This window comes from Bacillus sp. V3-13, from assembly GCF_002860165.1.
GTDB lineage: Bacteria > Bacillota > Bacilli > Bacillales > Cytobacillaceae > Bacillus_BJ.
On sequence record NZ_PGUZ01000038.1, the window covers coordinates 57,672 to 100,463 of the forward strand.

A 42,792-nucleotide genomic window follows, 5' to 3' on the forward strand; every position below is an offset into this window, starting at 1 on the left:
ATTAATTGTTCGTAACTTCGGACTCCTGAAGTGCTATCCTCCTCAAATAATGAAGAGGCTGCAGCTGCGGTACCTAACTTCATTGATCCAGGAAGGTCCAAGCCTTTTAAAGCCCCATATAAAACACCGGAAACATAAGCATCCCCTGCACCGACTGTTCCCTTAATTAATCTATGATCTATCAATAAGGATGGGGTACTATATAAATTTATTCCATCAAATCCGAAACTGCCTTCCGGTGTATGGATCACAACCCAGTCCTTTACTCCTAATTCTTTCAACTTAAATAGAACCTTTTTAATATTGTGAGTGATTAATTCTCCATCCGTATCTCTTAAGTTAATGCCAACACTTTTACCTGCTTCGAGTTCATTTATGACACAATAGTTTGTATACTTTAAACTTGGTGGTACAATTTGTTCATACCTATTACTATTTTCACTAACAATGTCTATTGATGTCTTAATTCCTAAGTCTTGCGCTTGTTTCAAAACCTTTGCCATCTTTGTTCCATATACACTGTCTTCTTGATCTAAAGATTCTAATAGCAGGATATATGCAATATGTAAAATCTTCGAAGTTAATTTTTCTAATTGAATGGTATTCTCGTCAAATAAAATTGAATTTCCTCTGTATGCAAAAAAGGTCCTGCTATGATCAAACTCATCCTGAATCACATCAGTAAAAGGAGTATCTCCAATCACTTTCACTTGATTCATATCAATATTTTTATATTCTCCCAATCTCTCTTTCAGAAAATTTCCTTTTTCATCGTCGCCAATAAGAGTTACTATTTCAATCGGTAAGTTATGATCAATTTTAGCCAAAGTAACAGAGCAATTAGAGACTGCTCCACCAATTGACCTTCCAATACTTTGTATTGTTGTTAGTTCGGATTTATTCGGGTATCGATCGATTCTTTTAATTTCATCCACCGCTATTGTACCTGCAACCGCAATTCCCTCTTTCAATTGATCACCTACTTAGTATCACAGTCTATCTATTTCTAGATTAAGCAGTATAACTACCTAAACAGTGATATTGTTCGACTATGACTTTCTTTTTTTAATGACATCGGCGTAAACTGCAACTAAAATGACTATGCCTTTTACAATATATTGCCAAAATGAGCTTACTCCCATTAGGTTTAATCCATTACTAAGTACTCCAATGATGAGTGCCCCTATTACAGTGCCACCTATTCTGCCGTATCCACCTGTCATACTTGTTCCACCTAAAACAACAGCGGCAATCGCGTCCAGTTCTGCTGCATTTCCCGCAGTTGGCTGCCCGGAGAACATTCGTGAGGCAAGAACGATACCCGCTACAGCAGCCATTAACCCACTAAATGTATAAGCAAAGAACTTTATTTTTTTGATATTAATACCAGAGAATTTAGCAGCTTCCGCATTTCCGCCCACTGCATACATATATCGACCAAGCCTGGTTTTATTCATGATTAAATAACATACTATTAAAATAATAATTAAATATAATACTGGTGTAGGCAATACTCCCCCAATATAACCAGATCCAATAGAGTTAAAAGATTCTGACATAACCCTGACCGGTTTCCCATCAGTCAAGACATATGCGGCTCCCCTCGCTATATTCATCGTGGCCAGGGTAACAATAAATGGAGGAATCACTGTAGTAGCTACTACATAACCGTTCACAGCACCAAATAATATACCGACTAAAAGACCCGCAGCCACTGCTATTAAAACAGGAGCTCCCAAAAAGGCGATTAACGCAGTTGTCACAACACCAACTACGGCCATTATGGAACCAACAGAAAGGTCAATACCGCCCAAAATAATGATCATTGTCATTGCCAATGCCAAATATAAATTTGTAGATGTTTGCCTTAATACATTTAATAGATTATTGGATGTTAAAAAATTGGGATTGATTACAGATATGATGATACACAAAACTAGAAGCCCTAAGATTATACCGATATTGTCTCGAACAAAATTTTTAATACCAGAACCAAAATGTAGAAGGAAATTGTCTTTTTTGTTTTCAATGTTATAAGTCACTTGAGACATATTAATTACCCCCAGTAGCGTAATGCATGATCGTTTCTTGACTAAACTTATCTTTATTTAAGATAGTCTGAATCTTCCCCTTATACATGACTGCAACTCTATCGCTCATGTTTATTACTTCAGGCAGCTCAGAGGAAATCATGATGATCGAAACACCTTCATTTACTAATCTGTTCATAATAGAATAAATTTCTGCCTTTGCGCCAACATCAACACCTCTTGTTGGTTCATCAAGAATTAAAACTCGCGGTTTCGTTGCTAACCATCTTGAAATCAATACCTTTTGTTGATTACCGCCACTTAAATTTTTTACTTCCTGATCTGGGCTTGGTGTCTTTATAGATAATTCCTTTATGTAATTATTTGTTTCTTTATTTTCATATTTAGAATTAACCTTAAAGAGTTTTATAAATTCATGTAATATCCTAATAGTGATATTGTATTGAACAGATTGTATTAAGAATAATCCTTCTTCTTTACGATTTTCCGTTACATAAGCAATTCCATTTCTTATTGCATCATTAGGATTTTTAATCGTTGCTTTTTCCCCATTTACAAATATTTCTCCGCGTTCAAATGAGTCCAGACCAAATATGCACTTCATAAGTTCAGATCTGCCGGCACCAACTAATCCTGAAAAACCAAGTATCTCACCTTTCATTAATTCAAAATTGGCATTTTCTAAAACACCTTTCTTCGTTAAATTACTGACCTTCAAGACACATTCACCTGTAGATGAAAAGTCCCTAACATAGTAATTGGTTAATTCCCGACCAACCATCATCGATATTAGTTTTTCGTTTTTAGTATCTTTGGTATAAACTGTTCCTATATAGGTGCCATCTCGCATGACAGTGATTCTATCAGTGATCTCAAATAATTCATTCATTCTATGGGAGATATAAACAATTCCAACGCCTTGTTCTTTTAAGTTTCTAATGGTTTTAAATAAGAAATCTACCTCTTTTTCAGTTAGTGAAGAGGTTGGTTCATCCATTACGATTATCTTGGAATTAAAAGATACAGCTTTTATGATTTCTATCATTTGTTGTTGAGCAACGGTTAGTTTTTTGATGGGGGTTCTTGCAGATAACTGTAAATCGAAATCATTTAAAAATTTTTGAGCATTTTCAAACATTGTACTTTTATCAATAAAACCTGTTTTTGTTAAAGGTTCACGACCTAAATAGATGTTTTCTGCTATCGATAAATAAGGGACTAATACGATTTCTTGGTGAATGAGGCTTATTCCATATTTTTGCGCATCTTTTACACCATTGATCTGGACCTCATTGCCTTCAATAAAGATCTTCCCTTCGTCTATGCTATAAATACCTCCAAGTATTTTCATTAGTGTTGATTTACCTGCACCATTTTCTCCAAGAAGCGCATGGACCTCTCCACTTTTCAGTTCGAAATCAACACCCTTTAAAGCATAAACCCCAGGAAATCGCTTATTTACACCAGTCATTTCCAACAGTTTGCTGCTCATATATTCCACCTCGTTTAATGATAAAGGGTGACTCATAAGTATCTGCTTCCGGATTCCAGTACAAAATATAGCGCTTTCATTTATTTCCTTACTATATTTATGTACCAAGAAGGCTGACACTCATGTTTTGAGCCACCCACTAATCTAAACATTATAAACTACTTCTTACTGCCAACCATCTACACCATATTCATCAACATTATCTTTATTGATTAAAAATGTTTCTACCGGAGTTCTCTTTTCAAAGTCTTCATCTTTTAGCACTTTGTATGCAACTTCAACAGACTGCTCTCCAATTGAAATTGGTGACTGAGCCCCTGTTCCTACAAATGGTCCACCTTCAGCAATGGCAGCCTTTGCATCTGGAGATCCATCCACTCCATATATGGCGATGTCGGTAACGTTGGCAGCTTTTGCAGCTGCTAAAGCACCTAAAGCTGTTGGATCATTTCCGCCCATTATAGCGATAATATCAGGGTGCGCTTGAAGGATATCTTCTGTGATATCCAGAGCTGTTTCTAAATCCCCTTTAGCATCTTGTTGTGCAACTATTTCAAAATTTTTCCCTTTAATCGCTTCCATAAATCCATCGATTCTATCATTAATAGAGTTCATAGTTGGGCTATCAAGGATTGCTATCTTTCCACCGTCAGGAAATCTTTTTACTAAATCTTCCCCGGCAACTCTACCTGCATTTTTATTATCAGAACCAACGTAAGCGGTAACATAATCAAAATCTTTAACTTCTGTATCATAGTTAATGATCGGTATACCGGCTTCTTCTAGCATAACTAGAGCAGGCCTAATCCCTTCCCAATCAACTGGATTTAAGAATATTGCATCAATTCCCTGTGCAATCATATCTTCAATCTGATTAATTTGTAGTGATACGTCCATTGCCGGGTTAGTTGTAATAAGCTTATCGCCATTTGCCTCTACTTTCTTGCGAATAGATTCTTCAAGTACTTGGAAGAATGGGTTATTCTGTGTCATAGAAGTGTAACCAAAAACGATTTGATCATCAGATTCTTTTTCTCCAGAACCACTAGCCCCTTCCTTATTGTTACATGCGGCTAATCCCAAAGTTAGTAATGCAACTAAGAATAAAGACATAAATTTTCTCAATGTAATGCCCCCTCGCTTAAATTTTTCATAAATTTTATATTAAAATCACAGATGTGATTTAACATATGGTTGAAATAAAATGATTAAAAAATTCAATCATTTTTTTGAAATTTTAGTTTACTAATCTATTACGTATGGAACATGATTTCGTATTAAAGAGTTGTTTTGGACTTTTAATTTATACGGATAACCTATTTAAAAACATAACTTATAGTATTCTAATAAAAGCTGCATACAATCCGTTAAAGCGTTTTCATTTTACGGTTTATTGAAAAAAAAAACACAGTAATATAAGATTAATATGTAGTTTCAAAGTCATTTACTCTTTTCCATACCCACATTATATATATGTACGTATAAGTTTTCAAGAGATTTATGATAAATCGAAGAAAAATAAATTTTTCTCTTAAACATGTATGTACATCTACGCGTATAAATGCAGTTAAGTCTAACAGTGACCGCAATATACGACTGTTCGGAAAATATCATCCAATACCGTTCTTCAGACAACAAAGTGAATAAGCAACCACCCGCTGGGTGGTTGCTTATCATTTATTTACTATTTCTTTCACTGCATTTGCAATATCTTTTGAGGTTAATTTATAGTACTCCTTCAAATATTCCGTTTTCCCGACCTGTCCGAATTGCTCTTTTACTCCAATTCTTCTCAGTGGTGTCGGGCACTGTTCACTCAATACTTCAGCAACCGCACTGCCAAGCCCGCCAATGACGTTATGATTTTCGGCAGTTACCACCGCTTTAGTCCTCTCGGAGTATTTGACAATAAGGTCTGTATCGATTGGTTTTATGGAAAACATATCAATGACGGTTGCTTCTATGCCGCCTGCGAGCAGCTCGTCTGCAGCTTGCAATGACTCGGCCACCATAATGCCGCTTGCGATGATCGTAACATCTTTTCCTTCACGCAAAACTTTGCCCTTACATGTTTCAAATGTCTCCTGTTCATCATAAATTTTAATCGCATTTTTTCGGATAGTGCGGATATAATGAATCCCATATTCATGAGCAACTTTTCTCAATAAATAACCAAGCATCGCAGAATCGCTTACCTCATATACGGTTGCATTGGGAATAAGGCGGACAAGCCCGAGATCTTCAAAAGCCATGTGAGTCCCGCCGTTGTGTTCAGCAGTAACGCCCGAATCAGAGCCCAGTATTTTTATATTCAGCCGCGCATACGCACCAGATACAAACAATTGGTCAAAGGCTCGCCTTGTCGCAAATTGTGCAAAAGTGTGGACGAAAGGAATTTTACCGGTGAGCGAAAGCCCTGCGGCCACTCCTGTCATATTGGCTTCCATGATTCCGCAGTTAATGAGCTGATTGGGAATTTCCTTAAGAATTTTATTTGTGCTGATGGCGCTCATCAGGTCAGCTTCAAGGGCAATGATTTTCGGATTATTTCGGGCTAACTCCAGAATCGTATTTGCGTACATTTGCCGCATTTCAATCTTTTCTGTTTCGTATTGCTTCGAGGCCGCTTGTATCACCGTTCCACCACCCTCCCGATTTTTCTTTCCAAGTGGTCGATTGCTTCTAAAATCGCTTGTTCATCCTCGTTGTTGGGCCGGAGATGATGATTGTCGGCTTTTTCCTCCAAATAAGGAACTCCCTGTCCTTTTATCGTATCTAAGATGATGGCAACCGGTTTGTCCATCTGGTTCTTTCCGCGTTTAATGGCATCCAGGATTTCTTCTAATGAACTGCCGTCCACCTTTATTGTAAAAAAGCCAAATGCCTGGAACTTCGCGGCAAAATCCAGCGGATCGATGATGTCCTTCGTTGGGCCGTCGAGCTGCTTTTTATTATCATCCACAAACACAAATAACCGGTTTAGCTTATGATGAGCCGCAAACTGAAAGGCTTCCCAGCATTGCCCTTCATTTAATTCACCGTCACCGACAATGGTGAACGTGTAGTTTTCCATTCCGGAAAGCTTATGGGACAGAGCTGCGCCAACTGCTGCAGATATTCCTTGCCCGAGAGATCCGGTTGTCATATCAACACCAGGAGTTAAATTCCGGTCTGGATGAGATGGTAGCGTCGTTCCATTCTGGTTTAATGTATAAAGGATTTCCTCAGGGAAAAATCCTTTCAGCGACAGAGCCGCATAATAGGCTGGACCTCCATGGCCTTTTGAAAGGATAAAATAATCTCTGCCTTCCCATTTTGGATCCCGTGGATTAATCTGGAGAACCTCGCCGTATAAAACGGCAAGGGCCTCCACAATTGACAAGCTTCCTCCATAGTGGCCAAAACCCAAATGATGCAATTCTTTTAACGTTAATAAGCGGATTTCGTCACGGAAGGTTTCAAGATGTTCCATTGATGTGATCATGCTTAACCTCCTTAAGCAAGCGATTCTGTGTCCTATGCTTGAATTTGCTTGTTGTCATCTTTTGACTTTCGCATGAATCCAAAAACAACAGCCAGTAAGGCTATGCCGATAACAAGGATGGTTACACCTGTACTTCCAAAGGAGTTCGCGACATTTCCAAGAAGAATGCCTGCTGCCCCAAAGTCACTGTCTGAGAAGGTTGTATTTGCAAATCCCAGATCACCGAGGACAGGCATTAGAAATACAGGCAGGAAGGTGATCAGCAGACCGTTAGCAAAGGACCCAAGTGTGGCCCCGCGAATTCCACCGGTTGCGTTTCCAAATACTCCGGCTGTCGCCCCTGTGAAAAAGTGTGGCACAACACCCGGTAAAATGATGACCGCGCCTGCCGCTCCAAGAATAGCCATCCCTACAATCCCGCCAATGAAGCTGCAGAAAAATCCGATTAATACGGCATTTGGTGCATATGGGAACACAACTGGACAGTCAAGTGCCGGCTTTGAGTTCGGTACAAGCTTGTTTGAGATCCCTTTAAACGCAGGTACGATTTCAGCTAAAACGAGACGGACACCTGAGAGAATAACAAATACTCCGGCAGCAAATGTGACTGCTTGAATAATCGAGAATACAAGATAATGAGTTCCGTTGCTCAGTTCTGTTTCCACATAGGATGGACCGGCAAAAAGGGCAATGATTACGTATAAAATCGTCATCGTCAAGGCAATGGTAACTGAACTGTCACGCAAGAATCCGAGACCCTTCGGAAACTTAATGTCTTCGGTCGATCTGGAACCTTTTCCTACCATTTTTCCAACCAGCCCGGAAAGTGCATAACCGAGAGTTGAAAAATGGCCAAAGGCAACACTGTCATTTCCGACTATTTTTCTCATGAATGGCTGGGCAATGGCCGGGAAAATAGCCATGATCAAGCCGAGGGCGATCGAACCGACGATGACCAGGGATATTCCTTCAAGACCTGATACGACCAATATGATCGCCAGCATACAAGCCATGTATAAAGTGTGGTGTCCGGTCAAGAAAATATACTTTAACGGCGTAAACCGGGCCACCAAAATGTTGGCAAGCATTCCAAAAAACATAATAAGTGCTGTTGCACTGCCATATTCAGTGAGCGCCATTGCGACAATTGCTTCATTATTAGGGACGACTCCATTGACATTAAATGCTTCCTGAAACATCTTTCCAAATGGTTCAAGCGAGCCGACCAGGATTCCTGCTCCAGCTGCAATTACAAGAAATCCAAGGAATGATTTCGTTGTTCCCTTGACAATTTCGCTTGCCGGCTTTTTCTGCAAAACAAGGCCAATAAATGAGATTAGTGCAATTAGCACAGCAGGCTGGCTCAAAATATCCATCATTAACTTAAGAAATCTCTCACCCATGACTAAAACCTCCCTTAATTTTTTACAACAATCCTTTAGCTTTTAATACTTGCTGAAGCTTTTCCCGAATACCGTCCTTGTCGATGATACTGTCGATCACCACCACCTCCCCCAAGTGCGCCATTCCCTCAGCAATGTCTTTTGTCGCAATAAAAAAGTCTGCCATGTCCGGTGTCGCAGAGCTTAAGTCTGAATGGCCGACTTCCACTCCCTTTACGCCGAGCTCATCCAAAATCTCCTGGACATTCATTTCGAGCATAAAACTGCTTCCAAGTCCTGATCCACATACCGCAAGAATTTTCATTTTGCTCCCCCCAAATAAGTGTGTTTAACTATTTTCGGTTAGATTACTTTTGAGTACTGATCCAAAAGTTCAAGTACCTCTTCAGCAGTATCCAATCTTTTTAGCTTCTGTACTTCATCTTTATTGCTTAATAGCCTTGTTAATTGCGAAAGGGCTTTTAGGTGACTTTTATTGTCTATTGCGGCTATGCAAAATAATAAGGAAACAGGGTATTTCTCATCATTGCAGAAATAAACCGGCTCTGATAACTTCAGAAAGCTCATGCCAATTTGGTTAACACCCATTTCAGGACGGGCATGCGGGATAGCGATTTCCGGGCCAATGATGACGTAAGGTCCCAATGTTTTTACATTGTCGATTATCGCATCGATGTAGGAAGGTTCAATCACCCCTCTCATCAGCAATGGCTGTGCTGCTACTTTTATGGCTTCCTCCCAATCCGGCAATTGGTCTTTAAACTGGATTGTGTCTTTCGTAATTAAATCGGTCAACACTGGCGTATTCCCCCTGTAACTGGTTGCGTTTTTATGAATGGATAAATGATTGAGAGCATTTTTTAAGCCCTCCCTGTCAAAAATATTTGCAAATTCTTCTATCATTTGGATGAATTCATTTGCAGAAACACCTTGATGTTCAATTCCAAACAGATTTTGATATACCTCATTGATCAGGCTGCTTTTTTCCATCGGTGTCATAATGGGTTTTACCAGATAATAGTGCCGCCGGGTCTGGAGGGGAACAGTAGAAAAAATAATATCAAAGTCACTAAAGCTACTATTATTAAATTCTTTCAACGACACGGTTTGATCGACGGAAATCTCGGAAAAAAGCGATTCAAGCTGGTGCTTGACCATTAAGGAAGAGCTGATTCCGCTTGGGCAAACAATGACAGCACTCTTCTTTTTCGGGAGTAATTGCTTTGGATTTTCCAGAAGCGCTCCGAAATGGATCGTTATAAAGCCAATTTCTTCATCCGGGATGGTAATATTTAATAGCGACTCAATCGGAAGAAGCAATTCCTTGACGATAAAATAAAGCTCCTTGTGCTCTCTCTTAATTTGATTCAGCAATGGATTGCTGATTGGAATGCGGTATTTCATCCGGTAATAAGCCGGCTTAATGTGCTGGTACAGCGTTTCGATCACATTGTTCTTTTTTTGAAATGTAACACAGGCCTTCGATTCAAATTCTGTGACGAGCCGGTCACATATGCTTAAAAGCAAGTCATGATCATCTTTTACAACGGAAGCATTTCCCAATGACAGACCGTGGAGCTGGATAATCAGATAACCGATTTCCGACTCTGCTTCTTCAAGGTTCAACAAGTGAACAAGTTTGTTGGCAACAGCTTTAAGTGGGTCCTGCATTAATACATCCAGTTCATCCGAATAAATCTGAACGATTTTATCCGCTCTCTGCCTGATGCAATAAAATTGTAAAAAGAAAGCAAACTGATCAAGTCGTTCCTCGACAAACTGCAGTTGAAACTCCCTCTCCAGTGAAAGAAGATGATGTGTAATCTCTTCCAGATGTATTTCATGTTCACCTTTTCTTAAAATATAATGCAGGAGTTTTTCGCCATATGGCTTTTGCAGAAGTATATTCAATTGGTTCATAAGGAGCACCCGTTTATCCCACTCTGTCCCCTTCAGGTGGTATCCCGATTTTCTGCTATAAGAAACTTTAACTAGGAAAGGGGTGATCATGTCATTCAACTTTCTCACATCAGAAATGACTGTGTTTTTGCTTACCTTTAAAAGGTCAGTCAAATGGGCTGAGGAGATTGGTTCGTTTCTGGCGAATATATATAGATAGATCGCCAGGAACCTTTCCTCTTCAGTCAGAATAAAGTCTACCTTCGTTGATGCCGGCAAATCAGAAACATGATCAAGCACTTTCGCAGGAACATCAATATATTGATTTCGCTGGACAATAATAAATGGAAGTTTCTTTTCCTTCAGCCAATGGTTAATTTTATCCAAATCATATTTAATTTGCCGTTTGGATAATTGTGTCTGATCCATCAGCTGCGGTATGGTTGTCTTTTTAAAACGGACAAGATGGTTCAGTAAGATTGAAGGCCGCTCTTCTAAAATCATTCAATCACCCCTGCTTACTTTCATTGTATTGGAAAGCGTTTTCATTTTGTATAACAGTTGGAACCAAAGTTTGTTTCGTAAATTGAACAAAATTGCGCTGAACGTCTGAAACATACAAAGCTGAAATTTTTTGAATTTTTGAATTTATGATAACATTTTAACATTCAATGAATATAGGCTGATTTTTGGCAAAATGCTAAAAAGCTTATCTCGCGTTGAGACAAGCTGGCTTTAAAAGACACATCCTGAAATTGATAGTCCTTCGTATTAGCTTTGAATGTACCGATACTTTCCTGACCGAATTCCAATTTCCCCTTTATTCTTTCCCTCGCTTTTTATCCGGAAAAAGCTCTTCCGAAGCCTCGATACTTGTATTCGGACGAAGGGTTTCTATGTTAAAAGGACCTGTTGCTTCTTCCCTGTCCTGCCATACCTGGTTTGCCAATTTAATACGGGATCTGATAACCCAATAAATAGCCGTATATAAGACCACTAACGACAATCCCGCTGCAAGACCCGCTCCCTGTCCGGGAACGAGCGGCATGCTTGCAATAATCGCAACCAAGCTTGCTAAAACCAGCCAGGACGAAAACGGATAGCCCGGCAGCTGGCACTCACCCTCCCCGGGACACCCGTGTTTCCTCCGAAACTTGAAGTGAGTGGCAATGATGACAGCATAGGTAAACAGTAGAGCAAAACCGCCGGAGCTTATTAAAAACACATAAACTTGTTGTGGGAGAAACAATCCAAGCCCTAATGCTGCTAGCATAGCGGCACCCGAAAAAAGGATCCCCCGGTAAGGAACATCTCCTTTCCCCTTAATCCAGGAAGGAGCGTGTCCCTCGTCGGCCAACGATCGGATCATGCGCCCTAATCCAAATGTTGCTGCCAGCATCGTGGAGAGAATCGCGGTCACCAACACGATATTGATGACAGTTCCTGCCCATCCGAATCCCTGCCTCGTAAGGGCCGCTACCATCGGACTTACTTCTTCCGTTAAAGCAGCTGTCGGTATTAAGGGCAGCAATACGGCAATCGCAGCAGTATAAAGTCCTACGAGCGCTAATATGGTATAGGTGATCGCTCTCGGCACCGTTTTGTGAGGATCGCTCGTCTCGGAAGCCGCCAAACCAATGATCTCAAAACCGGCGTATGTAAACATAACGACCAGCATGCTTCCGGCAATTCCTCCAATCCCTCCAGGAAGCCAGGGTTCTGCAGCCAGCTCGCCGGCTCCTACCCGGGGAGCGCCCGGCATTAACCCTATGATTAAAACTAAACCTAGAATAATAAATCCCGCGATAGCAAAAAGTTTTACAGCTGCCAGCCCACTCTCCAACCGGCTTAAACGCTCAGCGCCAAGTAAATTAAGAAGCGTCACCGCGATAATAATGACCGATCCTAATAACGGCAGAGAAATACCCGGTAACCACTCCCTTAAAAAAATCGATGCAGCAGTAGCTTCACTTGACATGGCCAGAATAAGGCCTGTCCAATAGACCCAACCCACTACGAAGCCCACTCCCGGGCCATAAGCCCTTTCAGCAAAAGTACGGAATGAACCAGGGGCCGGGTCCGCCACTGTCATTTCCGAAAGAGCAAAAAGGATAAAATATACTAAGACGCCACCCAATATATAAGAAATAATAACTGCAGGACCGGCAGTCCGGACGGCCAGAGCCACCCCGAGAAAAAATGATCCGCCCACTACCGTTCCCAATGCCATCATCGCCAACTGCCATGCCGACAGTCCTTTTTCCATGATGATTCCTCCCAGACTTAACCTGTTTATATATGATTATTTGCAATTGAGTTTAAATTATGAGAATGCGTGGCTTATTTTTAAATGGTTTCGATTCGAAAACAAAAGTATAGATAAAAAAATATAATCTTTTTTAAAAAGGAAGTACTCTTAATTCTAAACCAAAACCCCAGTGAGATGACTGTTTGCTCACTGGGGTTTCATTTAACTTTCTCCCTATCGTTTCTCGCCATTTGTGGCGATGAGTTTTTGATACCAGTAGAAGCTTTGTTTGCGGATGCGGCGCAGGTCCTTCAGGTCAAACTCGTCACGGTTTACGTAAATAAAGCCATAGCGCTTGCTTGCTCCCTGATGGGTACTGATCAGGTCGATCGCTGACCATGGGCAGAAGCCAAATACGTCAACACCATCGGTGATCGCTAATTGTATTTGTTCGATATGCTTCTTTAAAAAATCGATCCTATATGCGTCGTTTACAACATCGCCTTCTTCTAATTTATCAAAAGCTCCCAGTCCATTTTCCGTCACGATTAATGGCAGGCTGTAACGATCATAGATTTCACGCAAGGTTGTACGGAAGCCGACGGGATCAATTTCCCAGCCAAATTCATTTTTCTTAAGATGGGGGTTTGTCACTCCTTTATAGACGCCTGGCTCTCCCACTGTAATATGCTGATCTCCTGTATGGCCGACATCGGAATCGTCCCCTTCGCTCGCAGCAACTGTTTGCGAGGTATAATAGTTAAAGGCAATGAAGTCCGGCTTCGCGCTTGCGAGAATTTCCATATCGCCAGCTTGAATCGTTGGTGTATAACCTTTTTCCTCAAGATAGTTCCACGCGATAGTATTGTAGCGGCCATAGACAGCCATGTCCAGATAAAGCCAGTTCCGAATCGCTGAATAATTGTGGGCGGCGATAATATCTTCCGGCCTTGAGCTTGCCGGGTAGATGGCCACGATATTTGGTGCCGGGCCGATTTTGGCAGTTGGCAGCATTTGATGGCAGAGGTTCATCGCTTTGGCCTGGGCCACTAGCATATGATGGTTTTGCTGATATAATTCCTTTTTAGGATTTTCCAAATTCGGATCGACCGTTCCAATGGCATCACCATGGAGAATCATCATATTTTGTTCATTAATCGTTAGCCAATATTTGACGCGATCACCGAAGTTTTCAAACAATGTTCGCGAATAAACTTCAAAAGCATCGATCGTTTCACGGTTCGACCAGCCGCCCTTTTGCTGCAGTGCATATGGCAGGTCGAAATGATACATCGTGACAATCGGTTCAATCCCATTTGCCACAATCTCGTTGATTAAATTATTGTAAAAATCGAGGCCCTTCACGTTCAATTCGCCTGTTCCAGTCGGATAAAGGCGTGTCCAGGCAATCGAAAAGCGATACGCCTTAAAACCCATTTCCTTTAAGAGAGCAATGTCTTCCTTGTAATGATGATAGTGGTCGCTTGCTACTTTAAAATCCGTCGTTCCTTCCGGATACTTTGCCATATCAATGACAGACGGCCCTTTGCCATCTTCATTCCAGGCCCCTTCAATCTGATAAGCAGAAGTCGAACCGCCCCAAAAAAAGTTGTCTGGAAACGGTTTTAATTTAGCATGTTTCATTTCAAATTCCTCCGTTTTCTATGTAGTTTAAAGGGGAAACGCCGGCACCACAAAGGAATACCGGAAAAAATGTCAGTTTAAAGTTGTTCCCGATTTGTAGCAATTGCATCTTTTAGATGCTGTTCCATTGATATAGCCCCTTTTTTGATTATAAGATAGAGGTTTCCCATGAATTAGAGATTTAGTGAGATTAGCAATCCCCCTGATAATGTTATCTTATACTAATAGTGCCAAGAATTTTTCTTTTGTATCAACTTGTCCTTCTTTTACTGGTGATATGGATTGATACCGATCCGGGTTTGTAATAATGACTGGAGTGGTTAAGTCATAACCTTCTGCTTTGATTGCCTCCATGTCAAAAGTTACGAGAGAATCTCCCACTTCAACAAAATCACCGTCTTTTACGTGAGCTGTGAAGTGCCTGCCATCAAGTTTAACGGTGTCCAGTCCTATGTGAATAAGGATTTCTGCGCCATTTTTACTTGTGATGCCAATTGCGTGTTTTGTTTTAAAAATAGTCGTCACTTTACCAGCGACAGGTGACACAACTTTACCTTCTTCCGGTTGAATCGCTAATCCTTTACCCATGATGCCGGTAGAAAACGTTGGATCATCTACTTCGCTTAATGCTTTTACTTCGCCCTTTAATGGGCTGTATAATTGTTCAGCTGCCACAATCACTTCAGATTTTGGATCCTCAACTTTGTGTTCGTTAGTTACAGGCGAACCTTGTTCCCCTGCTATCTCCACATCTTCAAAACCCAGAATGTAAGTCAATACAGCAGCTACAATAAAGCTTACTGCAAATCCAATCATTACATAAATGAACGTGCTTCCGACAAAAATAGGAATTGAAGCTAAAGCCGGAGTCACCACAGAGTGGGCGGTTGCTCCGAACGCACCTACAATCGCTCCACCGACTGCTCCTCCTACCGCTGCACCGATAAAAGGTCTTTTCAATTTCATATTCACACCGTACATCGCAGGTTCTGTAATTCCCATAAGTGCGGTAAAAGAAGTTGAAGCAGCCAAAGATTTTAAATTTTTATCTTTTGATTTTAGGTATACGCCAAAGGCAGCACCGGCTTGCCCTAGATTTGCCATCCCCATAATAGGCAATACAAAGTCTCCACCTAATTTAGAGATATTTTGAATCATAATAGGTACAAACGCATAATGCATTCCTGTCATGATAATCAGTGAGAAACTTCCACCGAGAACGATTCCTGTAACTAATCCGGTTTTTCCATGTAAGATGCTCATTACAGATGAAAGTCCATTTCCGATATAACTTCCTAAAGGACCAATAACAATTAGCGTAACAGGTACAACAATAAGCAATGTAATCATAGGTGCAAAAATAGTTCGTATCGATTTCGGAACAATTCGATTTGAAAATTTATCTACATACGATAAGAACCAAACAGCCAAAAGAATGGGAATAACCGAATAGGAGTAACTGACAACCTTAATCGGCAACCCTATAAAATGAGCTGTTTCAATATTTTTGCTGGCCAATTCGACAAAGGCAGGATAAACCAAAGACGCTGCCAAAGCACCTGCGATGTACTCATTTGTTTTAAATTTCTTCGCAGCACTAAAAGCAAGCAAAATTGGCAAGAAGTAAAACGCAGCATCTCCAACTATATTTAAAATTTGATATGTTTCACTTTCCGCTGACATCCATTTCAATGATACAAATAAAGCGACAAAAGCTTTCAACATACCTGCTCCAGCGATAACTGGTAATAATGGTGTAAAGCTTCCTGCAATAAAATCAAAGATCGTACTTATCACATTTTGTTTTTCTTTTTTTTCCGAACTGGAACTGTGTACATTTGTGTTGATTTTGGATTTTTTCGTAATTTCGCTGTATACATCTGCAACGTCGTCCCCTATAATAACTTGAAATTGACCCCCGTTTTTTGCGACCCCCATAACTCCATTCAATTTTTTTAATTCATTTTCTTTAGCTAAGCCTTCGTCATGCAAGTTAAAGCGTAATCTTGTCATACAATGTACGAGGCTCTGTATGTTATTTTCTCCTCCAACTAGTTCTACAATTCTTTTAGCTAACTCTGTTTTGTTCATGTTGTTCTCCTCCCTTATTTTTAAAAAATAAAAACCTAAATTGCACGTCAAAAAGAGAGCAATTTAGGTTTTGCCTGCATCACCAGTAACAATCCTTTTAAAAATTATGCTATTATGATTTAACCCTTAAAATGGAAAAAACCTAAACTGCATGCCATTAGTATGGGCACCACAATTTAGGTTTTGCCTGCATCACCAGTAACAATCCTTTAAAAATTATTCTATTATGATCGAACCCTTGAAACTAAAAAAACCTAAATTGCACGCCATTAGTATGGACAATACAATTTAGGTTTTGCCTGCATAATCAGTAACAATCCTAAAATTAATATTAATTTAAATTGATAATAGCACACGCTTTCAATTTTTGTCAACGCTTTCTTTTAAAAAATTAATTCCGGTTGACGACGCGTTCAATATGGATGGACAAATAAGCCATTTCTTCCTTCGTTAGCGTGTGATGATGCGTCTTTTCAATGAATTCCTTAATCTTTTGGGTGCATTTAAAGGCTTCCGTATGCTTTTCCTTCACGAGTTCGTATAGAAAATCATCCTTACTGTCCAAATTCGCATCACTAAAAAGGCGTTGAGCAAAAAATTTCAAGTGGGTAAGGAAACGGAAATAGTTCAATGATTCCTCATCAATATCAATTTTAAAATGATACTTGACGATATTCAATACATCCTGGATAAGCTTTGTGATGTTCACGACATTCGGCATTTCCTCGTTTAATTCAGCATTAACAAGGTGCATGGCAATGAATCCCGCCTCATCCTCCGGAAGAGAAATGCCAAGTTTGTCTTCAATCATTTTTAAAGCCTTTAATCCAACAGAATATTCATCCGTGTAGATTCTTTTAATTTCCCAAAGCAAAGCATTGGCGATTAATATCCCTTTTTTATTTCTTTCAATCGCAAAATTAATATGATCGGTCAGTGACACATAGATGCTGTCATTTAATTTTTTACCAAGTGTTTGTTTGGCAAAATTGATGATTTCCTCTGATGCTTCCATATATTCCAAAGGGATTTCATATAAAAGCGTCTTAAACTTTTCTGATACATCCTTATTATCCAGTTTAAAAATTTTCTCTACTCTCGTTTCATCGACAGCATCACCTGGCTTTTTTTGAAAAGCAATACCCCTGCCCATGACAACTAATTCTCTATTCTGCTCGTCCATGACACTGATGACATTATTGTTAATTACTTTTGCAATGATCATTTCAATCACCTTTTTGCGTAATTTTATACAAAGGAAAAAAATAAAACCTAAGACTAATAATAGATCATAAGTCTTAGGTTTTGCCTGCTTAGTCAGTAACAACCCTATAAATTTAATATTTAATTAATAAAATATTATCACCTTTTAAGGAAGTACGCAATTATTTTCAGACTTAAGGGTTGCTGGTATTCAATAGAGAATAAAGAAAGCCAGGAAAGTGATTTACGGCGCTGCAATTTTAAAAAATTGGTGGTGGTGAATATTCAAATGGTAAACATTATGTCCCCGTATTGTGCATCAGAAAAACTTGCAAATGGGATTTATCAAGAAAACCTAAAACCCCCTTTCGAATCGACAAGGGGGTTAAGAGGACATTATATAACTTCCATCTTTTCAACTTTTCCCACAGCACTCCGTCCCAAAATATGATCCGAAGTTAAGTAAGCCAAAGCCATAATCGTTTCAGTAGGATTATAGGATGGCAGCGTCGGGAACTGGCCTCCACCTACCGCAAATAATCCTTTACATTCGTGGACTTCGCCATAGGGATTGACCACAGATGTTGAAGGATCCCAGCCCATTCGATGAGTCCCCGTGTCATGGACGGTAACATGGTATTTCGGGGTTGGCGAATCCTCCCACCAATCCTTCATGCCCATTTCCCGGGCCAATTGTCGCTTAATTTTCATAAAATACTCGACCGATTTCCGGTCGTATTCAGTCCAGTCATGCGTGATTCTTAATGCTGGCTGGCCGAATGGATCCTTCACCTTCGGATCAAGGTCAACGTAGAATTGTTCCGAAGGCAAGGTAGAGTGCTGGGAATACATTTTGAATAGCTTGCGATAGTTTTCACTGAGCCAGTCTTTCAAGCCCTTACCCCACTTTGGAACATGCGGCGGAAGACTGTGTACCGTTTCGATCGGCTGCATATCACCGGTCCAGGTATTAATCGGCGATCCCCATAGTACTCCCTCTTCATTGTCCGGAATTAGTTCCGAAGTTAGATCATCGAGGACACTTCCTGATTGCAGTGAACCCATGAACGGGTTCGTTATTTCAGGCATGATGCCGGTAAACCAGCCGTAATTATGAATGGATAAATGCTTCCCAACATGGCCGCTTTCATTGATTCCAGAAGCCAGAAGCAGCCGTGCATTTTCAAGGGCATAACAGCTCAGTATCACAATATCAGCTGTTACCTCAACAACGTTTCCTTCAGAATCAAAATAAGAAACACCCAGCACACGGCCCGAAGAATCACGATTTACTTTAAACACCCGAACGTATTGACGGATTTCGAGATTGTCGGTTTCTCTATTGGCGGTACTGACCAGTTCATGCGTGGAGAGCTTTGCTCCAACATGGCAATGATAGCCGTGACAGAAGCCGCAATTCGTACATGCCGAGCGTCCTTTATAATCGATTGTCGCAATGCCGGTTGGAGTCGGAAACGGATGATAGCCCAGCTTCCTCGCTGCTTCTGTGAAAAGTTTGTCCGCTCCAGCCCGTGGCAGAGGCGGCATTGGATAGCCCCTTTTACGCGGGGACTCAAACGGATTTCCTCCATCTTGTATCTCACCGTTTATATTTCCGGGTTTACCGGCAACCCCGAGCTCCCATTCCACCTTGTCATAGTAAGGCTCCAAATCATCATAGCTGATTGGCCAATCGACCACTGTCGTATCCTCAGGCAAAGCTGATTCTGAAAACCGTTCGACGATCGAGCTGCGCATTTTAAAATCACTCTCGCGAAAGCGGAAGGATGCTGCTCCCCACGATCTGGTTCCTCCTCCTGTTCCGATTGAAGGCGGCGTTTGAAAAGGGTCGCCGAGTCCGAGCTTGTTACTCGCCCACGGCAATACGACCGCTTCCTTCTTGTCATTAGGCCTCCACGTAATCGGGTCTGTCCGCATATGCGGAACCATGGCACTCCGGCAATAATAACGGATTTCATCAAACTTCGTTAAAAAATCCTGTTCCTTATAAAAAGCACCTTTTTCCAGCCCGACTACTTTCAAACCGGCGCGTGCCAGCTCTGTGGCAATAATGCCGCCGGAAGCTCCAAGTCCGACTACGATGGCGTCATAATGTTTCGTCATTTTAGCACCTCTTTTTCAAGAGCGGATAGGCCAAGCTTCTGAATATCGGCAAGCGATTTAATTTCGATCTGTCTGCTGTCATAACCGAGCTGCATTTGTTCCGGCGAATATCCCCATTGTGCGCCGGGGAAGCCGATCATCTTCCAGCCGACGCCATCCCGGTTGCCGCCGTATATCGGATCTCCAAAAGTGCCTTCGATCGTATGCTCGTAAACGACTGAAAAAAATTGAACGAGCAGCAAATCCTCTTCATCAATATCACCAACAGTTGGTTCCATTTCTGCTCTCAATTGATCAATATCCAGAAGCACCGCATCCTGCTGTTCAACCGATAGCTCTACAAATTGTTTTCTAAACTTCTTTTCACAAAATTGCTCAAAAAGTGCCAGCCCTTTTCGATAAAAGGTTTGCAGATGGCTGTAAAATCCGGAAAGAGAGCGGTCAATAAAAATGACTGCTCCTGCCTCCCTCGCGCCCGGACTGTTTTCTTCACTAGGAATAAAACGGGACGCAATCGCTTCAATCGTTTTGGCTTCTTCCTGATTAAAATACGTATAGGCTTGAAAATCCAACATCCCTTTCCCCTCCCTTGTAACCAGATTAGAACTGCATTTATTTCACATTTACTGGCTTCTCAGCATAGAGAGGAAGCGACTTGAACCGCTTTGTATTTTCAGTGATGGCAATCTCAACCGGCAAACGCTCCATGCTCGATGCTCCGAAGAATCCAGCGATTCCGTTTGTATGTTGCAATACATATTCAACATCCTCAGGTACCGCAATTGGCCCACCATGACAGATAACAAGCACATCAGGATTTACTTCTTTCGCAGCATCGCTCATCTTTTGGACGGCTTCGACCGCTTCATCCAGGGACATCGTGCTTTTTGCGCCGATAAATCCTTTAAGTGTGGTTCCCACATGGGCGACGATTATATCCGCACCGGCTTCCGCCATGGCGCGCGCCTCTTCTTCGTTGAACACGTAAGGTGATGTAAACAGGTCCAATTCGTTGGCATAGCGAATCATTTCTACTTCACGTTCAAAGCCCATTCCGGTCTCTTCCATGTTTGCTCGTAACCGCCCTTCATACAGGCCGACTGTCGGGAAGTTTTGCACGCCTTTGAAACCAATTTTCTTTAGTTCTTCTAAAAATTGCGGCATGATTCTGAATGGGTCGGTACCGCATACACCTGCGAGAACAGGAATATGTTTAACGACAGGCAACACTTCTGCCGCCATTTCGACGACAATCTGGTTGGCATCGCCGTAAGGCATTAAACCGGAGATTGACCCGCGCCCGGCCATTCTGAACCGTCCGGAATTATAAATGATGATTAAGTCGGCGCCGCCTTCTTCCGCACATTTGGCAGAAATTCCCGTTCCTGCTCCCGCTCCAATGATCGGCTTCCCTTCCGCTACCTGCTGTTTTAATCGGCTTAAAATTTCTTGTCTATTCATGGTTCAGCACCTCTTCTTTTTTGTATAGTTCATCGAGCTTGACCGCCATCGCTGCCGCGAATTTTGGGTCATTTATATTTACATCCATTTCGATCAGTTCAATATGGGAATTAAGTGACTCTTTTAAACTTGCAAATAAAGCCCGGTCAGCTTCCGGATCGTAAAAGACCCCGCCCTCTCCGGCGATGGAAGACACTCCTTTTAAAGGAATAAACACACTGACCGGCCCCTTGGCTTTATTCAATTTCTCAGCAATTCTTCTCCCAAGCTCTGTGCATTCTTCAGGGGTAGTCCTCATCAGTGTGACGTTTGAATTGTGTTTATAAAACTTCCGGTGATTGTAGTGTTTAGGAAGCGTGTCGAATGGACCGAAGTTGACCATATCCAGCGCCCCGAGCGAAACAACCTGCGGAATGCCGAGCCTCCCGGCCATTTCAAGTCTCTCCGGACCGGCTGACAGCATTCCGCCCGCCAGCTCATCAGCGAGTTCAGTCGTGGTTAAGTCCAGCGACACGGCAATGTATCCATCTTTCATAAGAGATTCCATCGCTTTTCCGCCTGACCCATTTGCATGAAAGACGACAACCTCGTAACCCAAACTCTCCAACACCTTGCCAGCATGGGTGGCACAGGCTGTTGTCACACCAAACATCGAGATCGCGGCGATTGGCTTTTCCTCATCAACCACTTCATCCGAGTTTTCATTTGCTTGCACCATGCCGGCGATCGCTGCGGCCGCATTGCGGAGGATTTTTTTCGAAATCCGGTTAATCCCGGCGATATCGACAACCGAATACATCATCGTGATGTCGGTTTGGCCTACATACGGACTTGTATTCCCTGACGCAATCGTTGAGACAATCAGCTTTGGCACACCAACCGGCAATTTACGCATCGCTCTGGCGGCAATCGACGAGCCGCCAGAACCACCCAACGCAAACACGCCTCCGAGACGGCCTTCCTCGTACAGTTTCTTCACAAGCCTGGCGGCGCCTTCCGCCATCGCATCAATCGCCTTGCCGCGATCGTTTTCGGCAATTAATTGGGCTGTACTTGTTCCGGCTGCATTCGCCACTTCTTCCCGCTCAATATCGGCCGGCACTTGAGGCACGCCAAGAATCCCGACATCGATCAGCAACACTTCACATCCATGCAAACGGATCAGGTCACTGACATATTGATGTTCGACGCCCTTTGTATCAAGTGTTCCTATAACAACGACAGCTGCCATCCCTTATGCCTCCATTACTTCCTATCGTGCCGGGACTTTGCCGGGTTCAGCGATTGTGCAGTCGGAACCGTTGCGCATCGCCTGTTCCGATCCGGCAGGAGAATAAAGCACGAACACCCGCATCGGCTCCCAGCCTGTATTGATGCTGTAGTGGTACCTGCTTTCCGGGATATAAACAGTACTTCCAGCACTAATTTTAAAAACCTGCGGGTTGCCATGCTCATCTTCGACCATTTGCTCCCCTTCACCGGAGATAATGTACATGATCTCTTCGGCACCCGGGTGGTTGTGCCTGCCATGCCCTTTGCCCGGATCGACAATGACGACTCCGGCACTAAAAGCAGTGGAACCAGTCAATTCAGGTGTGCTTGTCAGCTTGATCGTTCCCCAGTCAAACAGCAGCGTTTCCACTTGTTCAGGTGTTATATGAAATTGTTTATCGGCCATCCTTTTTGCCCCCAATCTTTTTTGAAAAAATTAAATTTTTTCCAGCACAGCGTTTTGGCTTTCTACCTCTTTAATGACCGCCCGCAAATAATCATGAGCCTGGCGGGCGACTAAATCCGGTTCGACATCGCGGCGGTCAAAGCCGATTTCCATTGCGAGATATCCGTCATAGTTGATATCCTTCAGCGCTTTAATAACAGAATGGAAGTCTCCTCTTCCCTGCCCCGGTGCTAAACGATCATTATCGGAAATGTGCATATGTGCAAGGTTGCTGCCCATTTGATAGATATAATCACTTGAAACTTCCTTGCGATAAAGGGCATGGAATGTATCGAACATGACTTTGACGTTAGGCTGGTTGACTTCTTCCATTAATTCGAGTGCGTCATCGCAGCGATCAACGAGATTGCTGTCAAACGGAGTTGGTTCAACCACTAAAGTAACGCCATAATCCTTTGCCGTATTGGCGATTTCGGTTAAAGCTTCCTTGCTCCATTCCCATGCCTGTTTCCGGCTTGTGCCGAATACCTGCCAGCCCGGGATATAAAGGAGCGTTTTTCCGCCCCACTCGGAACATAGTTCAGCTAAATCCTTATAATGTTCAATCGTATGTCTTCTTTCTTCCGGGATTGGCGAAGCGACATTATGGCCCGGACCGCCACTTAAAGCCGGCAGCATACTGGAAAGCTCCAAGCCGTAATGGTCCAAAATTTTCTTTATTTCCTTGCGTCTTTCTTTTGTTAATGTTGGCGGGTACGCATGCGGACTCGCTGCGCCAATTTCAATTCCGTCATATCCGATATTGGCGATTCGTTTAATCACTTCTTCAAGCGGGTAAGCAGGCAACCAAACCGGAAAACTCGCATATGGCCAAGTGTTGAAAGATAATTTCATTGACATGATAAATTCCTCCTAATATTTAATAGATTAATAAGTTGTACCTTTGTATTCAGATAGATTCTCTTTCGAAACTACCGGTGATTCCAATTTGATAAACTCAGGCATTTCTTCGCCTGCCAATGCCTTAGCCGCGGCAATGATGTTCATCGGTGTAATGACCGGATAAACCGTTGTCGATTCGATTACTCCCTTTTCGATCGCGTCAAATGCCGCTTCCTGGCCGTCAATACTGATTACTTTTATTTCATCTTGGCGTCCGGCCGCTTTGATGGCTTGAAGGGCTCCAAGTGTCATAATATCCGCATGTGTAAAGACAGCATCAATCCCGCCTTTTGGAAATCTTTGCAGCATATCTTCCATGACTTTCAAACCTTGCGCCTGGTCATAGTTGGCAGTCTGGCTGGCAATCACTTCGATCCCTTGTTCATCTTTAATCGCATCCATAAAGCCTTTATGCCGGTCAATCGTTGGCGATGCGGAAGGACTTCCCTGCAGTTCCACAACTTTTCCTTTGCCTCCCAATCTCTTAACGAGATCTTTGCCGGCAGCATTTCCAAGTGCATAGTCATCGGCTTTAATCGTTGTTAACACCGGTGCATTGACCGTCCTGTCAACCGAAATCACTTTGATTCCTGCCTCGGTTGCCCTCTTGACAGCCGGTGCAAGTGCATCTTTTTCCACCGCGTTGATGATGAGCACATCGATTCCTTTTGAGATAAAATCGTCAACCAGTTTTGTTTGGACGATCGGGTCATTCTGGCCGTCGCCGACCAGCAGTTCAATATTCGGGAAAAACTTTTTTGCTGCTTCTTCCGTTTTATTTTTTATCGCAACACCGTAAGGAAAAGTCGTAGATGCCACGGCAAACCCAACCTTGCCCTTTATGGATGCAGGATCTGCTTCCAGCTTCAATGCCTCCTGGCACTCAGCTCCACAATAAGGGCCGTACTCAATTTCCCCTGACGCTTCTGCTCCACCCGCTGTTTTTGCATCCGTGTTCGTTCCTGCCGAATTGTTTCCGCATGCTGTCATAAGCAGAACAGCCAGCGAAATTAAAACTGGAGTAAACGTTTTGAATGAACGCATTCCTTTTCCCTCCTTAAAAAATTTGTCTTTATAATTGTCTTTTCTGAACCTGCCTGTACGCTTTCCCCCTTTGCCGTTTTCTATTTATTACCATCATAACCCTGTCCACTGCTGCTTAATGTGCTGTTTCAGGTATGGTGTCGTAAACAGGATTGCGGCAACGATAATCAGTCCTTTCGCTACTTGCTGGTTGTAAGGAGACACACCCAACAGATTTAATAGATTCGCAACCATCGCCAGCAGCAAAGCACCAAGGACCGTACCGCCGACGCCGCCCCGTCCACCCATCAAGCTCGTTCCGCCAATTACGACGGCAGCGATACTATCAAGCATGATCGTGCTGTCGGCTGTCGGGTGCCCGACGTATAGTCTTGAAGCATTGATAAGGCCAGCCAAAGCAGCGGTCAATCCGCTGATCGAGTAAACCATAATTAAGATTCTTGTTGTCCTGACTCCGGATAATCTGGCTGCATCAAGGCTGCCGCCAACTCCATATACAAATCTGCCAAACGGCAAGTATTTCAGTACCAGCCAGGAAATCACCGCAATTGCGATAAACAGGATGACCGGTCCGGGAACAATGCCAATTCCGCCATTCCCGAGCATCTCTACAATCTGGCTGTCCACCAGGAACGTCTGCGGAGTTCCGTTGGATAAAAGTAAAGCCGCACCATTTCCAACAGCCATGGTCGCCAGCGTCATAATAAACGGCTGGATGCCGAAAAACGTTGATCCGATGCCATTAATCATTCCAATTAACACTCCAATGACCAGGACGATTAATAGCGCGACCGGAACAGCCATTCCGGAGTTAAGCATTAAAGCGAATGCCACTCCCGAGACGGCAAGGATCGCTCCGACTGAAAGATCAATGCCACCTGTCAGAATCACAAAGGTCATCCCAATCGCGACAATTCCAACCACGGAAGCTTGCCGGGTCACGTTGATGATATTCTGCAGGTTGAAGAATTCCGGTGTTAAAATCGCGGTCAGAACAATGATGCCGACAAAGAGCAGGATCGTCACTTTATAGGTGCGAAGAATGCTTAAAAACAAACCATCTGATCTTGCAGGATTTTCGATTGCGTTTCCTTCCAGTCTGATTGACGAAACACTTTCGTTTTTCATTCCTATACTCCTCCCACTGCATATTTCATAATCTTTTCTTCTGTCGCATCAGCCCGGTCCAGTTCACCGCTGATTTCTCCGTTGTGCATCACAAGAATGCGGTTACAATTTTCCAAAATTTCAGGTAACTCAGAAGAGATTAAGACAATGCCGATCCCTTCTTTGCAAAGCTCCCGCATGACACTATAGATTTGTGCTTTACTGCCGACATCAATTCCCCTTGTCGGTTCATCGAGAAATAAGATAAACACACCAGTTTCCAGCCATTTCGCCAGGACTACTTTTTGCTGGTTGCCGCCTGATAGACTTCCAACCAGAACATCCAGATGAGGAAGCTTAATCTTCAGTTTTTCTACATAATCCTTCGCAATCGTGCGCTCTTTCCTGCTTTGGATCCAGTTCGTTTTGGAAAATGACAGTTTTGCAATCGAAATATTTTGTAAAGCTGACAGGTTTTTAAATAAGCCCTGTCCTTTCCGGTCCTCCGGAACTAAGCCGATCCCTTTTTTAATTGCAAATTTAGGAGAACTAATCTTTACTTCCTTCCCCTTGATAAAAATTTTTCCCGAGTTAATCGGGTCAGCTCCGAAAATCGCCCGGGCCAACTCTGTTCGTCCCGCTCCCCTAAGACCGGCAATCCCCAATATTTCTCCTTTATAAAGAGAGAAGCTAATGTCGTGTAAAACGCCGGTTCTTGTAAGCCCTTCAACCCTGAGCAATTCTTCTTTCTCATCTGTATAAAGTTTTTCAGGTATGACCTGTTGAATCTTCCTGCCGACCATCTTTGAAACCAAATCATCCGGATTAGTATCGCGGATCCAGCCATCGTCAATTTGTTCGCCATCTTTTAAAACTAAATAACGGTCGGCTAAAACGAAAATCTCTTTTAAACGGTGCGAAATAAAGATGATCGCCACACCCCGTTTTTTGAGGAGACGAATCATATCGAGCAGCTGTTCTACATCGTCCCCGCCCAGTACGGCAGTTGGCTCATCAAGGATCATGATCTTCGCTTTTTGATAAAAGGCTCTGGCGATTTCAAGCATTTGCTGCTCAGCAATACTGAGACTGAATACAGCTTTTTCGACTGGTAAATACAACTTGAGATCATGAAGAAACTTTTCAGCTTCCTTGCGCATTTTACGCCACTCAATCAGCCCTGCTTTTTTCTGGTACTGGTTATAGAATAGATTTTCGGCCACAGACAAATGGGGAAATAAGCTTAATTCCTGGTGGACCGTAATCACTTCATGATTCACTGCTTCAAGTGGACTGTTAAACTTAACGATTTTGTCATTAATCAAAATTTCGCCACTGTCAGCCTGGATGACTCCCGCTAATATTTTGATCAATGTTGATTTTCCAGCCCCGTTTTCCCCGACAAGCGTCAGGATCTCACCGGCGTTGATTTTCAAGTTGATATTATTCAGCACTGTCACTCCGGAATAGCTTTTTGAGATTCCGCGCATTTCGAGAAGGTGTGGGGCTGAGACTCTTTCTGCTTGTTTAGAAATACTCATTCCTGATAACCTCCATCCAATTTGTTACCGCTTACATATTTAGTGAGAAAAATTTATCTGTAGGAAAAAGAGTAGATTCCTTCTTTGGTGCGGATAAGTGAATCATCGATGATTTTATCAACTGTCAGTACCGCCGCTCCGATGATGCCCGCTTTGTCCCCTTGGTAGGAAGAACGGATCACTAAATCTCTAGTTGCTAGGGGGAGTGACTTTTGATAGACTGCCTGCCTGATCGATGCCAGTAAGACATCGCCGGTTTCCGTTACGCTTCCTCCGATACAGACGAGCGAAGGATTGAAGAAATTGACAAGACCGGCCAGGACACTGCCGATTTGAAAACCGCATTCGCGGATCAGCTCAACCATGACTGGATCCGCTTCCCTTACAGCAAGCTTTACATCCTCAATGGTGATCTTCCCTTTCCTTTGTAAAATCTCATGGAGCATTTTGCTTTTGCCTTCCCTGGCAATCAGTTCCGCCTTCCGGGATATTGCCCTTCCTCCGGCCAACGCTTCCAAACAGCCCCGGTTGCCACAGTAGCACAAGTAATCATGGCCGATATTGTTATGGCCGATATTGCCGGCATACTCAGAAGCGCCCCGATAGATCTTTCCATTACAGATAATCCCTGCACCAATTCCATTTCCTACTTTTAGAAAGATGAAGTTATCAATCTCGGAAACTGATTCTACCATATGCTCCCCAAGCACCATCGTGTAAACATTATTATCAACATAGCATGGGCAATCGAAGTATTGATCCCAGAACCGCTGGATTGGAAAGCGATCCCAGCCCGGCATAATTGGCAGTGAGGCCGGCAATCCTGTGCTGTATTCGACCGGTCCAGGTACACCCATGCCAATTCCTTTGATGAGAGAGTGGTCGATCCTGCTTTCATCAAGCAAGAGAAGCACCAAATCTTTGATTTGCTCCAGCACGGCCTTAGGCCCGTGGGCTACGTCGATTAAACTTGATCTTGATACGACAATGCTGCAGGTTAAATCAAGTATTCCGACGTGAACATGTGTAGATTCAAGATCAATGGCGATAATATATCCGGCTTCAGCATTAAATGATAGAAGTCTGGGCTTTCTGCCACCGGTTGAATGACCCACTTCAACATCCATCACCAGGTCACTTCTTATTAAAGTTTCCACGTGCTCGGTAACTGTTGCTAAACTTAACCCGGTGAGTTGGACTAGCTCCGCTTTAGAAAGGGGCTTTTTATTCCGCCGTATTGCCTGCAAAACTTTCATTGTTATTTTCGGAACAGTCAATATCGAAGTCTCCTTTCGGAATCCAATCTTACTTTCTAATGGCTGTCTGCTTGCTTTTTAATATAAAATCAGAACTTTTTACAGTCAATTAGAAAAAGTATAAATATTCAGTTAATTAAGTTTGGAAAAACTTTTTAAAAAGTAATTGTGATCATTTTTGTTTTTAATTTAGTATGGGGACTTTTTATAGTCAATTTGAAAAAGTTTTGATTTTTCTACAAGAAGTTGCTCTATTTTGTCATAATTTATCGTTTTTATTAGTAATGGGAGAATTAAAGAGAAGGGATCCTCAATGCGAAATTAAGTAATCACTGGGTTACGAAGGGTATTTATATTTTTCGTCAAAAACTGAACTTACAACTCAAAATTTGTAGATATATAGAGTCAATTTCATAATTAGTTTTTTAAAAGATTACATTTGCCGAATTTCGTGAAATTACTTTTTAAAATGATGGATCCTTTTAAAAGCTACATAAAATCGGCATGACTAAATAAAGGTTTGAACATGATTTTTCAAATCAAAGTTTAGGAAGCTTTCTGTAATTCCTTCATTTGTTTGTTGATACGATCAACAGCTAGTTTACTAAGGGTATAAACGAGACATGAGATATCGAAGTCTACTTTGGCTAAAGCACCTCCTCGATGACGGATATTATCAAGCTGGAAGAATTCTTTGAGATAGGCATTCACCCTTTCCACGGCCGTCCGTTTCTTGTACAGTTCTTTGTAGCTATGGCTTCCTCTTGCAGGAACTGTATACTTCGGGATGTCGGATTCGACCTTTACTTTAAAGACTTTTTGGCAGCCTTCCTCTTTAAACGGGCATGTCTCGCATTCTTTTGGGCGGGTGTACTTAAGTGATTCATACTTTTTATCGAAGCTATCGTACACATAGGAATGGCCTTCTTTACAGACAGGACGAAAATATTTGTCCTTCCCTTCGATTTGGGGCTCATTCTTCTTATTGTAATCGATCAGCGGTCTGGCTCCGATCATCCGAATCTGTCTATAGACAGCTTTAAAATCGTATCCCGCATCAGCTAACACGTGCTCAATGTTCAAATAAGGATGCCGTTTTAGCCAGGGCTTTAAGTAAAGGAATCGACATTTTCCCATCATTGACATGGGCGGAAGAAAATAAGGATACCAAAATGTATTGGCTTTCGCAGTCAACGGCAAAGTGACCTTTATATCCGTACCAGAAAAACTTTTTATTGTCCGTGTTTTTCTTGGTACCCCATGATGGATGGAGAGGGATTTCTGCCTCGATTTCTTCAAAGGAATAGTCAACCATTTGATCCAGTGTCTTTTCGAAAATCGTCTTGGCCGCTTCGATTTCCGCCTGTTCCCTGAGCCATTGTTCTCGCTCTTCTTTCTTTTTGCGGCCGCGTTTTTTCGGTTTTTCCGGTTCGGGATTAGGAGTTTCTTCTTTTGGTTCCTCTGGAAAAAGTTCGGTTTGTTCATCGGCTTCCTGCTGGCTCTCTTTCTTTTTGCGGGAACGCTTCTTCGCTGGGTTAGCCGCATCCCTCGCTTCTGTGTGGGTCGCATCAATGGCTACATTGGCGCCATCAAGAAAGCCTTCCTGAAAGGCTTGATGGATAAGTTCGTCGTGACACTGTTCAAAGATGGGCAGCCCCCGTAATTTTGCGATGAGCCGTGAGTAAGAAGCTTCACTGGGCGTTGGATCTGAACCGGTAAAATGACACTGGTACCTAAATTCCTCGCTCTGACTCAAACGGGTGACAAGGTCTTTGATAAACGGCATTTTTTCGACTACCCGTATGAAAAGAGAGTAAATCATCGCTTCATATTTTAATGTTTCAGGGGCACCGAGATGGGTTTTTTTGGTCACGGCCATAACGAAAGGAGTGATATCAATCATCTCAAAGAGCCAGCTGTATTTTTCATCTGGAGACATTTTCATTAATTCTTCCAAGCTCTGAGGAGTAAAAATTTTTCGGGATAAATTTTGTTTTCAACCTCCTAAAATGCGCTAAATATGAGATAATTTAACTACAAAAGATTGTAGTAAAACAGCACATTTTTAGGAGGTTTTGCGGTTGGTTACCAGAAGAGAGAAAAGAGAGAAGGAAAAAGAAATAAATTATTTTTTCGAGTTCCTGAAAATTAAGAACCATTTTTTCAAGGAATTCATCCACAAAATAAAAAATGTCAAAGATCATCGGTCACAAAGCTATATTACCTACGGGGCGGAGGTCCTTTTATTTACACTTCTCCTAAAAGCCATGACGGGCTTGAAATCCATGAGGGGCATGGATGATGCCTTCAACAAAGAGGAATGCATCGAAAATGTCCGGAAGGCCCTGGGCCTGGAAACGCTGGAAGAACTGCCCCATTATGATACCATCAACGATTTCCTCTCAGGCCTGGACGTTAAGGAACTTGAAAAGGTCAGAGCCTATATGGTCAAGGAGCTATTGAAGAAGAGGTGCTTTGAACAATTCAGGATAGAGGGAAAGTATTGGGGTGTGAGCGTGGACGGCACGGGTCTGCATACATTCCAAAAGAAGCACTGTGAACACTGCCTAAAACGGGAATATGTCGATAAGGAAACCGGGGAAACCAAGACCATTTACATGCACCATGTACTTGAGGCAAAGCTGGTAGTGGGTGACATGGTTTTTAGCATTGCTTCGGAATTCATCGAAAATGAATCGGAGGAAGTCACGAAGCAGGACTGTGAAATGAAGGCATTCCACCGGCTGGCCAAAAAGATAAAGGAAACATTCAAGAGGCTGCCTATATGCATCCTGGGAGACAGTCTCTATGCATGCGAGCCGGTATTTTCCATTTGTGATGAACATAAATGGAAATTCATATGCCGATTCAAGGAAGGCAGGATAAGGAGTATTGCCTCGGAGTTCAACACTATAAAGGAAATGGAACTAGGCAGAGGGCAGGAAGGCATCTTTTGGGTCAATGACATTTCATACAATAAAAGGACGGTTAACCTGATGGAGTGGAAGCTTGATCTGGAGGATGGGAAAAGCAAGCAGTATGTATTTATAACCAATTTAAAAGTAACAAAAAAGAGTGAGGAAGGATTAGTGGCTGCGGGCCGTAGCCGCCGGAAGATCGAAAACCAGGGATTCAACCAACAGAAGAACATAAGGTTCAATATTGAGCACGCCAATAGCCATGATTACACAGCGATGAAAAATCATTACCTTATGGTCCAAATTGCGGATATGATTATGCAGCTTTATGAGAAAGGCTCCAGCTTATTTAAGGCCATGAAGAAAACGGCAAAAGAAAAATCCTCAAACCTGTTAGAAGCGATTCGCACCCGCAGATTAACAGATGAGGACATAACTGCTTTGGCAATACCAATACAAGTAAGGTTTACCTGGCAGATTCATTATAGCAAAGGATGTGATGGAAGGAAAGGGGTCATTCTAGGCATTTCCAGTTATATACAAACAAAATGGAACAGGTCAGTCTTTTTGGCAAAAAAATAGATGAATTCAAATGGTAAAATCTTACTTTTTAATTCCGGGAATCTTACCTTTTAAAATAACTAGGGATAAATTTACTCTTCAATGCTGAATCCATTATATTCTTATTGACTATACCTGTTATACTTTCCTCGTGTAATTTATTGTACAACATACATAAAGACCAGTTTGTATACACCATTAGCTATTAATGGTGTATAGCCTCCTCAAATAGTTCTAACCAAATAGCTGCCCGAACATATTTTATTAGTCGTACTCTGTTTCAAGAGGCTTGAAATTATAACGGCCGTTGTCTTCCTTGATGATCTCCTGGGGTCTTTTAATCTCCATAAATATGATTTCCGGATACTGATTCTCTCTTTCGTAATTTCCCCGAGATTCCTTGCGATTAGAAGTTTGTTGTTGAAGGCCGTAAATCTTGACTCCTCTTTTATCGAATATCCATCGTGAAAAACTACTTTTGTTTGTCTTCCGGATGGTGAGGTGTTTTGCACAGCTGCAGCATTTATCCAGAAGCAATCATCATTGCTTGGCCCTTTAACTGGAAACATGAAAATTCCATGATACGGATTCACCGCAAGGCACATGCCAATAATCAATTTGGCACTTTTTATAGCACCCTTGAGGTTAGAATTCATATATTTAAGAGATTCATCGAGTACTTTTAGCGGATCCAAATCAACAAGAAAGGAATCGCCCCTTTCCCATACTCTTGTACAAAGTTTGCCATAACCGTCACGTTCTCCGTTTAGTAAATTCAATTTGGGATTGATATTTAATGGTCGACCATTGACATTAGAGTTCTCCCTTACATGGTTATTGATTCTTTTTTTCTGACAAATGGGGTATACTAGCTTAAAGTTGGTATTTCCAACTTCCAACATCTATGGGCGCTGTCAGCCACGACTTTTACCGCTCATAGGTGTTCATTATATACGAATAGCTTTCTCACATTCTCATCACCTGCTACCTCCGCGTTCATTAATCCTACTGGGAAATGTTGGTAAATAATTATCCCGAAAACATTATAGCTTGACTGGCAGGTCATTAAAACCTTTTTACGATTATGTAGGAAGGTAGTTATTCCGATTTTACTTGTCCAAAACTTAGCTTATAGCTTGGAGATATTGAATTATTTTACTTTTCTAGTAAAATATTATACTGACCTTAATTTTTATTTAATCCGGTAATCATTTTTCTGAAAAAACATATATTTTAGGTGAGATTTGATGGCTTAAATAGAATTGGATTAAGTTTCTATTTGTCAAATCCTAATACTTTTTGTCGAATTGTTATGTATTTTGACAGTTTTATGGCAGGTTCATAAGTTTCACACATATCCAGGCTTCTTGGATTTTCAGATACATCAGATACATCAACTTAAAGTTAGTGGTTTATTTAATTGATACACAAAAGGGACAGTAATCAAACTGTCCCTTTTTATAAGATAATAGTCGTGTATTTCAAGAGCTGCCCTAAACCAAAAGAGTCGATTATTTCACCCTGTAAGTAAGTCCAGTCAAAAATTGCAGCCACGCATAAACTCCGGTTTTAACGGTTTCTGATACCGCAGAATCCTTGGTGGGATCCAAACATACGAAATCAATATGCCGGACAGATGGATGCTTCCCAATCTCCATCAGGGACTCGAAAAGCTCTGCTGTGCTCAGCCCTCCTGGTGTTGAAGCTGGTACTCCCGGGGCAACAGAAATGTCGAGCACATCCATGTCAACTGTAACATATACCCGGTCAACTTTTTCTGACAGCCTGGCAAGTGCTACCTGTACAGTTTGAGCAAAGCCAGCTTTACGAGCATTCTTTAACGTAATCATTTGAATCGAATGTTGCTTCGCATAGTCAATAAGGGATTTTGCATTGAAATAGCCATGCAGACCAATATTGAAGACATCTTCTCCTCTGACAGTAGAACTATCCACCAGTTGCCTGATTGGGGTGCCGTTTGCCGGACCCAGCTCGGACGGGTCCCGTACATCCAGATGAGTATCAAGCTGCAAAACCCCGATCCTGTCTTCTGGAAATGCCTCCTTGATCCCTCTTACTGCACAGGCTGTTGTTGAATGGTCGCCGCCAATCATTGAGGTGATTGTATCAGGATAGGCAGAAACCAAAAATGCAGTAGCCTCCTGAATTCTCCTGTGGGATAAGAGAATATCAGTGGTATGCATAAGAACATCCCCGGCATCCGCAACCTTTAGCCCTGTTAAATCAATATCCTCATCCAGATTGTAAGTGGCAAAGCCCTTCCACATCCGGCGGAACTCTGTCGGGTATAAGGATGCACCTGATACACTGATCGAAGAACGGGAAATCGGTGCACCATATACAAGCAAATCAGGGTTTTCTTTCGTATCCTTCAGCTGTCCGACCCATTGGTGAACATAGGCTGGTTCGTCCGTTTTCACATTCCATGACCATTCTGGTGGCTGAATCCATTGCTCACCCATGCTTACCCTACCACCTTTACTCCTTTTTTCCACACCGCTTTAACGTGGTTGACACCAAACAGATATTGCAGCTCCTGATAGCTTTTCACGTTCCATAACACCACATCTGCCTGCTTTCCGGCCTCCAGAGAGCCGACCAGATGCTGACGGTTGATCGCACACGCGGCATTATATGTTGCAGCAGTCAATGCTTCTGCAGGCGTCATTCTCATGGAGATGCAGGCCAGGTTCATGACAAGCGGCATGGATGTTGTCGGTGAGGATCCGGGGTTACAGTCGGTCGAAATGGCTACAGCGACCCCTTCGTCAATCATTTTCCTTCCATTGGCTGCTTGTTCACGCAAATAAAGTGCTGTTGCCGGAAGCAGGCAGGCAATTGTACCCGCGTTTGCCATTGCTTTGATTCCTTCGTCAGATGCCTTTAATAAATGTTCAGCTGAAATCGCCCCGATCTTGGCGGCCAATTCAGCTCCTCCATATGCAACAATTTCGTCTGCATGGATTTTCGGTATAAGACCGTGCTTTTTGCCCGCCTCCAATATCTGCTCTGATTGTTCAGGGGTAAAAACATCCTTTTCACAAAAGACATCATTAAATTCAGCTAACTTCTCTTCAGCGACAACAGGGAGCATATAGTTGATCAAGTGATCGACGAATTCATCCTCTTTCCCTTTGTACTCGGGTGGAACTGCATGTGCTCCCATGAACGTTGGAACAAGGTCGATCGGATGGGTTTCCTGCAATTGCTTCATCACACGCAGCTGCTTCAGTTCCGTTTCCAGATTCATCCCGTATCCGCTTTTTCCTTCGACAGTTGTCACACCATGCTGTAAAAAGGAATCGAGGCGCTTCATTGTCTGGCAGATAAGCTCTTCTTCGCTTGCCTCACTGGTCATGCGGGCGGTGGCATGGATCCCGCCGCCCGCATTCATGATCTCCATATAAGAGATGCCTTGAAGTCGCATTTCAAATTCACGCTCACGGCTTCCACCGTATGCCACATGTGTATGGGGATCGACCAGCCCTGGCGTAACCAAATGGCCATATGCATCTATTATGTCAGCTTCCGTTAATTTGGACCGATACCGTTCTTCCACTTCTTTGGTGGTTCCCGCCGCTTTGATGATCCCATCTTCTATCCACAGGCTTCCATCTTGTATAAGCCCTATATCAGACATTGCTTCCTTCGTACGGGGACCTTCCTCTTTGGATGCAAGGGTTGCCAGCTGCTCTATGTTTTTGATCCAAATCGGTTTTGCCATCTTATTCAGTCTCCATATCCAGCATTGGAATCTTGACTCCTTTTTCACGGGCCGTTTTCTTTGCCAGCTCGTATCCGGCATCGACATGGCGCACGACTCCCATGCCTGGATCTGTTGTCAGGACACGTTCGAGCCTTGCTTCAGCATTCTTCGTTCCGTCCGCAACAATGACAATTCCGGAGTGAAGCGAATATCCCATCCCGACTCCTCCGCCATGATGCAGGGACACCCATGTTGCACCGCCGACGGCGTTGATCATTGCATTTAAAATTGGCCAATCAGCTACGACATCGGAACCATCCTTCATTGCTTCCGTTTCCCTGTTTGGTGACGCAACAGATCCTGAATCCAGATGGTCACGGCCAATCACGATCGGTGCCTTTAATTCGCCTGCTGCTACCATTTGATTAATAATTTTGCCAAACCGTGCCCTTTCGCCGTAGCCGAGCCAGCAAATCCGGGATGGCAGCCCCTGGAATTGGATTTTTTCCCGGGCCTTGCGAATCCAGTTGCATAAATGTTGATTTTCGCTGAATTCACGCAAAACGACTTCATCCAGTTTATAAATATCATCCGGATCTCCCGAAAGCGCAACCCATCTGAATGGTCCTTTCCCTTCACAAAATTGCGGCCTGATGTAAGCCGGAACAAAGCCTGGGAAGTCAAAGGCGTTTTCCACTCCTTCGTCCTTGGCAACCTGGCGGATATTGTTTCCGTAGTCAAAAGCAACTGCCCCTTTTTCCATCATTTCAAGCATTGCTTGTACATGCCTGGCCATTGATGCCTTGGACAGCTTTACATATTCCTCCGGGCTGCTTGAACGCAATTGTGCAGCTTCTTCAAGGGACATGCGGGAAGGGACATATCCGTTCAACGGATCATGGGCTGATGTTTGATCTGTGACAATCTCAGGAATAAAACCTTTTTCAAGCATCTCCGGCAGGATGTCGGATGCATTCCCGATTAGTCCGATTGACAATGCTTTTCCCGCCAGTTTTGCCTCGGTTGCGAGACGGATTGCTTCATCCAATGAATCTGTTTTCATGTCTGTGTAACGCGTTTCGATTCTGCGGTCAATTCGGGATTCATCCACCTCAATCCCGATGCATACTCCGCCGTTCATTGTGACAGCGAGTGGCTGGGCCCCGCCCATTCCGCCGAGCCCGGCTGTCACCGTGATGGTATTTTTCAGCGTGCTTCCGAAATGCTGGTTTGCCAGCTCCGAGAAGGTTTCGTACGTTCCCTGGACAATCCCCTGGGAGCCGATATAGATCCAGCTTCCGGCCGTCATTTGTCCGTACATCATAAGCCCTTTTTTGTCCAGCTCGTGGAATGTCTCCCAATTTGCATAGGCAGGGACAATATTGGAGTTGGCAATCAGCACACGGGGCGCGTCCTGGTGTGACTTAAAAATGGCCACAGGCTTTCCTGATTGAACCAATAGTGTCTCATCGTTTTCAAGTTCCTTCAGCGACTTGACGATTGCATCAAAGCAATCCCAGTTCCGTGCCGCTTTACCAATTCCGCCGTAAACAACAAGGTCCTCCGGCTTTTCAGCAACCTCCGGGTCCAGATTATTCATTAACATACGAAGGGCAGCCTCTTGCAGCCAGCCTTTTGTATTTAATTCTGTTCCGCGATATTGAATCACTTTTTGTGTCATTGTTTGTTCCATCTGGATTGCCTCCTCCAATAAATCCACATGTTTCGTGAATTTTTAATTAAATCCCAAAAAAATTAAAGCAGCTTGCCAATCTTCTCTTCTGCAACCGAAATGATTTCACCAGAATGGATAAAATCCTTTAATGTTTCCAGATATGGATAAAGATAGGTGTCCTCCGTAATCCGGGGCATAGATTTTTCTATCTGCTCCAAAACGGCCTTTGAAGCCGATCCCGGAGTCAGATTCCCTTTCACAAATTGATGGGCGTTATAAATGGACAAAAGTTCAATTCCCAATATATACTCAAGCTTCCTAGCTGCCTCCCGGGCCTTTTTCGCTGAATTGTACCCCATTGCCACATAATCCTCCTGGTCTGCACAAGTCGGAATGCTGTCAACGGTGGCAGGCTGGGATAAGAGTTTCATATCATTTAAAAGTCCTGCCTGTGTGTACTGGGGAATCATCAATCCTGAATTCAGGCCGGCATTCCGGACAAGAAAGGAAGGAAATCCTGAAAGATGCTGATTGATGAGCCGATTGTTCCTCCGCTCCGACATTTTGGCGATCGCTGCTACTGCAATACATGCCGAATCCAGCTCAATCCCAACGTACGATGAATCACAGTTACATCCAGAAATTGCACCGGCCTCTTCTTCACCCGGCCATAAAATGGGGTTGTCGCAGCACGAGTTCATCTCGACATCTAAGGTTTTCGCCGCATCAAGGAGCGTTTTTTTCGCTGCCCCGTGAAGCTGGGGGATCGCACGCAACGATAAGGCATCCTGCAGGCGATGGTCGACCGACTGTATCGCAATCTGTGAATCTTCCAAAACCCTTCTTAAATTTGCGGCTGTATTTCGCTGATCCTGATGCGGACGGACAATCATTAAGCGGTCGTCAAACGCACGAGTCGTCCCCCTTAATACCTCCAGAGCCATTGAACCGATGATGTCAGCTGCCTTAGCCGCCTGGAGCATATCAAACAAGGCAAGGGCCCCAATCGCAGTCGGGCTTGTTGTTCCGCTGATCAATGCCAATCCCTCTTTTGCGGAAAGTTCGATTGGCTGCAGTCCGGCTTTATAGAGAGCCTCCTTGGCAGGCAGCAACTCCCCATCTATATATGCTTTTCCCTCACCGAGCAGGACCAAAGCGATATGCGCTTCCACACTCAAATATCCGACCGAGCCTTCGCGAGGCGCAAACGGTGTGAGTCCACGGTTTAAAAACTGCCGATACATCTCTAAAGTACCAAGTCTGACCCCGGAATACCCCTGGCCCAAATTTTGCAAGACCATCAGCATAATCGCCCGTACACATTCCTCTTCTAAAGGCTCGCCAACTGAGGTTGCGTGAGACAATAGAATATTTCTTTGCAAGATGGTTGTCTGATCTTCAGAAATTAATTGCGTTGACAGCGCTCCAAAACCCGTATTTACCCCGTACATGATACGTTCTTCATCAATCCATTTAGATACGAGCTTAGAGGACCGTTCTACCCGTTGGCAATAAGCATCTGAAAAATCGATATGAGCACCATGACGCGCAATGGAGACAAACTCTTCTAATGTGATTGCATTGCCAAGTGCCACCTTGTTCAATTCGCGGGCTGCCATCGCCATGCTACTTCCTCTTTTCTATAGATTATTTTTCAATTTTATCGAAAAAAAACATTTTGATTGCTGAAAAAACTTGAAGGACAAAGATGAATAAAACGGCGGAACCACCCAATGCTGCAAGGTACTTGACACCATCAACGCCCTGGACACCGCCCGCAAATGCGACCATCACATAAGCAATAACAGCAATGGACACAGCCCACACAAGAACTTTCCATTTCGCAGGTTCCTGATCAAAACGAATGTTCACTGTACACAGCGTGGCAATGGCACGGACCATTGAGTCCGCTGCTGTAGCGAAAGAAAGAATCAGCGCCATCATCACTACCGGAATAATAACGGCTGCCAGCGGCAAATTATTCAGGAAAGCCCATAACCCTGCAACCGCTCCACTTTCTTTAATGGTTGATACTAAATCAACGGTATTGTTTTGCTGCCAGTGCAATGCCGTCCCTCCAAAGACCCCGAACCAGACAACACCGAATAAAGCAGGTAAAATCCAATTGATTACCATAAACTGCCGAATGGTCCGGCCATATGAGATTACTGCCAGGAAGATTCCCATCAATGGTGCGTATGCAATCCAGATGGCCCAGTCGTATAATGTCCACCACATAACGAGTGCTTCCCCGCCAATCAGGCCAGGATCAAGCCCCCATTCCCAGAAGTTTTGCAGCCAATGCCCAAAGCCCGCCGTCGTGGACTGAAAAATATATAAGGTGGGGCCAATGACGATAAGGGCAACCAAAAGGATATAAAAAACCTTTGCGTTAATATCCGCCATTCGGCGAATCCCTTTGTCCAAGCCTTTCAACGCCGAAAGTGTAAATAATAAAAAGGTGACAGACACGATTGCAAGCCAAACAACAGGACCTTGCTTAATCCCATAAACCGTCTCGATGCCAGACCCTACCAATGCCAAACCTGCTCCGAGTGAAGAAGCGAGACCGAGCGCTATGGCGAGCACAGACAATGTGTCAATAATTCCGGGCCAAATTCCCTTTGTAACTTTTTCGCCAAACAGAGGAGTTAACGTTCCTGTAACTGACAATGACTGCCCTCGGTTAAAATACATATAAGCGACTGCAAGTCCGCTCAATGAGTACATCGCATATGGAATAAATGTCCAATTGTAAAGTGATCTTCCCATTGCATAGATGGCAGCCATTGCTGTCCCTGGTTGAACTCCTGTATTCTCCATTTCCCCATAAATGCTGCCAAAGTATATGATTGGTTCATTGACACCGTAGGTTATGACTCCAGTTGCGATTCCGCCCGTCAGCGCCATGGCAAACCAGGCAGAAAATGAATATTTAGGTTTGGCATCAGAGCCTCCCAAACGAATGTTGCCTAATTTTGAAAACGTTATCATCATTACTAAGATTAAAGCTACAATGGAAATTATCTGATAAAGCCATCCAAGCCCCCGTAACGATCCGATAAACCCCTTCATCGAAATATCAGCCAGCAATTTATTGTTCACAATTCCCAAAATGGCTCCCCCGCCAACCACAAGGAATGCCGGCACGAAAACGGATACGCGCGTTCGCTGCTTTTGCTTCGCGACTATTTCAGGCGTTACTTCCTTCTCCACTACCATTGACATCAATAGTTCCTCCTTTGATTTTCATTAAAAAAGATAAAGAAACTAGCCTGCAGAGTATTAAAAATGTCTTTCCTTTCCCGCGGTTATTTTATTTATCTTAATATACTGAAAATTATAAAGAATAAATTCCCTTACAAGATAGATGCGTATTATTCGAAGTTTGATACTTTTTAACGGAGAATAATGTAAATTAATTCCAATTTTAATGAATAAATTATAATTATTTACGATTCTTATAAATATTTACGGTTTTGTGACATTGGAAAGATTTTCATTCCATTTCCTGTTGCACGTTCAATTTATATTCTCGTGGTGCCATGTTCGTCATTTCCTTAAAAAGCCGCGTAAAATAACTTGGATTTCGGAAACCAACCTGATAGGCAATCTCTTTAATCGAAAGCTGCCCTGCATGTAATAGCTGTTTTGCCTCGTTGATCCGTTTATTGGCTAAATGCTGACGGAATGATATCCCTTGCCGTTTCATCAACAAATGGCTGTAATACGCTGTACTTCTTCCAACAGCATCTGCTACATCCTCCAAGGTTAAATCGGGGTTGGCATAATGCTTCTCGATATACATGAGACCTCTTTCAATCACATCTTTTTTTGAAAATACATCACCAATCCTGGCACGATCAAGCAGTTCATACAGGAACAAAAGCATCTCCTGGACAATGCGGTATAAAACACGATTGTACAAAATCTCGGAGAATATTTTCATATAATACTCTTCCATCTCCCCATTATCGAGCTGGTATGTTTTCATAAACCTTCTAACCTGTGCCAATATGCTCGTAAGTCTTGTCCTCAACTTTTCAGGATTTGGAAATGGCGTATCCATATGAAAAAATTCCTGATGCATCCAGTTTTTTATTTTCTGTTTATCAAAGCTGTTTAACATCTCCACCCAATCCCGCTGTTCGGCTGAGGTTAAAAATGGATCGATTTCATTCCAGCATTCATATCCTTCTTTTGGCAGAATGACTTGACGATAACCGATAAAAAAAGTTACTTCCAGAAGCCTTCTTGCACCCCGGTACATTTCATGCACTGTTTTCATTTCCTGATTTGGCGGAATAATGACCGCAGCAAGAGGCTCAATATGGGCAGCTTCCCATTCCCGTAAGAATTTCACTGTTTCTTTTCTTATGTTCTGTGTTTTCTTAAACAAGCAAACCACCATATCTGTTAATGGCAAAATGGTTGGATGCTCCCGAAATGGATAAGCTTTTAAAAACTCGAGCAAATCAGGGTACTTTTTGTTATTTTCGGCATGTAAAATCATCAGTGTAAGTTTCCCGATATTTAGCTCCTGCTCTAAAAATAATGATCGGTACGAAAACCCCTCATCTTTATGAGAATCAAGGTCATTTAATTGCTCCCGGCGGCTTACAAGTGACGATGCCACCCTAAGACAATCTTTGATTTTCACCGGATCCAGTGGTTTATCAAGCAAATCAACACTCCCCAGTTCAATCGCCTGTTTTGCCCTCTCAAATGTCGCTTCCGCTGTAACAGCTATAACTTTTGGTGAGAAGCTTTTGATATGTCTTGTCATCAGTGGCCAATTCTCAGCTGGAATCATATCCAGCTCCAGATAGAGAATCTCCGGAAGTTCTTTTTCAACCGCAGCAAGTGTTTCCTTTACTGTTTTCGCAGCAAAAACATGATTAATGGGGATGGAATAGGTCGAAATAAGCCATTCAATCGCGACCCTTTCATGATCGTCCCGTTCCGCAATCACTATTTTCATTATTTCCTGCACCTTCTTTATGTTATTAATAACGCCTTATTTGGCCATCCAAATATACACCCTCCATGCGTAATTAAAAATCACTATATCTATCACTCTGTTAATAGAAAGTATACTATCAACCTATTAAGTACGGTATAAGTAAACGAGAAATAATCCCCACCTGTTTGATGGGGACTTTTTGTTACTGGAAAATTTGTAAGAAAAACCGGGCGAAAACCATGCCCGGTCCTTTTTTGTTTAGAGGAAATCCGGTAGTTTG

At 42.8% G+C, this 42,792-nt stretch carries 31 protein-coding genes and 1 pseudogene (1 of these 32 cut by a window edge); 1 reads left to right on the forward strand and 31 read right to left on the reverse strand.

The window, feature by feature from the left end; genetic code table 11:
• From CU633_RS14285 to CU633_RS14400, 24 genes and pseudogenes are all read right to left on the reverse strand, one after another.
• Positions 1-971: the 5' portion of a carbohydrate kinase family protein gene (locus CU633_RS14285; protein WP_101661270.1), read on the reverse strand. The gene continues 46 nt to the left of window position 1, outside the view; the window shows 971 of its 1,017 coding nt (coding positions 1-971); it begins with the start codon at positions 969-971; its stop codon lies beyond the left edge, outside the window.
• 78 nt (positions 972-1,049) lie between these two features.
• Positions 1,050-2,051, reverse strand: coding sequence for an ABC transporter permease (locus tag CU633_RS14290; protein ID WP_101661271.1), 1,002 nt, complete (start codon positions 2,049-2,051; stop codon positions 1,050-1,052).
• A gap of 1 nt (position 2,052) precedes the next feature.
• Positions 2,053-3,543 (reverse strand): sugar ABC transporter ATP-binding protein, encoded by a 1,491-nt coding sequence (locus CU633_RS14295; protein WP_101661272.1) that lies wholly within the window; start codon positions 3,541-3,543, stop codon positions 2,053-2,055.
• A gap of 165 nt (positions 3,544-3,708) precedes the next feature.
• A complete protein-coding gene (locus tag CU633_RS14300) occupies positions 3,709-4,668 on the reverse strand; it encodes a sugar ABC transporter substrate-binding protein (protein WP_219620958.1) in 960 nt (319 codons plus the stop codon).
• A gap of 548 nt (positions 4,669-5,216) precedes the next feature.
• Complete coding sequence (locus CU633_RS14305; protein ID WP_257958804.1) at positions 5,217-6,179, reverse strand: transketolase family protein; 963 nt, start codon at positions 6,177-6,179, stop codon at positions 5,217-5,219.
• On the reverse strand, positions 6,176-7,027 hold the full coding sequence (locus CU633_RS14310; RefSeq protein WP_101661273.1) for a transketolase: 852 nt from the start codon (positions 7,025-7,027) through the stop codon (positions 6,176-6,178). Before CU633_RS14310 ends, CU633_RS14305 begins: the two co-directional genes overlap by 4 nt.
• 32 nt (positions 7,028-7,059) lie before the next feature.
• On the reverse strand, positions 7,060-8,430 hold the full coding sequence (locus CU633_RS14315) for a PTS ascorbate transporter subunit IIC (RefSeq protein WP_101661274.1): 1,371 nt from the start codon (positions 8,428-8,430) through the stop codon (positions 7,060-7,062).
• A gap of 22 nt (positions 8,431-8,452) precedes the next feature.
• Complete coding sequence (locus CU633_RS14320) at positions 8,453-8,734, reverse strand: PTS sugar transporter subunit IIB (protein ID WP_101661275.1); 282 nt, start codon at positions 8,732-8,734, stop codon at positions 8,453-8,455.
• A gap of 38 nt (positions 8,735-8,772) precedes the next feature.
• Positions 8,773-10,833, reverse strand: a complete 2,061-nt coding sequence (locus CU633_RS14325; RefSeq protein WP_101661276.1) for a BglG family transcription antiterminator — start codon at positions 10,831-10,833, stop codon at positions 8,773-8,775.
• A 316-nt stretch (positions 10,834-11,149) separates the two neighbouring features.
• Positions 11,150-12,595: an amino acid permease gene (locus CU633_RS14330; RefSeq protein WP_101661277.1), complete on the reverse strand. Its 1,446-nt coding sequence runs from the start codon at positions 12,593-12,595 to the stop codon at positions 11,150-11,152.
• A gap of 216 nt (positions 12,596-12,811) precedes the next feature.
• A complete protein-coding gene (locus CU633_RS14335) occupies positions 12,812-14,221 on the reverse strand; it encodes a glycoside hydrolase family 1 protein (RefSeq protein WP_101661278.1) in 1,410 nt (469 codons plus the stop codon).
• A gap of 216 nt (positions 14,222-14,437) precedes the next feature.
• Positions 14,438-16,312: a beta-glucoside-specific PTS transporter subunit IIABC gene (locus CU633_RS14340; RefSeq protein WP_101661279.1), complete on the reverse strand. Its 1,875-nt coding sequence runs from the start codon at positions 16,310-16,312 to the stop codon at positions 14,438-14,440.
• A 391-nt stretch (positions 16,313-16,703) separates the two neighbouring features.
• The gene (gene licT, locus CU633_RS14345) at positions 16,704-17,537 is read right to left on the reverse strand and encodes a BglG family transcription antiterminator LicT (protein WP_101661280.1); all 834 of its coding nucleotides are present in this window, start codon (positions 17,535-17,537) and stop codon (positions 16,704-16,706) included.
• Between the two features lie 374 nt (positions 17,538-17,911).
• Positions 17,912-19,639, reverse strand: a complete 1,728-nt coding sequence (locus CU633_RS14350; protein WP_101661281.1) for a GMC family oxidoreductase — start codon at positions 19,637-19,639, stop codon at positions 17,912-17,914.
• Positions 19,636-20,214, reverse strand: a complete 579-nt coding sequence (locus CU633_RS14355; RefSeq protein ID WP_101661282.1) for a gluconate 2-dehydrogenase subunit 3 family protein — start codon at positions 20,212-20,214, stop codon at positions 19,636-19,638. The genes CU633_RS14350 and CU633_RS14355 overlap by 4 nt, the downstream gene beginning before the upstream one ends.
• 37 nt (positions 20,215-20,251) lie before the next feature.
• Positions 20,252-21,100, reverse strand: coding sequence for a phosphoenolpyruvate hydrolase family protein (locus CU633_RS14360; protein ID WP_101661283.1), 849 nt, complete (start codon positions 21,098-21,100; stop codon positions 20,252-20,254).
• Complete coding sequence (locus tag CU633_RS14365; protein WP_101661284.1) at positions 21,093-22,331, reverse strand: Tm-1-like ATP-binding domain-containing protein; 1,239 nt, start codon at positions 22,329-22,331, stop codon at positions 21,093-21,095. Before CU633_RS14365 ends, CU633_RS14360 begins: the two co-directional genes overlap by 8 nt.
• Before the next feature lie 21 nt (positions 22,332-22,352).
• Positions 22,353-22,778 carry a cupin domain-containing protein gene (locus tag CU633_RS14370; protein WP_101661285.1) on the reverse strand — a complete coding sequence of 142 codons (426 nt, stop codon included), beginning with the start codon at positions 22,776-22,778 and terminating at the stop codon, positions 22,353-22,355.
• Positions 22,779-22,808: 30 nt separating this feature from the next.
• The gene (locus tag CU633_RS14375; RefSeq protein WP_101661286.1) at positions 22,809-23,678 is read right to left on the reverse strand and encodes a sugar phosphate isomerase/epimerase family protein; all 870 of its coding nucleotides are present in this window, start codon (positions 23,676-23,678) and stop codon (positions 22,809-22,811) included.
• 27 nt (positions 23,679-23,705) lie between these two features.
• Positions 23,706-24,764, reverse strand: a complete 1,059-nt coding sequence (locus tag CU633_RS14380) for a substrate-binding domain-containing protein (RefSeq protein WP_101661287.1) — start codon at positions 24,762-24,764, stop codon at positions 23,706-23,708.
• 93 nt (positions 24,765-24,857) lie between these two features.
• Entirely contained in the window at positions 24,858-25,892 is a 1,035-nt protein-coding gene (locus CU633_RS14385; protein WP_101661288.1) for an ABC transporter permease, read from the reverse strand.
• A 2-nt stretch (positions 25,893-25,894) separates the two neighbouring features.
• Complete coding sequence (locus CU633_RS14390; RefSeq protein WP_101661289.1) at positions 25,895-27,412, reverse strand: sugar ABC transporter ATP-binding protein; 1,518 nt, start codon at positions 27,410-27,412, stop codon at positions 25,895-25,897.
• A 53-nt stretch (positions 27,413-27,465) separates the two neighbouring features.
• Positions 27,466-28,689, reverse strand: a complete 1,224-nt coding sequence (locus CU633_RS14395; protein ID WP_101661290.1) for an ROK family transcriptional regulator — start codon at positions 28,687-28,689, stop codon at positions 27,466-27,468.
• Positions 28,690-29,214: 525 nt separating this feature from the next.
• Positions 29,215-30,613: pseudogene (locus CU633_RS14400) on the reverse strand (transposase).
• A gap of 136 nt (positions 30,614-30,749) precedes the next feature.
• On the opposite strand from CU633_RS14400, the gene CU633_RS14405 reads away from it, so the two are divergent.
• Positions 30,750-32,168 (forward strand): transposase family protein, encoded by a 1,419-nt coding sequence (locus CU633_RS14405; RefSeq protein WP_257958805.1) that lies wholly within the window; start codon positions 30,750-30,752, stop codon positions 32,166-32,168.
• Positions 32,169-32,371: 203 nt separating this feature from the next.
• Here the strand turns inward: CU633_RS14405 and CU633_RS14410 are convergent, their stop codons facing one another.
• The 7 genes from CU633_RS14410 to CU633_RS14440 form a co-directional block, all read right to left on the reverse strand.
• A complete protein-coding gene (locus CU633_RS14410; protein ID WP_101661291.1) occupies positions 32,372-33,049 on the reverse strand; it encodes a competence protein ComK in 678 nt (225 codons plus the stop codon).
• A gap of 609 nt (positions 33,050-33,658) precedes the next feature.
• Positions 33,659-34,630 (reverse strand): agmatinase family protein, encoded by a 972-nt coding sequence (locus tag CU633_RS14415; RefSeq protein WP_101661292.1) that lies wholly within the window; start codon positions 34,628-34,630, stop codon positions 33,659-33,661.
• A 2-nt stretch (positions 34,631-34,632) separates the two neighbouring features.
• On the reverse strand, positions 34,633-35,892 hold the full coding sequence (gene hutI, locus CU633_RS14420; RefSeq protein ID WP_101661293.1) for an imidazolonepropionase: 1,260 nt from the start codon (positions 35,890-35,892) through the stop codon (positions 34,633-34,635).
• A gap of 1 nt (position 35,893) precedes the next feature.
• Positions 35,894-37,567, reverse strand: a complete 1,674-nt coding sequence (gene hutU / locus CU633_RS14425; protein ID WP_101661294.1) for a urocanate hydratase — start codon at positions 37,565-37,567, stop codon at positions 35,894-35,896.
• 62 nt (positions 37,568-37,629) lie between these two features.
• On the reverse strand, positions 37,630-39,174 hold the full coding sequence (locus CU633_RS14430; RefSeq protein WP_257958806.1) for an HAL/PAL/TAL family ammonia-lyase: 1,545 nt from the start codon (positions 39,172-39,174) through the stop codon (positions 37,630-37,632).
• Positions 39,175-39,196: 22 nt separating this feature from the next.
• Positions 39,197-40,777 carry a BCCT family transporter gene (locus tag CU633_RS14435; RefSeq protein ID WP_219620959.1) on the reverse strand — a complete coding sequence of 527 codons (1,581 nt, stop codon included), beginning with the start codon at positions 40,775-40,777 and terminating at the stop codon, positions 39,197-39,199.
• Between the two features lie 271 nt (positions 40,778-41,048).
• Positions 41,049-42,530 (reverse strand): helix-turn-helix domain-containing protein, encoded by a 1,482-nt coding sequence (locus tag CU633_RS14440; RefSeq protein WP_101661295.1) that lies wholly within the window; start codon positions 42,528-42,530, stop codon positions 41,049-41,051.
• Between the last annotated feature and the right edge of the window lie 262 nt (positions 42,531-42,792).

Coding starts and splice junctions, on each gene's coding strand:
- hutU (WP_101661294.1), bottom strand. CDS start 37,567: ATGGAACAAACAATGACACAAAAAGTGATTCAATATCGCGGAACAGAA.
- CU633_RS14375 (WP_101661286.1), bottom strand. CDS start 23,678: ATGTCAATGAAATTATCTTTCAACACTTGGCCATATGCGAGTTTTCCG.
- CU633_RS14370 (WP_101661285.1), bottom strand. CDS start 22,778: ATGGCCGATAAACAATTTCATATAACACCTGAACAAGTGGAAACGCTG.
- CU633_RS14290 (WP_101661271.1), bottom strand. CDS start 2,051: ATGTCTCAAGTGACTTATAACATTGAAAACAAAAAAGACAATTTCCTT.
- CU633_RS14310 (WP_101661273.1), bottom strand. CDS start 7,027: ATGATCACATCAATGGAACATCTTGAAACCTTCCGTGACGAAATCCGC.
- CU633_RS14335 (WP_101661278.1), bottom strand. CDS start 14,221: ATGAAACATGCTAAATTAAAACCGTTTCCAGACAACTTTTTTTGGGGC.
- CU633_RS14410 (WP_101661291.1), bottom strand. CDS start 33,049: ATGTTGGAAGTTGGAAATACCAACTTTAAGCTAGTATACCCCATTTGT.
- CU633_RS14430 (WP_257958806.1), bottom strand. CDS start 39,174: ATGGCGATGGCAGCCCGCGAATTGAACAAGGTGGCACTTGGCAATGCA.
- CU633_RS14355 (WP_101661282.1), bottom strand. CDS start 20,214: ATGTTGGATTTTCAAGCCTATACGTATTTTAATCAGGAAGAAGCCAAA.
- CU633_RS14350 (WP_101661281.1), bottom strand. CDS start 19,639: ATGACGAAACATTATGACGCCATCGTAGTCGGACTTGGAGCTTCCGGC.
- licT (WP_101661280.1), bottom strand. CDS start 17,537: ATGATCATTGCAAAAGTAATTAACAATAATGTCATCAGTGTCATGGAC.
- CU633_RS14325 (WP_101661276.1), bottom strand. CDS start 10,833: ATGATTTTAGAAGAGCGGCCTTCAATCTTACTGAACCATCTTGTCCGT.
- CU633_RS14385 (WP_101661288.1), bottom strand. CDS start 25,892: ATGAAAAACGAAAGTGTTTCGTCAATCAGACTGGAAGGAAACGCAATC.
- CU633_RS14360 (WP_101661283.1), bottom strand. CDS start 21,100: ATGAATAGACAAGAAATTTTAAGCCGATTAAAACAGCAGGTAGCGGAA.
- CU633_RS14330 (WP_101661277.1), bottom strand. CDS start 12,595: ATGGAAAAAGGACTGTCGGCATGGCAGTTGGCGATGATGGCATTGGGA.
- CU633_RS14320 (WP_101661275.1), bottom strand. CDS start 8,734: ATGAAAATTCTTGCGGTATGTGGATCAGGACTTGGAAGCAGTTTTATG.
- CU633_RS14390 (WP_101661289.1), bottom strand. CDS start 27,412: ATGAGTATTTCTAAACAAGCAGAAAGAGTCTCAGCCCCACACCTTCTC.
- CU633_RS14380 (WP_101661287.1), bottom strand. CDS start 24,764: ATGCGTTCATTCAAAACGTTTACTCCAGTTTTAATTTCGCTGGCTGTT.
- CU633_RS14365 (WP_101661284.1), bottom strand. CDS start 22,331: ATGGCAGCTGTCGTTGTTATAGGAACACTTGATACAAAGGGCGTCGAA.
- hutI (WP_101661293.1), bottom strand. CDS start 35,892: ATGGCAAAACCGATTTGGATCAAAAACATAGAGCAGCTGGCAACCCTT.
- CU633_RS14315 (WP_101661274.1), bottom strand. CDS start 8,430: ATGGGTGAGAGATTTCTTAAGTTAATGATGGATATTTTGAGCCAGCCT.
- CU633_RS14295 (WP_101661272.1), bottom strand. CDS start 3,543: ATGAGCAGCAAACTGTTGGAAATGACTGGTGTAAATAAGCGATTTCCT.
- CU633_RS14340 (WP_101661279.1), bottom strand. CDS start 16,312: ATGAACAAAACAGAGTTAGCTAAAAGAATTGTAGAACTAGTTGGAGGA.
- CU633_RS14440 (WP_101661295.1), bottom strand. CDS start 42,530: ATGAAAATAGTGATTGCGGAACGGGACGATCATGAAAGGGTCGCGATT.
- CU633_RS14435 (WP_219620959.1), bottom strand. CDS start 40,777: ATGTCAATGGTAGTGGAGAAGGAAGTAACGCCTGAAATAGTCGCGAAG.
- CU633_RS14415 (WP_101661292.1), bottom strand. CDS start 34,630: ATGGGTGAGCAATGGATTCAGCCACCAGAATGGTCATGGAATGTGAAA.